Raw genomic sequence first — 55,989 nt, forward strand, 5'->3', positions numbered from 1 at the left:
ATTCACTGTCCAAGTACTCGTGGAATCAGTGTCCAAGTGGCCGTGGAATGAGTGTCCAAGTCAGCGTGGAATCAGTGTCCACGTGTTCGTGGAATGGGTGTCCAAGTGCGCGCGGAATACGCAGCACTGGATCAAACACGGCCACCTTGATATCCAGCTCGACCAGGGCGGCCAGGCCATCGATGGATTTTCGGAAGTCGACGGGCTTTGGGTAGAGATAGACTTTTTCGACTTTGGCGTCGGGACGCATCATGAGCGGCTGGCTCCTGAGAGGTTTCGGGAGCTCAGCATCGGGGATCAGGTTGGGGCTTGGAATGTGGGGTTGGTGAGGCGGTTACAACCAACCGAACCCGCCGAGCAGGCACTTAAGCACGCGCCACTGTTCGTGTTCGCTGGCAACGATCAGGTCTTCTCGCGGCTGGGCGTTTAAGATTACGCCGACTGTGGCCAACACAATTGAGGATGTCAGAAAGAAAATCATCAAACCGATGCGTCTCGTGCTTGAGGGGGAGGGGGGACAGCGCGAGAGGGCACTTTTAAAAACGACCTGCATTGTAATCGCCACGTTAAAAACAGGCTCAATATGCTCATTTCCAACCGTAAACTCCGCTGCCTAGCCTGTTTTTGCCTTGCGCCAACTGCCTCGCCTACGTTTTCAGAGGCATCAGAGAGGCTCTCATAGGTGATATTGAGGGCTTAATCTATCATGAGAAAATGGAGATAAGCCTAGGAATTACTCCATTTGTATTATTAAGAAGTAAACGACCACTCATTTTGCGCAACTAAACTGATTGCCCAGATTGAGGCGAGCGACCTAGAAATACAAGACACTAAATCGCTTACCTTTTTTACATCAAGCATTTTTAGATTACGAAATAGAACCTGATGAACGCTCGCTTTTCTAAACCTGTATAAATAGCTCAGACTGAACTGTGGGTGATTGCAGAGAGTTGGTAACGAGCTGTTCTCCATCAAGCACAGAGAGAATGTGTTGCGACAGCTTGCCCAAGGCGTACCCCAGCAACGGAGGCACTGCATTACCAATCTGTTTTAACTGTTGCCATTCACTGCCAACAAAAACGAAACCATCATGAAATGATTGTAGGCGAGCTGCCTCTCGAACTGTAATCCATCTATTCACATGCGGATGGATCCACTCACTCATGTCTCGGTGCATCTGAGCCAGAATGGTGTGCGATGGTTGGTTTGGATGCAATCTCCTCCACTTTTCCGGTCGCTTACCATCCCAAACTTCTTTGGGGAGGCTATTCGCTTTCATTCCAGGCTTGAGCAGGGAGATAAGATTGGCTCTGCGAGCTTGGATTTCTTTGGTGTGATGATTATGCAGTGCAGCTGTTTTTTTACCTAAACCGCGTTTTTTCTTAAGCGCCTTGGAGTAGCGCGGACCATCGTAGTCCAGCCTCATATCTTTCATGAACTGTGATGGCTTAACAGTTTTTGGATAGTCTAAAACTTCACCACTGTGAACTATGTCATCTGGAAGATCACCAATCGCCTCGCTCACAGTAACGGCTTTATTTACGCGATATCCGTCTAGCGCCGTCTCGCAAAAAGAATAAAGGTCGAAAGGGAATTCATCTTCATCCCGAGTACCAACAAATATGACGCGCTGCCTAGTCTGAGGCACGCCGAAATCGTCAGCTGAAAGTTGAAGCATTACTGAGTTACTATAACCAAGACTTGCAAACTCCTCCAAAATCAGCCGTTTGAAATAACCCTTATTCATAAGCGCAAGATTGGGAACATTCTCCATAAAGAAGACCCGAGGACGCAAAGCATCAACTATACGAGTATATTGTTTATAGAGCTCGTTTCGCTCGTCATCTAACTTTCTTTGGCCTATCTGGCTAAAGCCTTGGCAAGGAGGCCCCCCGAAAACGAGGTCAACTTGACTCAGCCGGTAATCTTGAATGTGCGATGAGTCATCAGCTAAGAAGCCGTGAACATCGCCTTCAAATAGCGGCGTGCTAGGAAAATTGTGTCGATAAGTCTCGCAAGCAAATTTATCCAGCTCTACGGCGACCTGAATTTTTGTGCCGGCGCTTTCTATACCCTCGCAAAAGCCGCCGCATCCTGAAAACAAGGAAACCGCCGTGGGCATTAGGTTTGACGCCATCACTGTGGTTGGTGCCGGCGTAACGGGGTGACTTTTAGGCATCTTCTCTACCGCAGAAATAAATCAATGGCCAACAATAGCTCGATCAAACCTATCTGTACACCCTATGTGACTCATAGTCCGTGGCCTCTTAATCGACATAGCAGTAGCTTTCCGCCATGAATCTAGCAGACTACTTCGGTCTAGCCATCCGTCGGCACAGAGAGCTTTTGCGCCTCAGCCAGGAAGAGCTAGCCAACAGAGCAAACATTGATCGCACCTACATCAGCGGCGTGGAGCGCGGCGCGCGCAATCCGACCCTCCTCGTCATGCAGAAAATTGCGACAGCTCTTGGTAGTGATCTAGACGTGATTTTTGCTACTGCTCGCGAAATAGCCCATGCTAAGGAAGGTTGATGCCATATTCATTCGATCACGCTACGGTTTGCGTAAACTGTCCTTTCGGAAAGTGCTTTGAAGATAGGCGCGTAAATACTGTTAAAGGACGAGATACCAAATTCCGATTTCGTCAGATGGCCGCAATGAACTGTACTTTCACAGATTTTATGCCAGGTTGTGATAACGACCCTGATCCGACGCGCTCATTTGGTGAGTATCTTACACAGTTTACTAGGAATGCGACCCTAGCTGGTAAAGCACTATTTGGTAGTGACTTCGACGTTAAAACCTCAGCCATTGCAAAAGTTGAGGGGGACGTATTTGAACTTTTGGAGGCAGGCGCCTTCTGGAATGCAGCTACAGCATGGAACAACTTTATGGACTCAGGGGTTTGGGAGTCTAAAAATTTCACAAAGCCAACCCAGACCGTTAATACTCCTACTCGAAAAATTGCAGTCGTGAAACTTCCGAGAGGGTACGACGCCACTAAGCTATTTCGCCCGGAAATTCGCAGTAATATTTTGGCGCATGAAGCAGCACTCAAATCTCGAGGTTTGGCATTAGGATTATCTAGCCCAGATATCGTTGGTGTTCGTCTTCCATTCCCACTCCCTCCAGAGCTTTCATGCTTCACAGAGCCTGCAGAAAGTTTGAGCATAGCGAACCTAGCAAAACTAGAGAGTGCACATAAGCTTTTAGAAGGTAAAATTGAGCCAACAGGCTTCCTATTCGCAGTAGCGGTTAAGAGAACTACTAGGAGCGATCGATTATACCAACCTCTTTTTGAAGCCAATGTTTTAAAATACTTAATTGAAGTAGTATTGAAGGGTGCGGCTTTTAGGTTTTATGCTCACCTAAACTCATTTAAAGGCGCAGATGTAGTTCAACACTATAAAGCTGCATCTTTGATCTCGCTTGCAAGGGGAGGAACGCCTACTAAAGCTGTAGACGAACTTTACTTAGCGACGTCTCCTCGAGATTCTGCGCAATCAATTCTCGACGACTTCCCTCTATTTCATCTCTAGATGTTATCCGATGTATATCCGCATCGAAAACCCTCTGACACAAGATGAAGTATAAATTACTGCAATTTCGCAAACAGACAAAGGCAGAGCTGGCAGGCGCTCAAGACTGTATCTAGGATAAACCCTGTGAAAACTACAACCTTACTTTTTGGTTATTATTCCTAGACGATCACCGATCAGATATAGCTTCAAACTGCATCCATGCTACACACTGCCTGTCAGATAATTATAAAAAGGTAAATCACAGCAAATTTGTTACTCTGCCGGCAGACGCGCCAAGGCACCGGAGAACAAAAAATCCTGATGAACATCCGCAAACTGCATATCAAAGGATTCAAAAGCGTGGCCGATCTGGCCCTAGAAGAGGTGTCGCCGCTTCTGGTGTTTGCAGGCGCCAATGGCTCCGGCAAAAGCAATATCGTCGATGCGCTGGCCTTCCTCGGTGCCGTGGTCAAGCTCGGGGCCGTGCAGGCCAGAACGCAGTTTGGCGGATTTTCTCAGATTCATTGCTTCAAATATCGCAAGGAAAAACGCACAACGATCAGCTTTTCAATAGAGCTGGCGCTGGCGGAAAACGTCTATGACTACAGCCTGTCCCTGCATGCTATGGACAAGGCCCCGCTGATTTCCGAGACGCTGAAAATCAATGATCGTCTTGTCATTGATCGGCGCCAGGGCGCAGACACCAAAGTCTTGCTCAGCGAATCGGCCGGACTGCAAAGCCTGCCCGATTACCCGAAAGACATGACCGCGCTGATGCTGCTTGGGCAGAGCCCGCTCTATGCGTTTCTGACCAACCTGAAGGTCTTTCGCATCGACCCGGTGGCGGCCAAGGAACCCGATAGCTCAACCACCGACACCAGTGAGCTGGACGCTCATGGCAAGAACGTGGCGACCATCCTGTCGGTGCTCGAAAAGAATCCGGACTTCAGGGATCAGATACTGGAATGGCTGGAGCTGATCGTACCAGGCATGGAGGGCGTGTCGACCGAAAAGCAGCGACTGGATGGATCGACCGTGATTACCTTCCGTGAAAGCGGAACGAAAGCCCGCTTTCCGGCAAAACTGGTTTCGGACGGCATGATCTATGTGCTCTGTATTCTGACGGCGGTGCTGAGTCGCGCCCGTCAGAGCGGCATCACTATTATCGAAGAGCCAGAGCGCGGGATTCACCCCAAAGCTATCGGCGAACTGGTGCAGCTTATTCGGGAAAATGCTTCTGCCAAGCATCCTGTGCTCCTGACCACGCACAGCGAATCCATCGTCAGAAACCTGGAAACCACCGAGCTGTATTTCGTCAGCAAGCAGGACGGCAAGACTCGCGTGCAGGCTGCGGCCAGCGCGGGTGTAGATAAAGCAAAAATTCCGCTGGATACCGCCTAGCTAACCAATCTGGTTGATGCAGGCCTGCCATGATTGGGATGCTTGGGATCTCGGATACTGGCTCGCCACACACAGCAACGTCTAAGCTGGCTCAGTAGGTTGCCGCCGCCGCAAAAAATCAGACCGGCGCTGCCGGCCCACTCAAACCCAACACATCCTCAAGCGCCTCCGCCATCAACTGTGCCGCATCCGTCCCAAGGTGCTCTGCCTGCACCAGCGCGATCAACGTAATCGGACTCACACCCAAAACCTGAGCAAGGTCACCGATAGTCCCCAGCGTTGGCGAATATTGGCCTTTCTCCAGCATCCGGACATAGCGCTCGCTGACCACCGCCCCGAAATCTTCCTGTGTCATTCCCTTGAGTCGTCGCAAGCGTCTGAAGGTTGTGCCGAAGGCAACGTTGTAGTCCATCAGTGGCTGCTCAAAAAATAAGCATTCAACACGTTGCATGGAAGCCACAACAGGAAGTATATTTCCGGTAGCCGCACAGAGTCACGCAGCCTGTCCCAGGCTTGCGCAATCAACCACGAAAAATGAAAACGCCACACTGGCGCCGACAGCACCGGCTTGCCTAAAAAAAGCCAGCGCCCCCTTACCCCATCAATCATGCAAGGAAGCATCCATGACCTCTTTCAAAACCAAGCTCACCCTCACCCACCTGCCAAAGCTACCCCCGCGCCCCGAACATGCCGCCGATCATACCGGTAAGCGGCGTGGACAAATGACCGCAATCGCCTGGTCCCGCCCCAGCCGCTCAGGAAAAGGCACCGTCTGGCTATGCCGCTGCGATTGCGGGCTGTTCGAATATCGACGCCCCGGCACATGGGTCAGCAAGCCGTTTCCCGATGACCTGTGCCATATGTGCCAGCGTGCGAAAGGCGCCAACGCACGAGCCGCCGCCCCGGAACGTCTCCAGCGTTGGGTGGATGGCCTACGCAGCCTGGGCCTGACCGACACGGAAATCACCCACATTCAGTCGCTGGGCATGCAGGTCGAAACCAAGGGCAAAACCGCTCTGGAGATTCGTGGGCAATTGGGCATGATCTAGCGTAGTGCCTCAGAAATAACGTAGCTCATGCAAGCGATGCCATTGCATCGCAGGGGCTCGTATTTACTCAATTCAGCCACACAAAAAGGCCCAGGTAATAACCTGGGCCTTTTTGGTTTTTGGACCGCTTAGTGCCTGCGTTTCCAAAGTGTTGCTGAAAAGGCGATCAAGCCCTTTGCACTCACGCAGCGTCCAGCTTCTTGGCCTCATCAACCCCGGCACTGGTCAGCTTGATCGGAAACTCCAGCGCCGAGGTCTTCGGGTCAACCGGGGTGCCGTGAATGAAATTCTCGTGCTGGAAACGCCTGATCACTTCCACCACCGCCTTTTCGCCCCGGTAGTTATCCAGGATTTCCTTGCCCAGACCACTGGGATGGGCATGCAGCAGGCGGGTCAGTACTTCGCGTTCCAGTTCTTGATGTTCCATACGTACCTCTGGGTCTCGTGTAGGTATTCGTTGGAAATGTCATAAGCCTTCAAGTGCAGTCCGGCAGACGAACGGTTGTTCTCCTTAGATGGCAGTGGTCAGGTACCCGCCATCCACCGGCAGAATCACGCCGTTCACAAACGAAGCCGCGTCCGACGCCAGAAACGCAATCACCTTCGCCACCTCTTCCGCGCTGCCAAAGCGCTTCATGGGCGTGCGCGACAGCAAGCGGTCGATTCTGGGCTGGTCGTCGATTTTCGCCAGCAGCGGCGTGGTGATCCAGCCCGGTGCCACGGCGTTGACGCGGATGTGATCGGCGGCGTAGGCCTCGGCGAGGGACTTGGTGATTTGCACGATGGCGCCCTTGGCCGCCGAGTAGGCGACGAGTAGGCGACGAGTAGGCGACGAGTTTGCCGCCACCGAAGTAAGAAAACATCGAGGCGATATTGATGATGGAGCCGCCCTGTTTGGCCAGCAGCGGATACGCCAGGTTGATGAGTCGGTAGACGGCGTTGAGTTGCACCAACAGCACTTGATTGAAGGCCTCCCACTCCATCTCCTTGTCACCCAGCGTGCCGCCGGCGGCGGGTACCAGAATGTCGAGGCGGTCGAGGCTTTTGATAACGTTCTTGAGTGCCTCGTCATCGGTGACGTTGACTTCGCGAAGGTCGAGTTCAACCCCGGCGCTGACGGGGGTGACGTCGGCGCCCAGTCCTATCGCCACGACCCTGGCGCCGTGCCGAGCCAGGTATTCGGCGGTCGCCAGGCCGATGCCCGAGGTGCCGCCGCTGACGAGTGCGACCTTACCTGCAAACAGATTGCTGTTGAACATGGTTTTCGTACCTCATGGGGTCAGTTAAACAGCGCGGCACTTCACAGACCAAGCAAGGCGCCGACGTTGAGCGCCACTTGCAGGCCAATGACGAAACCGTTGTTGCTCAGTTGCGGCGCGCCGGGGTTGTAGAAGTTGTCCGGGTTGATCACGTACTGGACGCTGGGCTCGATAGACAGGTGGCGGGTCAGGGCAAAATGGCCGTTGGCTTCCAGGGCGTAGACATTGCGCTCGCCCATTTCCGGGTCGCCACCGGCGGCAATGCGCAGGCGTTGCTGGAACTGCAACTGGTGAGCGTTGACCTGCAGGTAGCTGGCCTTGAAATTGAGCTTGTCCTGCACGCGGTCGAAAGGCGCGAGGTAGGTCAAGCCGGCTTCGGCGAAGTGGCTGAAGGGTTGTTTGTCGTCGGCCGCCGCTGACAGCGAGCCGAAGGCTTGCACGCCTTGTTGCCCGCCGCGCCACAGGGTCTGGCGAAACTTGAAGAAGCCGCCAGCGGTGCCGTGTTCGCTGGTGCCAGTCAACGGATCGACCTGCTCGGACGAGTTGAAGTAAGCGTTGAGTTCGTACTGGGTGGTATCACTGCCGGGTTTGCTGCCGATGCCGATCAGAAAGCTGGTGCCGCTGGCGTCGTCCGTGCTGAAGTCGAGGCCTTTGCGCTTTTTCAGGTAGTCCACCGGGTTGGACTCGAACACCCCGCCATGCACATAAAAAGCAGGGCTCATCTGATACTTCAGGTAGCCGCCCCAAGCGCCGAAGGGCGGCGGCAACATGCCGGTTGAGGCATCCAGAATCGGATCGGTGCAGGTGACAGCCGTCTCGCAGTTATAGATGTAGAAATAGCGCCGGGCGTTGGTACGGCCAATGTGCATGTCGAGCTGACCGTCGAGCCATTTCTGCTCGTAGGTCAACAGGCTCAGCTGGTTGCTGGTGATGTCGTTGTGCAGGGGAGCACCGGCAAAGTAGCTGCCCGCAGCGCCTTGCCATTCATCACCGGTTGGCTGGCCGGTGCCTTGGTCGAGGATGAACAGGGTTTGCTCGAAGTGCAGCGCCGCGCCGTCCAGGCCACTGAGCGTGCCCAGGTTAACGTCGGCGCCGACGTACAGGTTGCCGCTGTTACCAAAGCTATGCGGACGCGTGCCGATGTCCAGATTCTTCATGGACAGGTTGGTGAACTGCACATGGGGCTGGATGCCATAGCCGGCCCATTGTGCGCCCAGTTCGGCCAGTGGACCTTCACGGTCCTGCGCCCAAACCTGGGGGTATGCCAATGCCGCGAATACGCACACGCACAAACGGATGAGAAGACTCATGATGGGAACTCATTTTTTATTGTTGTTGTGAAGAGCAAATCGCAGAGGACGCCTGTGATCGGCGTTGCAACACCGCAGGGGCGGTTTCCTTGAGAAGCAGTGACAGCGCTGCCGCCAGCAAGGCACCACCGCAGGAGATCCACATCACGATCGACAGCCCGAACCGATCGGCCGCAAAGCCTGCGACGGTAGGGGCCACGAAGCCGCCGACCAGTTCGCCGATACCCATGATCATGCCCAGCGCCGTGGCCATGACTTCACGCGGGACGGTTTCGGCCGGGATGGTTGCCATGAACAGCTTGACATCCTCCCCCACCTCGCCTTGTTAGGCGCCGGCTTTCGCCGGAAAGGAAGGGGATTCCCTACGGCGTCAGCCGACCTGAGTCGGCTGCTCGCTTCGATGGGTTCCTGCTGCTGGCGGCACTGAAACACCACTCACTTCACAGGCGATCCGGCCAAGTGTCCTGGCCTTTGAGCAGTTCAATCCACGCTCACGGATATTCTTTGAAGCCACCAGATCGGCGTTCTCTGTGTGACCGCAGGCCACGCAGAGAAACACGCTCTGGCTTTTTCGATTGTCTGCATGGGTATGGCCACACGTTGGGCATTCCCGACTCGTGTTGGCCGCTGGCACCGCCACCAGCCATCCACCTTGCCAGGCGGACTTGTAATCGAGCTGGCGGCGAAACTCGCCCCACCCCTGATTCAGGATCGACTTGTTCAGACCTGACTTGGCCCGCACGTTTCGACCTAGCTTCTCCAGACTTCCACTGGCCGAACGACTCATGTTTTTGACCTGCAAATCCTCAACACACAGCATCGCGTGGTTTTTGCTGATGCTGTTCGAGGTCTTGTGCAGGAAGTCGTTTCTGACGTTGGCAATCTGGACATGAATCTTCTGGACACGTGACTTGGCGCGCTTCCAGTTGCTGCTGAATTTAACCTTGCGACTCATCTGACGCTGAGCTTTGGCAAGCCGGTGCTCGTGACGCTTAAAGCACGATAAAGGCTGTACTACAGTCTCTTTCTGCCCATCCCACAGCGTGGCGAATCTGACGATTCCAAGGTCAATTCCTACTACTGTGGCGGCAGGGTGACTAGGTTCTGACACGCCACGGTCTGTCAGGATCGAAACGTACCAATGGCCAGCCTTGAGGCTAACGGTGACGTTTCTGATCAGGCCGAGCACTTTGCGGCTTTTGCGAAATTTCAGCCAGCCGAGTTTCGGTAGCAGGATCCGCTCGTCAGCCTGGTCGAGCCTGATTGATTTGGGTTGTGGGAATCTGAAACTGTCGCGAGATCCCTTCTTTTTGAATCGAGGAAAACCGGAGTGCTTGTCGATAAAACGCTTATGAGCGGTTTCCAGATCACGAAGAACTTGCTGCTCAATGTCAACCGAGGCCTCGGCGAGCCACGGTGTTTCCGGGCTGTTTCGCCACGCCGTCAATTCTTTGCAGAGTCCTGCATAACCCAGCTTCTTTTCACCGGCTGCATGTCGTTCCTGCTGAAGCGCCAAGCCCTTGTTCCAGACCACGCGAACGCAACCAGCGAATTTCTTCAAAAGAACTCCCTGATCAAATGTTGGCTCAAGTCGGAATTTGTAGGCTTGCAGTCGATTCATCATGATTACTGGCTGAATATACAGCCTTAGACTATCACCGCTTTGCGGTGAGCGCTATTCCTCCCCGACCTGAAGGACGGGGCTTCCCGCGTATTGTGGCGAAACAGCCAAGCCCGGTGTAGGTCAGCACCATCAGGATGCCAAGCACGAGCGGCGAAGGCGCATACAGCAGCGCGACCGGGCAACAGGCGGCAATCAACGAGAACAACACCAGAGTCGGACGCCGGCCGAGGCGGTCGGAAATGCTCGGCACGACAAAGCCCCAGATGACCCAGGCGGCGCCCAGGCAGCTCATGACCGCGCCCATGCTCGGCGGGCTGTAGCCGCGAACACTGACGAGAAACGTCGGGGTGAACGAGATCAGGATGACGAACCAGGTCAAAAATACGCAACTGATCAGCGTACACAGCACGATGTTGCGGCTCTTGAGCAAAGCCAGCCGATTACCGCTAGGTGCCGCGTTCGCAATCGGTGCCGGGCGCGGTTCGTCCTTGCGCACATAGCGCCAGATCAGCCAGGCAATCAGCAGCCCGGGCAGCAACGACACGATGAACGCATGTCGCCAGCCATACGCCTCGGCCAGCGCAATCAGCACCGGCGGGCCAATCACCGCGCCCAGCAACCCCGCTGCCGAGCCCTGCAGCAGCCCCATGTTGAGGCCGCGGCGGTGCGGCGATGAGGCCTCGACCATCAGCGATTGCGACAACGGCAGGATCGGCCCTTCTGCCAGGCCCATGATGGCGCGAAACAGCAACAGGCTGAGAAAACCTGATACCAGCCCAGAGAGCGCCGAGCACAGGGAAAACAGGATGACGGCTACCACCAGGATCGGCTTGCGCACACCGCGACGGTCTGACCAGGCGCCCACCAGCGCACCGGAAACTGCCCACGCCAAGGCCAGTACCGAAGACAACATGCCAAGGTGGCTATTGCTCAGTTGCAGTTCATCGGCCATGAACGGAAACAGGAATGACAGGGCCAGACGATCAAAAAACACAAACCCAAACGTCAGGAACAACACGCACAACAGGGTATTTTCATAACTGGCTTTATTATTGTTTTGAGCCATGGTCGTTCTCCGCAGAACAGGGTTTAACGGAACAGACGATCGACAGCATCAGCCCCCAGGCCGACCTTTTCGTAATGTTCACGGCACAGGGCAATGTAGGAGCGCACATCGAAGTAACCGTCGGGCTCGCCTTGATCATCGAGCCAGATCAGCGGCCCCTTGACGATGAAGAACACGCGCATCGGTTCTTCATGTTCGTAAGCCACCAGGGTGTGGCCTTCGCCGGGCGTTTCATAAACGAAGTCGCCAGCGGTCGCGGTCCAGTCGTGTTCCAGATAGCCCCATTTACCCGAGAGCGTGTAGGCGAACACTTCGTGCGGGTGGTAGTGCCGATTGACCAGGCCGGCACGGCTGGACATCAGGATGTCGCACCAACGGTTTTCGCTGGGGGAGATCCACAAGGGTCGTGAAGAAACGGTCTCGGTGAAGGGCACATAGAGCAGCAAGTCATCGCTGGCGGCATTGGGCAGATAAACCTCGGGCCTGGCATCGGGCTTGAAGCAGTTGGCGATGGGCTGCAGGTCTTTCCAGAACTCGTTACGGGCTAATTCGGGCATGTTCGGCCTCTGCTTGTTGGATGGCTGCTTGTTGAATTGCAGGGCCACTCTAAGACCAGAAAGACAACGCGGTTTGATCGAAACGGACGTCATTGTTGTCTGCATCGGACGGGTATTTTTGCGTCGGCTTTTGCTTGCGCAATGAGTTGACAGCGGGTTGGGACGGGCGGTTAATTGGCCTCGGCCATACCCTGTTAGCCGCCTTACACGGACGCGAGGCAGTCAATAACGAGAATAATAAAATGACTCGACCTGCCCTTCTGCTCGACACCCGACGTGCCAGTACCGATGCGCTTCCCGTTGATCAGCGCGTGGCCTTCTGGGAGCAATACAACGCCTCGACGCTGGTGGGTTTGAAGTGTTCTTCTTTCAGCGAAACCGGCTTTAGTGCGCGGGAAGATAATCTGAGTCTGCAACACCTGCGGGTGGCTCATATTGTCGGCAACCAGCATGTCATCGAGCGGGACGGTTCAATGATTCGCTCGGTGCCCAAAGAGTCGGTGTTCGTATCGCTGGTGATGGGCAGTGCCTCGTTTTTCTTTCAAAACGGCACCTGTCATTTGCTCGAACCGGGCGAGCTGATGGTGTATCGCACCGACACGCCCTACCTGTTCGGTTTTTCGGCGGCGATGCACAAGTTTATCTTCGACATACCTCAGGATGTTTTTGCGTCCCACTGTTTGCGACGCTTTGACAATGCCTTGAAGATCAGCGCCAACACCGGCACCCAGCGGCTGCTATTACGCACACTAAGTGAACGCACGGGCGGCTTTTTCGAGCAGCCACTCAGCGAGGGGGCAGAGAGCTTTCAGCAGGACACGCTTGAACTGCTGGGCACTATCATTGCCGGCCAGACCGGAAACCGGCGCATCAACGCGCTTGGCGCTTCCTACTTGCTGGCGGCCAAACAATGCATCCTCAAGCAACTGGCTGACCCCGAGTTGAGCTGCGAACGGGTGGCCGCTCAAATCGGCGTTTCAACCCGGCACCTGGCCCGGCTGTTTGCCTTGGAAGACACCCAGCCTCATCGCTTCATTCTGCAGATGCGCTTGCAACGTGCGTTTCAGTTATTGAACAGAGGGCAAGACAAGGGGCTGGATATTGCGGAGGTTGCCTATCGGCACGGGTTCAGCAGCCAGGCGCATTTTGCCCGAGCCTTCAAGGCGCACTATGGGCGCACGCCCAGTGAGGTGCGGGCGGCGGCGAAGGAAACTCCAGCGCCGAGATCTGCGGATCGACCGGGCTGCGCTGAGTGAAGTTTTCATGCTGAAAGCATTTGACAGACGTAGCGCATGCATGCTCAAACCGTCCTCGGTCCAAGGACAGCGGACAGTGCTTACGAAGCTGCCCAAACGCTGAAAATACCTTTGACATCCCAAAAATCTGCCAGTGGACCTTGTCCACGCTTTATGGAATGTGGACAGCAAGCGGATTAGTCCTGTCCACAGCACAAGAGCTGTATTTCCTACACGCTCGACTGAAGACTCATCAGCACTGTAAGGGTACTTCCACCTGTCACAGCAGCATCTCGGCTCTTGTAAAAATATGCAGCACTGCATAACATTTCACGCAACACACCCGCCATGCCTAGGGTTGCTTCGGCAGCTACGCACAAATTGAGCGGGTTTTTTATGCCCGGTGTTTTTTCAGCATGAAGCCTTTCCAAAAATCAGCCATTGACGTTCCTGCTCAGTTGGTCCTGCTTGAACAGCGCGGCCTGAGCATTCAGAACGAAGCCAAAGCGCACTGTTTCCTTGAAGCTGTCAGTTTTTTTCGCCTTACGCCATACATGCGCCCGTTTCAGGTATCGAATGACCCAGAGCATGGTTTCAAAGCCAATACGAGCCTGCGCGAACTCACTCGTCTGTACGACTTTGACCGACGCTTGCGATTGCTGGTTATCGATGCCATCGAGCGCATCGAAGTCGCTGCACGTGCTGCTATCAGCAATCACATGGGGCCTGTTCACGGTGCTCATTGGTATTTGCAGCGTTCGCTGTTCCAAGGCAGCTATCGGCACCAGGAATTGCTCGATGCCATTCGAGGCAAACAAGAAAGGGCCCGCCATGACCATCAGCGCGAATGTCGACGTATTGATTCTTCCCAAGCGTCTGCAGAACGTAAACAACAGCTCAGGAATCTGCGCGCAAAAGAAAGCTATGCTCGCCACTACGCACTGAACTACGACGCCCCAGATCTGATGCCCGCCTGGGCCGCTATGGAAGAGATTACTCTCGGCGACCTCTCGCACCTGTTCAAAGGTTTGGCTCGTGATGCCGACAGGAAGGCCATTGCCCGACGATTGAACCTGCCAGGTCCGCTGCTACAGTCGTGGCTGCATACGCTGACCACCATCCGCAATATCTGCGCTCACCATGCTCGATTATGGAATCGCGAGCTGGGTATTCGTCCTGAGCTACCGAAGACCATTGCCTTTCTCTGGCCTGAATATCTACAGCAGCCAGGACAACATGTACGCGTATTCACTGTGCTGTGCATTCTCAACCTGCTAATGCGTCAGGTCAGCCCACACACCCGTTGGGACAGACACTTGCATGAATTGCTGACTGAGTTTCCTGAGGTATCCCTGCCTGCAATGGGCTTTCCAGCAGATTGGCAAAAAGACCCATTCTGGCACCTGCCCGCCTGACATCTGGTTCGATGTACCGTCTACCGGGCTCAAGTGACCGACAAGCAATTCATTTCGGCGTCTGACCAAACGCCTTGAGCACCGTCAACAAACTGGTCAGGTTATCGGCAACACCCGCTTGCGCCACCGCCTCGGTGCCCTTGGCCCCGGCGGTGGTGTCCAGGCTATAGATCTGCATCACGCCTTGATTGGTCGCTGCCTGGGCCAGGGTGTTCTGTTGTTGCTGCGCCGTGACCGCGTTCTGGAACATGATCGAGGTCGCGTGGGAAACGGACTGGTACAGCGTGCTGAGCGCCATGGCCGGGGCTTCGCCCACGACCTTGACGTTGGACTGGGTAACAGCGTCGGTGATTTGCGAGTTAACAGGCACCATGAATCACACTCCTCGACTGAACAACTCAATGGGTATCCACGCGTTCAAGCGTAGACCTTTTCCCCATCAAACCAACCCGTTCTCACACACAAGACCCTGCACAAAACACTGCAAATTACCCAGCGTGATCCCGGCAATCTGCTCCAGCGCCTCAACGGTGAAAAATCCCTGATGCCCGGTAATCAGCACATTGGGAAAGGTCGTCAAACGCAGGAAAACCTCGTCGTCGATGTGATCACTGGAGCGGTCCTTGAAGAACAACTGGCTCTCTTGCTCATACACATCGATGGCCAGTGCGCCCAGCTGCCGGGACTTGAGTGCTTCGATCACCGCCAGGGTGTCGATCAGCGCACCACGCGAGGTGTTGACCAGCATCGCGCCGGGTTTCATCGCGCTCAGGGTTTCACTGCGAATCAGGTGGCGGGTGTTTTCAGTCAGCGGGCAATGCAGGCTGACGATGTCCGATTCGGCCAGTAACTGCTCCAGCGTCACGTACTCGCCCAGCGCCTTGAAGGTCTCGGCCTCGAACGGATCGAAGCCCAGTACCCGGCAGCCGAAGCCTTTGAAAATCCGCGCGGTGGCCAGACCGATCTGGCCGGTGCCGATCAGCCCGACGGTCTTGCCGTGCAGGTTGAAACCCAGCAGCCCGTCGAGCATGAAGTTGCCTTCGCGAACCCGGTTGTAGGCGCGGTGGGTGTGGCGGTTGAGGGTCATCACCAGAGCCAGCGTGTGCTCGGCCACCGCTTCCGGTGAATAGCCGGGCACACGGGCGACGAACAGGCCCAGGCGTTTGGCGGCATCCAGATCGACGTTGTTGAAGCCGGCACAACGCAACAGGATCGCGCCGACGCCATAGGCCTTGAGTGCTTCGAGTACGGTGACATCGAGCTGGTCGTTGACGAACACGCAGATGGCATCGAAGCCCTGAGCCAGGGCGACGGTGTCGGCGCACAGGCTCGGGGCGAGGTAGGCGAACTCAAAGCCCGCCCCCGAAAAGTCCCGTTGCAAGGCCTGGTCGAAAAAGCGCCGGTCGTAGGCTTGGGCACTGAACAAGGCGATTTTCATTGGGCAGCTCCGGGTTTGGGTTCAACGGTCCTGGTCAGGAATATCACCCATCAACGAGCGGCGCACGTCGTTATCTTCGGTCATCTCGAACCACATGCCGTTGAGCACGGCAAAGGCGGCGGCCAGCGGCAGGCCGAGTAGCCAGGCGAAATACCACATAGGTCAGCTCCTTTTATCAATACGCGTGATTTTTCGGGTCTTCGATACCGGCCACATCGACCTTGCCCCACAGCACTCTGTAGACCCAGGTGGTGTAGGCCAGGATCAGCGGCAGGAAAATCGCGGTGCTGACCAGCATGATGAACAGGGTCATGTGGCTGCTTGACGAGTCCCAGACGGTCAGGCTGAAACGCGGATCGACGGTCGACGGCAGGATGAACGGGAACATCGAGGCGCCCACTGAGACGATGATCCCGGCAATGCCCAGACCGCTGGCCAGAATCGTCAGGTTGTCGCGCCGGGTGCGCATCAGCACGAAGGCCAGCAGCATGCCGATAAAACCCAGCGCCGGTGCAATCAAGGTCCAGCCGTGTTGAGCATAGTTGTGAAACCACACGCCTTCGGCCACGACGGCGGTCTTGTACAGCGGGTTCGACGGGCCGACCGGGTTGATGGTCGAGGTGATGCTGTAGCCGTCGATCCATTGCCACAGCGCCAGGCCCGCCACGGCGTAAAGCACCACGGTCAGCAATGCGCTGACGCTGCCCACCGCACGGGCGCGGGCGGCGACGGCGCCGTCGGTCTTGATCCGCAGCCAGGCGGCGCCGTGGGTCACCAGCATGCTCACCGAGACCAGCCCGCACAGCACGGCAAACGGGTTGAGCAGGCCGAAGAAGGTGCCGTCGTAGTGAATGTGCATTTCCGGGGTCAGGCGAAACGGCACGCCGATCAGCACGTTGCCCACCGCCACGCCGCAGATCAGCGCCGGCACGAAACCGCCGACGAACAGCGCCCAGTCCCAGGCGTTGCGCCAGGCTTTCGACTCACGCTTGCTACGGTATTTGAACGCCACCGGGCGCAGGATCAGAGCCACCAGAATCACGAACATCGCCAGATAAAAACCCGAGAACGACACCGCGTACAACTGCGGCCAGGCGGCGAAAATCGCGCCGCCGCCGAGCACCAGCCAGACCTGATTGCCTTCCCAGGTCGGGCCAACGGCGTTGATGATCGTGCGCCGCTCGATGTCGGTCTTGCCAATGAACGGCAGCAGCGCGCCGGTGCCCAGGTCAAAGCCGTCCATCACGGCAAAGCCGACCAGCAAGGTGCCCAGCAGCACCCACCAGATGACACGCAAGGTGTCGTAGTTCAGCAACTCATGGAGGATCATGGGCTTACTCCGCAGGCTTGAAAACGGGTTGACGGGTGGCCACTGAGGCCAGGCTCGGCCGGGTGCCGTGCAGTTGCTCCGGCTCAAAGTCCGGACCGTGCTTGATGGCCTTGATCATCAGCTTGAGTTCGATCACCAGCAGCACGCTGTAGATCGCCACAAAGCCTGCGATGGTCAGCAGCAGGGTTTTCACCCCAAGGTTGGAGACCGCCACGGCAGTCGGCAGCACGCCTTCGATGACCCACGGTTGACGACCGTATTCAGCCACCAGCCAGCCGGCTTCGATGGCCACCCACGGCAGCGGAATGGCGCAGACGGCCAGTTTGAGCAACCAGCGATGCTGCTCCAGGCGATGACGCGCCGACAGCCAGAAGAACACGGCGGTCAGGACGATGAAGAACATGCCCAACGCGACCATGACCCGGAACGACCAGAACAGCGGCGCCACTTGCGGCACGGTGTCCCACGCAGCCTTCTTGATCTGTGCGTCGCTGGCCTGGCGCGGATCGTCGACATAACGCTTGAGCAGCAAGGCGTAGCCCAGCTCGCTGCCGTTAGCTTCGAAGGCCTCTTTCAGCGCCGGTGAAATCGTGGTGGTCGAGCCTTCGGCGCGGATGTTTTCCAGCGCGTCGTAGGCAAGGATGCCGCGACGGATACGTGCCTCGGCGCTAACCACCAGTTCCTTGATGCCGGGCATTTCGGTGTCCAGAGAGCGAGTACCGATCAGGCCCATGACCCACGGGATGTGAATCGCGTAATGGGTTTCCCGCGCCTCCTGGTCAGGGAAACCAATGGCAGTAAATGCAGCCGGTGCAGGTTCGGTTTCCCACATGGCTTCGATGGCGGCCAGCTTCATTTTCTGGTGTTCGCTGGACAGGTAACCGCTCTCGTCACCCAGCACCACCACCGACAACGAAGCGGCGAGGCCAAAAGAGGCGGCCACGGTCATCGAGCGCTTGGCGAGGTCGACATGCCGGCCCTTGAGCAAATACAGCGCCGAGATGCCCAACACGAAAATTGCGCCGCAGACATAGCCCGCCGACACGGTGTGGACGAACTTGGCCTGGCCGACCGGGTTGGTCAGCACCGCATAGAAATCGCTGACTTCCATGCGCATGGTCTGCGGGTTGAAGGCGGCGCCTACCGGGTTTTGCATCCAGCCGTTGGCGATCAGAATCCACAGCGCCGAGAGGTTGGTGCCCAGCGCCATCAGCCAGGTGACCAGCAGGTGCTTGACCCGGCTCAGCTTGTCCCAGCCGAAGAAAAACAAGCCGATGAAAGTCGCTTCCAGGAAGAACGCCATCAGCCCTTCGATGGCCAGCGGTGCGCCGAAGATGTCGCCGACGTAGTGGCTGTAGTAGCTCCAGTTCATGCCGAACTGAAACTCCATGACCAGCCCGGTGGACACGCCGATGGCGAAGTTGATGCCGAACAGCGTGCCCCAGAAACGGGTCATCTGCCGCCAGATTACCCGGCCGGTCATCACGTAGATGGTCTCCATGATCGCCAGCAGGATCGACAGCCCCAGCGTCAGTGGCACGAATAAAAAGTGATAGAGCGCGGTCAGCGCGAACTGCAATCGCGACAGACTGACGATGTCCAGGTCCATGCCATTTTCCTCTAAGGGGTTACATTCGATTCGTCAAAACAGGGTGTTCAGTCGGGGCTCTCAGTCGGGTCTTAGCCCGGCCAGTACGGCGTCGTACCCGGCACTGCCGCGTGGCCAGCGGGCAACGATGCGCCCGCCGTGCAGCACGATCAGGCGGTCGGCCAACACCGCCTCGCGGCGCAAATGCGTGGCCAGCAGCCAGGCGCGACCGAGGCCTTGGCGGCTCAGTTGATTCAGCACCTCCCCGGCGGTGTCGGCGTCGAGTCCTTCGCTGGGTTCGTCGAGCAGCCACAGCGGTGCCTCGCGCAGCAGCAGGCGCGCCAGCGCCAGGCGCCGGGCCTGACCGCCAGACAGCCCGAGGCCGCCCTCGCCCAGGCGCGTATCGAGACCTGCCGGCCAGGCGCGCAGCGTGTCGGCCAGCCCGGCGTGGTCCAGGGCCTGCCAGAGTCGTTCATCGGTGGCCTGCGGGCAGGCCAGCAACAGGTTGTCGCGCACGCTGTCCTGAAACAGCTCGGTGCGCTGGGTCAGCCAGCCGTGGGCGCCGTTGACCCGCAAAATGCCGGTGCGCGGTTGCAGTTCGCCGGTCAGCAAGGCCATCAGCGATGACTTGCCTGCCCCGCTGCTGCCGACCAGCGCCACCCGCTCGCCCGTCTGGATATGCAGATCGATACCGTGCAGGCAGTCGTGCGCCGCCCCCGGATGACGGGCCTGAACATTGCGCAGTTGTACGTGGACCTCGCTCGCCAAGGGTTCAGCGCTGGTGCCCGGCTGGCGGTCGGTGTGCAGTTGCGGCCCCACGCGCCGCGCGGCCAGCGTGGTGCGCCCCAGCTCCAGCGCGCCACGGCGCAGGGCGGCCAGCGGCTCGGTCATGGTCAGCGCGACCAGCATCGCCAATACCGCGACCGGTACCTCGATGACGTTGATCGACACCAGCCAGCCGCAGACCAGCAGGGTCAGTGCCAGCAACACGTTGCCCAGCAAGCCGAAAGCGACAGCGGCGCGGTTGTCCAGGCGGTTGAGCTGGTCATCGCAGCGCGCCAGCCGTGCGTCGGTGTCCTGAATCGATTGACACTGCGCGGCCAGTCGCCCGGCCATCAGCAAGTCGGTTTGCCCGGCCACCAGATCGGCAGCCTGGGCGCGCAGGGTTTCCGTCGCCCGCGCCCGGGCATGCGCAGGCCGCAGCGAACCCAGCCAGGTGCTGCGCAGCACGATCAGCGTGGTGAAACTCATCGACAGCAGGACACCCACGCCCAGCCATGCATGGATCAGCCCGAGGGTGAGCGCGGCGGCCAGGGTGGCGGCAAGCGCCGCCAGCAGCGGCACCAGCACGCGTAAATACAACGAGTCCAGCGCATCGATATCGCAGGTGATGCGAAACAACAGCCGCGCCGGGCGCAAGGCCAGTTCCCGCGCGGCCTGCGGCTGCGCCCAGCCCAGAAACAGCCGCACGCGCAATGCCGCCAGTACCGCGAGGGTCGCCTCGTGGGTCGCCAGCCGCTCGCCATACCGGGCGACAGTACGCCCCAGGGTAAACAGGCGAATGCCCGCCGAGGGCATGAACACATCGAATGCCAGGGCGCTGGCGACGCTCAGCCCGGCAATCGCCGTGGCGCTGATAAACCAGCCCGACAAGCCCAGCAACGCCATGCCGAATAACACCGTGACGGCAGCCAGCGCAGCACCGGCCAACAGCAGGCTGCCGCGCTCGTGCCAGAACAGCCGCGCGACCGGCAGCAGTGCCTTGAAGGAACGACGGCTCATGACAGCGCCTCCATCACCCGCTGTACCGGGCGGGCGGTCAGCGTCTGCATCGATACCCGACGCTGCATCGCGTCGGCCAGCAACGGGTCGTGGGTGGCGACGATCAGCGTGCGGCCTTGCGCCAGTTGCAACAGGGCCTGAGTGACCTCGAATGCCGTCTGGCGGTCCAGGTGCGCAGTGGGCTCATCGGCCAGAATCAGGCAAATCGACGGATCGGCGGCAATCCGCGCCAGCGACAAGCGCAGCGCTTCGCCACCCGACAGGCCCAGCCCGCCCTCGCCCAGTGTCTGACCGGCACGCGCCTGTTCGACCTGCGCCAGACACGCCAGCGCCAGCGCAGCCTCGACCTGTGCACGCCCTGCGCCGGGGCGTCCGAGGGCCACGTTATGTTGCACGGTGCCGGCAAAAATATGCGGTTTCTGGCCAATCCAGCCCACCTGCCCCGGTGCGACATTGAGGCTCATCTGCCCTGACTGTAACGGCAGGAGCCCGGCCACGGCCGCCAGCAAGGTGGATTTGCCACTGCCGCTGGGGCCGGTGATCGCCAGATGCTCGCCCTTGGCGACCTGCAATGACAGGTGCGCGAACGCAGGCTGTGCGGCGTCTGCATGGCTGACGCTGACGTCTTGCAGGCAGAGCATCAACGCAGGGGTTTGCGCATCGGTCGGCGCACGGACTGGCAACGCGGTGCCGCGCTCGCTCAGTTCACGCAATGCCTGCAAGGCAGCCTCGCCGGCGGCGCGGTCGTGCCAGACCGCCGACAGATCACGCAACGGCTCGAAAAAGCTCGGCGCCAGCAACAGCACAAACAGTCCCTGGCCCAGGCTCAAGGTCTGGCCCCAGGCACCGAATGGCAGATAGCCAAGCAGATGAAAACCGATGTACACCGCGACCAGCGCCACACCCAGTGCCGAGAACAGCTCCAGCACCGCCGAAGACAGAAAGGCGATGCGCAGCACACGCATCGTGCGCTGGCGCAGCGACAGCGCCGAGGCCTGCAAGCGCTCGGCGGTGGCATCGACGGCGGCGAAGGCGCGCAAGGTGGTCAGGCCGCGCAAGCGGTCGAGGACAAAGGCGTTCATGCTGCCCATCTCGACCCACTGCGCCTCGCTGGCCGCCTTGGCGCGCCAGCCCACCAGGGCCATGAACAACGGAATCAACGGCGCGGCCAGCAGCAAGACCAGTGCCGCCACCCAGCTGTACCAGGCCACTGCCAGCACGATCAGCATCGGCAAGGTCATCAACCGTTGCCGCACCGGCAGGTAACGCAGCAGATACGGCAACAGCGCTTCGGTCTGCTCGGCCAGCACACTGGCGGCCAGCCCCGACGGCGCCCGCCGGGTATCGAGTGGCGAACGCCCGGCCAGTGCCGCTACAGCCTGTTGGCGCAGTGCACTCAGGTACAGGCGCGCGGTGCGATACAGCAAACGCCCGCCCCAGGCATCACTCAGGGTGCGCAGCACGCCCAGCACCAATAACGCGCATGCGGCCGGCCAGACCACTGCCATGCCGCGCCCGTCGAGCAAGCCTTGTACCGCCCACGCCAAAACACCGGCCTGCACCAGCCAGAGCAACGCGGCTACGGTTTGCAGCAGTGCGCCCCAGCCGCTGGGCTGGTAATCCAAGGAACCGGAAAGGCGGGCAGTTTTCACGAGAGGCCACTGTTTGGCTGGAGAAGATGCGGGCGATGTCTGACAGACCGGTCGCCGATGCACACATGCTAAGCCAGCGGGTTGGGGGGATTACTGATCCAGGTCAATGGCGAATTGCCAGCCAGCATCGCAGACTGCACCGCCTGTCGCGCCGGGCAGCGGCCCAGCGGGCATGCTTCTCGCATCCGCCAGTGCAACGCACGTCAATCGAACGTTCTTCACCAGCACGCACTGCGTACGCACCAAAAGGCGACACACCCATGCTCAGGAATGCACCGTTACGCACCAAACTGCTGCTGATCCTTCTCTTGCCACTGCTAGGCTTCCTGGGGTTGGCCACTGTGTTTGTGGCCGACAACTACAAGACCCTGCGCGACATGAACAATACCGTGGCGGCCAGCGACACCGCGCACCAGATCAGCCGTCTGATCACCTCGCTGCAGCGCGAGCGCGGCGCCAGTGGTGTGTATCTGGGCAGCAAGGGCCGTTCGATGGGAGACCGGCTCAAGAGCATCCGCCAGGAAACCGATCAGGCGCTCAAGGCCACCCAGGCGCTGGCCAGTGCCGACAGCGCGCAGCTCGACAAGACCCTGAGCGCGCTGCAAAACCTGGCAGACACCCGCCAGCAGATCGACGCGCTGACTCTCAGTAGTACCGACTCCGGCGCCCGTTACACCCAGACCATCCAGACCCTGGTCGGCTACACCCATTCGCTGGAAGCGAGCATCAACGAGCCGTCGATCATTCATGCCCTGAGTGCGCTCAACCAGTTCATCGAAATGAAAGAGCGCGCCGGCCGCGAGCGGGTGATCCTCGGTCTGGCCTTCAGCCAGGACCATTTCGATGCCGCGCTGCTGTCGCGCTTCAGCCGTAATCTGGGTGAGTTCACCGCCTACGCGGAAAACTTTCGCCGCAAGTCCCCGGACGATCTGCTGCGCCAGCTCGACACTCGCCTGCAAGACCCCAACGCCGTGGAAGTAGCCCGGCTGCAACGCCTGGCCTTCGAGGTGCCGCTGGGCCAGCCCTTGGGCATCAAGGCCGAGACCTGGTTTGAAACGGCCACAAAACGCATCGACCTGATGGGTGAAGTCGAAGAGGCGCTGGGCAAAGACGTCGGCGAACTGGCTGCACGCGAACGCGACCAGGCCAGCCGCGCCTTGTGGCTGACCCTGGGCGCCGTGCTGATTGCGTTGCTCGCCGTGATGGTGCTGTCGTACCTGATCATCCGCATGATCAACGTCGCCGTGACTGACGTGAACGGCGTATTGCTCAGCCTGTCGCAACGCGACCTGACCGCGCGGGCGAGCTACCAGAGCGGGGATGAGTTCGGGCAGATTTGTACCAATCTCAATCGCATGGCCGAAGAAATCACCGGCGTCGTGCAGGAAATCAACAGCGCCACCGCGCAAGTGGCAACGGCGGCCGAAGAGTCTTCAGCGGTCACCGTGCAGACCAGCCGCAGCGTCGAGCAACAGCGCCAGAGCACCGAACTGGTCGCCACCGCAATCACCGAAATGAGCACCACCGTGCGCGACGTCGCCCGCAGCACCGGCGATGCGGCGCAGCTGTCGCAGCAACTCAACCAGAACACCGCGCAAGGCAGCAGCGAGGTGCAGAACACCATTGAGCTGATCCGCCAGTTGTCCAGCCAGGCGCAAGACACCGCGCAGATCATTGGCGAACTGAAACAGGAGAGCGACTCGATTTCTTCGGTGCTGGACGTGATTCGTGGCATCGCCGAACAGACCAACCTGCTGGCGCTTAACGCTGCCATCGAAGCCGCCCGCGCTGGTGATCACGGCCGTGGCTTTGCCGTGGTCGCCTCGGAAGTGCGCACGTTGGCGCAGAAGACCCAGGAGTCCACCGGCAACATCCAGCAGATGATCACCCGCCTGCAGACCGGCTCCGACCGCGCCACCAGTTCCATGCAGCAAACCCTCGACAAGGCTCAGGCCGGCGCCCGCAACATCGGCCGCGCCGGTGATCTGCTGGCCGAAATCGCCGAAGGCGTGTCGAGCATCAGCGACCGCAACATCCAGATCGCCTCGGCCGCCGAAGAACAAAGCGCGGTGGCCGACGACATCAGCCGCAACGTCAACGAGATCAACGACCTGGTGATTCAGGTCAGTGCCGGCGCGCAACAGACCGCCGTCACCAGCCAGGAACTGGCGCGGCTGGCCGAGTACCAGCAAGAGCTGGTGGGACGCTTCAGGATCGCTTGATCCGCCCGCTGCAGCCGCCGCAATTGCGCACATCCGCTCAAGCATTGCCGCGCTGCTCACCGCCATAGTCGGGCGCTCATCCACTTGTGAGCGCCCGCCATGCCCTTGCCTTCCACACGATCCCTGGCCTTTGGCCTGTTGTTCATGCGTGTCAGTGCCGCGTTGCTGATGTTCAAGCTGCATGGCCTGCCCAAACTGCTCAACTGGAGCAACGAGCTGCAAAACATCGACGACCCGCTGGGCCTGGGTCCACATGTGACATTACTGGCGGCGCTGTTCGCGCAGATTCTGTGCCCGTTGCTGATCATCCTCGGCATCGTCACGCGCCTGGCCTGTGTGCCGATTCTGTTTCTGTTGCTGGTGGCGCTGTTGGTGGTGCACCCGGACTGGAGTCTGGAGCAAGGTCAGTTCGGCTGGCTGTTCATCGTCTTGTTTGCCAGCATCGCCCTCACCGGCCCGGGCCCGTGGGTGGTCAAGCAGCCTGCGTCATGGCGCAGGCTTTGACAGACAATCGATCAGCAAGGCCAGGACGATGGCCGCCGTGGCCACGCCGAACAGCGTGCTGTAGTGGCCACCGCTGAAGGCAAACAGCGCCGAGTAGCCATACCCGGCCAGCGCCTGAAAGCTGGCGAACGACACGGTGGCGCGGCTCCAGGTGGCGTTCTGTGCCTGGTGCCCTGGCACCAGTTGGTGCACCCGCGCCAGAGCCAGCGGCACGATGCCGGGCGGGAACGAGCCGATCACCAGCGCTGCCGCGCCCAGCCAGTGCAACCCGGTGCTGCTCAGCAACACGCTCAGTGCCACCAACTGCGCCAACAACACCAGACGAATGCCCTGGCGCGCACCGAGGCGGTCGGCCAGCAGCCCGTACAGCACCGGGCCCAGAATCGCACCCACACCGTACAGCGACCAGATGATCGCCGCGCTGTGCGTGCCGGCGCCCAGGCCACGGCTGATGTAGTCGACCAGAAACATCATCGGCGCGACCAGCGAGGCGGCCATCAAGGCATATTGCGCGAACAGCACTTTCACGGTGGCCGGGGTGCGCGGTGTGGCCGCTTCGCTGACAGGTGGGGTGTGCGCTTCGGTAGGCGGCCAGCCGGACCAACTGCTCAGGCTCAGCAGCAAGGCCACGACGCCCAGGCCGACCCAGGTCTGCGCCAGGCCAAAGGACAACAGCCACGGCACCAGCGAACCGGCCCCGGCAATGCCGACACCAATACCGAGAAAGATCGCGCCACTGGCCAGGCCCCGGCGCTGCGGCGCCACATGCGGCAGGATGCTGCTGGCCGCCAGAACCATGATGGTTCCGCCGGCAATACCGGACAGCAGCCGCCAGGCGAAGAACCAGACCACCGACAGCGGCAACGCACAGGCAAAGAACGCCAGCGTGACCAAGACCATCATGGCCCGCAGCACGGTGGTGCTCGACCACCTGGCCGCCAGCGGGCGGCCAATCAGCGCACCGATCAGGTAACCGGCCAGATTGGCGGCGCCCAGATACACCACCGCCGAAGCGGAGAACCAGTGTGCGTCGATCAATGCCGGAATCAGCGGCGTGTAGGCAAAGCGAGCCAGGCCGATACCGACCAGGCTGGCGCACAACCCGGCCCAGATCGGTAACCACAAGGGCCCTTGTGCAACATGATGAGTGGAAGACGGGTGCATGACAGCCTCTTGCCCGCAGGCAACGAATTAACGTAATGAGGCGATCATAACGCTGGCTTTCGATGAAATAATGCAGCGTTTTTGAACAACACCTTTGCAAATTTGCATCAGGAGAGCGCCCCATGAATTGGGACGATGCACGCATCTTTCTGGCCCTATGCCGCGAGCACACCTTGCGGGGTGCCGCGCGGGTACTGGCGGTGGATCAGGCCACGGTGGGCCGGCGCCTGACGTCGCTGGAACAGGCACTGGGTGCCACGCTGTTTCTGCGCATCAGCGGCGGCTACAGCCTGACGCCGGCCGGCGAAGCAGCACACGCCACAGCGCTGGCGATGGAGGCGGCGACCGCCGACCTGCAGCGGCGCATCATGGGCATGGACCAGCGCATGAGCGGTGTGGTGCGGGTGACTACCACCGATTCGTTCGCCATCGACTTCATCATTCCGGCACTGGCGCGCCTGCATCAAGTGCACCCCGGCATTCAGGTGCAATTGCAGACCTCACCCCAGGTACTGGACCTGACCAAGCGCGAAGCGGACATCGCAGTGCGCCCGATCAGGCCGCAAAACCCTGATCTGGTGGCACGGCGTATCGTGCGTTGGGGCAGCGCACTGTTCGCCTCTGCGAACTACCTTCAGGCTCGGGGCACACCTGAACCGGGCAGCGCGTTCGCCGGCCATGATCTGGTGGTGTATCAGCCGTATCTGGACAGCGGCCGGGAAGTGACGCTGGGCGCCGAGCCCATCACCCACGGGCGCCTGGCGATGACCTGCACGTCAGGGTTGATGGTCCGCCAGGCACTGACCGAAGGCCTGGGCATCGGTGAACTGCCGGTGCCGCTCGGCCACAACGCCGGGCTACAGCGCGTCTGGCCGCAACGCGAGCCGCTGCCTTACGAGGTCTGGCTGGTGACCCATCAGGACTTGCGCCACACCGCGCGGGTGAAAATGGTCATCGACGCCCTGGTGGGCGCGTTTGCCGATCACCCTGACACCTAACGATGAAAGGTCTGGCCCAGCGTCTCCAGGCGCATCGCCAGTGGCGGCAGACGCTGACTGCTCTGCGCCAGCACTTCGATGTTGGCAGCGGTGTGTTCGGCGATGTTCTGCACCGATCCCAGTTGTTCGGCGATGGTATGCCGCAGGCAGGAATGCTCATCGGTGGTCGCAGCGATACGGCCGTTCAGTTCGGTGATCGAGCCAATACCGGCGCCCACTGCCTTGAGTGAAGCCGAGGCGCGCTGGCTGTCCTGCACGCAGCGGTCGACCCCCTCGCGGCTGTCGTGCATCGCCGTAGCTGCCTGACGACTGCCCTGCTGCAAGGCATCGATGATGGAATGGATTTCCCGGGTCGACACCGCCGTACGCTGGGCCAGGTTGCGCACCTCATCGGCGACCACGGCAAAACCACGGCCCTGATCGCCGGCACGGGCGGCTTCGATGGCTGCATTGAGAGCCAGCAGGTTGGTCTGATCGGCAATGCTGCTGATCACCTCCAGCACCTTGCCGATCTGCTCGGACTGGCTGGCCAGCGCCTGCACGGTTTCGTCGGTGAGGTTGATCGACTCTGCCAGCCGGCCAATTTCCTGCTGCGCCCGCTCGACACTGGCACGGCCATGGGTCACCTGCTCATGGGCGGCGCTGGCCTGCTCTACGGCTTGCGCCACGTGCACGGAAATTTCGCGCATGCCTTCGCCCATCAAGTGCATGGCGTCGGTTACTTGTGCGATTTCCGCCAGTTGCTGACGGGCGCCGCTTTCCAGTGTGGTACTGGCCTGCGCCAGATCGTTGCCCAGCTTGCCCAGCCCACGGGTGTCACGCACCACGCCGTCGACCAACCCGGTGATCTGCTGCAAAAAGCTCTCGAAACGCTGCACCAGCGGCACATGCAAGCGGTTACGCGACTCGCCGGACTGCCCGGTGGTCAGCCTCGAAGCTGTCGCCAGCATCTTGTCGAGCATGTCCTGGTTTTCCACAGCCTCGGCCTGAGTGTGCCAGGCCAGGTACATGAGAATCGCCGTTTCGACCACCACATACAGGGCATGCACCACCACCACGCCCCAGCCGCCGCCGTGGTGCATGACATACACGGGAAAACCTGCGTTATGCAGGGCATGGAAGGTCACGTGATGGACCGCGATGACCAGCGCCGCGATCAGGATCGGCAGCCAGTCGCGATAAAAGGTCAGCACGGCGAGCAGCACGAAGATGCCGAAGTGCACCTCGATCATGCCGCGTGCCTGGTTGATGTGCAGGGCCGCCATGACCATCAGGCCGACGGCAAAGCAACAGCGCGTCAGCCGGCTGCCGGCACTGCTGCGGTACAGCGCACTGAGCGCCAGCGCCGTGCCACCGCCCACCACGACGGCCTGGCCGAACGTGTCGTACCAGAAAGCCAGCCCCACTGCCGTAAGAAACGACAACCAGATCAGGCTGAGCATGATGCGGTCAGCCTTGCAGTAATGTTCGTGAAAACGTGGAGCCGAATTCATCAGCGCACTCCCTGCGATCAACCGGAAAACGAAACCTGCATCTAGTGCAAAGGGGTTCAGCGATGTAACAGCTGGAGCAGAATGGCGAGCATAGTGCATCGCAACGATTCAAGCATGGCAAGGAGCCATGAATTATGGAAGGGGTCGCGACGCCGGTTGACATCGGTTGTCGTAAAGCACGCACGGTGTGATCGCCTATAGCCCCACCAATGCAGGCAAGCCACCGATATCGCTGATCTGCCGGTAGCCGTAAACGCTGTTGGCCGGCTGCTCATGCCCACGGGCGACGAACACCTTGTGGGTGATGTTCATGTCGTGGGCCGGGAACAGGTCGTAGCGAAAGCTCGACGACACATGCAGGATGTCTTGCGGGCCGCAGCCGAGGTTGTCGAGCATGTACTCGAACGCCGCCAGGCGCGGTTTGTAGGCGCGGGCCTGTTCGGCGGTGAAGACCTTGTGGAACGGCGCGCCGAGTTTTTCGACATTGGACAGGATCTGGCTGTCGCTGGCGTTGGAGAAAATCACCAGCGGAATCCTCTCGGCAATTTTTGCCAGGCCCGCCGGCACATCAGGATGCGGGCCCCACTCGGGGATGGCGTCATACAGAGCCTGGCCTTCGCCACGGTAGTCGATGCCCCAGCGTTTGCAGGTGCGGGCCAGGGCTTGCTTGATGATTTCGTCGTAAGGTAGCCAGTCGCCCTTGACCTGATCGAGCCGGTAGGCGGCAAAGTCTTTGATAAAGGCGTCCATACGCGACACCGGCACGCGATCGGCAAACAGCTCGCGGGTCATGGGGCTCATATGGAAGCGGGTCAGGGTGCCGTAGCAGTCAAAGGTAATGAACTTGGGGCGTAGAACGCTCATGGCGGCTCCGGAGTCATTGAAAACAATCGTCCATGCTAGAAGAAGTCAATCATGCCTGCTGCTGTAGCCGTAGCCGTACGTCCCATGACCATCGCCGACCTTGAGCAGGCGCATGCGTTGTCGCAAGCATTGAACTGGCCGCATCGCCTGCAAGACTGGGCGTTGCTGCACAACGTGGCGCAGGGTTTTGTTGCCGAGCACCACGGCCAGGTGATCGGCAGTGCGTTTGCCTGCCCTCAGGGCGAGTATTCGAGCATCGGCCTGGTGATCATTGATCCGCGCTAGCAAGGCCAGGGGCTGGGCCGGCGCTTGATGGAGCGGGCCGTGGCCAGCGCCGCACCGCGCACGGCCATTCTCAATGCCACGCCAGAGGGCGTGCCGCTGTATACGCGCATGGGTTTTATCGGGTTTGGCGAGGTGAGCCAGTTTCAAGGGATTGCTCATCCGCCGGTATTTCAGGAAGGTGAAGGCTGTCGCGACCTGCACGAGGCGGACTGGCCCGGCGTACTGGAACTGGCCAATGCCGGCAGCGGCCTGGTGCGCAACACGGTGCTTGACGCACTGCGGCCGGATATTTGCCATGCGCGGGTTATTGAGCGTGACGGTCGATTGCAGGCTTTCGCCCTGTTGCGCACCTTTGGCCGTGGCCTGTGCCTGGGGCCGGTGATCGCGCAAAACGCCGATCAGGCACGGCATCTGATCGGTGGGTTGCTGGCCAGGGTGCCGGGCGCGTTCGTGCGCATCGACATTCCCGACAACACCGGGCTGGTCGACTGGCTGCACAGCGCAGGCCTGAGCCAGGTAGACAGCACCGTCTCAATGAGCAACGGCCGCATCCCCCAGCCTGAGCGAGGTGTGCGGCCGTTTGCGGTGATCACCCAGGCGCTGGGCTAAAACGTGGTTACTTGGCAGGCTGCTGCAAGTAATCGGTCAGAAAGTGCTGGGCATTGCCCTCGCTGGACAGCGCCTCGTCGTAGCTCAGCGAAATCATCTGTGGCTCGCCAGGCACATACAGCTCGCCGTGATTGCCCTGGATGATCATCGCCACATACGGCTTGCCGTCGACCTCGGTGGAGTAGCGGGTGTCCTTGCTGGTCTTGGCGACGCTCATCTTCTGGATACGCTTGTTCCAGTCGGCATCGACGCCATTGATCTCGACCAGCGCCTGATTGGCCGAGCGCTCGTCATAGCGCAGGGTCCAGACCTTCACGCCCTGCGTGCCCGAATACGCGACAACCCGATCGCCCACCGGCGGACGCGGCGCTTCGCTTTCGGCGAGCGCGCCAGTTGCCATGCACAGGCCCAGAATCAGCGCCGCCCAGTTCCTTTTTACCAACATCGTGTGGTCCTTTTTCGATTGAAGATGCCCGGTCAGGGTTTGCGGGAGTAGGACAGGATTGAGGGAGGAAAAATCCGTAGAGGGAGAAAACAAGGAAGTTGCCTACGGGTTTTGCTGCCGTGTCATACGCCAGCTAGCTACTGCACATACTAAAATGCTTAATAAATATTGAAGGAGCAGCGGAAGCCATGAAGACGTTTTTTGAAGATCTGATGGAAAGCGTCCAGCAAATGGATGAAATCGTCAGTGGCAGGAGTCAGCCGTCACGCACGTTCATGAAGAAAAAGTCGCAGGCCAAGTCTGTTCGCAAAGCCGGTGAGAATGAACTGGGGCAACGCCTGCCCGCCTCTATCAAAAACAACCTGTAACGTGCTCTATCTTGGGTGGCATACCGACAATTGAGTGCGGAACACTTACAGAACGCTGAAAACTTACGACTGCTTGTGCAGCCGGTAGCGGTGGTCCGGCACTCCGGCAGAGCGCGCTCCTACCGGGCAATGTTTGCAGCGCCGCCGAGGTTTTCAATCCGTTGGGTTGACCAGCTTGAGCGCATAGAACTTGCTGTCCACCGCCATCAACGGAAAGCTGGCCGGCAGATCAGCCTTGGGCACTTCGGTAAAACCGTGCTTTTCATAGAAACGGTGGGCGGCGAGGAATTTGTCGGTGGTGCCCAGCAGGATCTCCCGCACGCCTTTGCTTCTGGCGTCTTCGAGCAGGCGGCCCAACAGTTGCGCGGCCACGCCGTATTCCCGGCCGCGAAAGGCTACCGCGACGAACATCTTGCGCAGCGCCGCCTGGCCGTGGCCAATGTCTTTCAGGCCAATGGTTCCGACCACCGTGTCGCCCTGTTTGGCGACCCAGAAATCGCCGGTGCCACTCTGGTAGAAGTCGGGAATCGCTTTAAGGTCCGGTTGATCGTCGGCGGTGATGGCGATGCCGAACTCTTCACGCTGGATCGGCACGATCACCTCAATGACGCCGGGCTGGTCAGCCGGCTCGAAGCGCTGGATATGAATCGCAGAAGTGTTCAAAAGGCTGTCCTCAGGGCTCGCTGAATGAGTGCCGGGCATTGTTCCAGACGGGTCGGGGGCTCGACAAGACGAGGCTGGCCTGCGTGTTAGCAGGCTCCACTGGCGCAGGTTGTTTAATTACAACGCTGATTTAGCCTGTCAGCCCGCCCCTGTCGTAGCCAATAAAAAACCGCTCCGAAGAGCGGTTTTTTTCAGCCAGCTGAAATTACAGCTGTGGACCGGCTGCCTTGATGGCGTCGCTCACGTCGAACTTCTTGAAGTTCTCGGTGAACAGGCCAGCCAGGCCTTTGGCCGCTGCGTCGTAGGCCGCTTTGTCTTCCCAGGTGTTGCGTGGGTTGAGCAGAACGGTGTCGACGCCCGGGACGGCTTTTGGCACGTCCAGGTTGATGATGTCCAGGTGCTCGGTCTCGGCACCGATCAGCGCGCCGCTCTGGATCGCTGCGATCACGCCACGGGTGGTCGGGATGTTGAAGCGCTTGCCGACGCCGTAGCCACCGCCGGTCCAGCCGGTGTTGACCAGGTAGACCTTGGAGTTGAAGCCACGGATACGCTTGATCAGCAGTTCTGCGTAAACGCCCGCTGGACGTGGGAAGAACGGTGCGCCGAAGCAGGTGGAGAAGGTCGACTTGATGCCTGGGCCCGAGCCCATTTCAGTCGAACCCACCAGCGCGGTGTAACCCGACAGGAAGTGGTAAGCCGCTTGTTCTTCGCTGAGGATCGACACCGGCGGCAGGACGCCAGTCAGGTCGCAGGTCAGGAAGATCACAGCGTTTGGCTCGCCGCCGAGGTTTTTCGGTGCGCGTTTTTCGATCAGTTCACGCGGGTAAGCTGCACGGCTGTTCTGGGTCAGGCTGTCGTCGGCGTAGTCGGCCTTTTTGGTGGCCGGGTCCAGTACGACGTTTTCCAGTACGGCGCCGTGCTGGATGGCTTTCCAGATAACCGGCTCGTTCTTCTCGGACAGGTCGATGCACTTGGCATAGCAACCGCCTTCGATGTTGAACACCACGCCTTCGCCCCAGCCGTGTTCGTCGTCACCGATCAGGTAACGGCTTTCGTCGGCCGACAGGGTGGTCTTGCCGGTGCCCGACAGACCGAAGAACAGGGTCACGTCGCCTTCTTCGCCCATGTTGGCGGCGCAGTGCATTGGCAGCACGTCAACGGCAGGCAGCAGGAAGTTCTGTACCGAGAACATCGCTTTCTTCATTTCGCCGGCGTAACGCATGCCTGCGATCAGCACTTTCTTGGCGGCGAAGTTGATGATCACGGTGCCGTCGGAGTTGGTGCCGTCACGCTCAGGCTCGCAGACGAACCATGGCGCGTTGAAGATCTGCCACTCGTCCTTGCCGCCTTCGTTGTAGGCTTCGGGATTGATGAACAGGCAACGGCCGAACAGGTTGTGCCAGGCGGTCTCGGTGGTCATCTTGACCGGCAGGTAGTGAGCAGGGTCGGAACCGACATGCACGTGGGAGACAAAACGCTCGCGCTCGGCCAGGTAGGCGCCAACGCGGTCCCACAGGGCGTCGAACTTGTCGGCCGGGAACTTGCGGTTGATCGGGCCCCAGGCGATGGCGTCCTGAGTACCGGCTTCTTCAACAATGAAACGATCCACCGGAGAACGGCCGGTACGGTGACCGGTCTTCACTACCAGAGCACCGGTGTCGGCGAGTTCGCCTTCGCCACGAGCAAGGGCTTCCTTGACCAGGTCGTCAATGCTCAGGTCGGTGTACACAGCGTTGTTGGTTTGCGTCATGAGGGTCCCCGTCGGCCTGAGGCCGAGTGCTCCAAACGGTTTTGTAGTAAAAAAACAACCACTACTACAGCCAAAAGTGGGCCGGATTATGCCAGAAATGCCCGGAAATGATAGAACCCTCCTGTCAGAACAGTATTACCGTAGTGCGAGGGTTCAATCACGGACAAAGCAATAAGGAATCAGTGCCGGGTAGTGGATGGCGAGTCGACGCCGCCGCCTGCGAACAGTTGGGTAATGTCCGTGCTGTCGAACAGATAACGCTCATTGCAGAACTGGCAATCGACTTCTACCGCGCCGCCATGCTCGGCCACCAGTTGCTGGGCATCTTCCAGACCGAGGCTGACCAGCGCGTTGCCCGAACGCTCACGCGAGCAGCTGCAACGGAAGCAGATCGGCTGGATATCGAACAGGCGCACCGGGTCCTGGTGGTAGAGACGGTGCAACAAGGTTTCGTTGTCCAGGCTCAGCAGTTCTTCGGTGCTCAGGGTATCGGCCAGAGTCACTACGTGCTCCCAGCTGGCAGCACGCTCGTCGGCGTCGGGGATACGTGCCACAGGCAGCTGTTGCAGCAGCAGGCCACGGGCGCGCTGGCCGTCGGCCTTGAGCCAGAAGCGGGTGCCCAGTTGCTCGGACATCACGAAGTAGTTGGAGAGACTTTCCGAGAGGTCGGCGCCGTCCAGATCAACGATGCCCTGGTAGCGTTTGCCCTGGCGTGGGTCGATGGTCAGCGCCAGCGAGCCGTCGGGCATCAGTTGTTGCAGGCCGGCATTGTCGTCGCCGATCAGGTCTTCGTCGTAGCGGGCGATGCCGCGCAGTTCACGCTCGCTGGAGCACTCGACCATCAGCAGTGGCACCGCACCGCTGGAGCGCGCCTGCAGGATCAGCAGGCCGTCGAACTTGAGGGTGCCGACCAGCAAGGCCGCCGCCGCCATGAGTTCGCCAAGCAGACGCGCGACAGGCGCAGGGTACGGGTGACGGGCCAGCACTTCGGCGTAGCTCTGGTCGAGGCCGACCAGTTCGCCGCGCGCATCGTTCTCGTCGAAGAGGAAGCGCTGGGTGAAATCGGTGTCCGGTAAATCTGGCATAGGAAAAATGATCTTCGATGAAAAGAGGAAAATGCCGCACGGTTCAACGGCATCGCTGCACAATGAGCGCATTTTAGGGGCTGCGGGGCGCGGGCGTCAGCTCAATTGGATTAATGGTGTTTATCGACGCCGCGCGCGCCCGTGTTACTCGCTGGACTGGCCATCGCGAAATTCGAAGAACTGCCGACGCTGTTTCTTGGTCGGGCGCCCGTCGGTGGTCACGCCCTGGTGGCCGGCCTTGCGCTGGGCAGCGGCGGCTTCACGGCTGGCAATGCTCTGCGGGGTTTCGCTGTACAGCGTCTGCGCCTCGGGAGCACCACGGCGTACGGCCGAGAGCGCCTCGACTACCACGGTACGCTCGTCGAAGCCGGTACGAATCTTGAACTCGTCGCCGATGCGTGGTTCTTTGCCAGGCTTGCAGCGCTCGCCGCGCCAGTGCACCTTGCCACTTTCGATGGCAGCCTTGGCCAGCGCACGGGTCTTGTAGAATCGCGCCGCCCACAGCCATTTATCCAGTCGAATCTTGTCGTCTTCTTGGGGCTTTTGTGCCATATGAATTCCTTATCCGTGTAACAGTCTGAACGCTATGGCGTCCGGTGTTAGCGGCAACATGAGCCAACCGAACCCAAGCTGTCAAAATCCGCCATCCGGAATCCGCCAAATCACCCACCCTGGAGGTGCTCCATGACCGATTTTCCAGCCTCACTGACCGCCCCCAAGGCGGGTTGCCAGGGGTGTACGGGCAGTCCGGCGCTGGATTTTTCATTCGAGTACGCCTACCAGCCCATCGTCGACTTGCGTGACCATTCGATTTTCGCCCATGAAGCCTTGGTGCGCGGCCCCCAGGGCGAAGGCGCACACACGGTGCTGAGCCAGGTCAACGACCAGAACCGCTACCGCTTCGACCAGGCCTGCCGCGTGGCGGCCATTGCGGGGGCTGCGCATCTGGGCATGACCGAGCGCCTGTCGATCAACTTTTTGCCCAATGCCGTGTATCGTCCCGAATTGTGCATCCGCAGCACCCTGGAAGCGGCCCGCCGGCATGATTTTCCGATTGAGCGGTTAATATTTGAAACAGTAGAGGGCGAACATCTCGCCGACGTCGGGCATTTGCAGAATATCCTGCGTCAGTACCGCGAGTTCGGCTTCATGACCGCCATCGACGACTTCGGGGCCGGGTATTCCGGGCTCACGCTGCTGGCAGAATTTCAACCGGACCTGATAAAACTCGACATGGCTTTGATTCGCGATATCCATCGTAATCGCGCGCGTCAGGCTATCGTTCGCGCAGTGGTGCACATGTGCAGCGACCTTGGGGTCACAGTGATTGCCGAGGGTATAGAACACAAGGAAGAGCGGGATTTTCTCGCTGATTGCGGCATTTTTCTGATGCAGGGTTACTGGTTCGCCAAACCTGCATTCAAAGCCCTGGCCAAGGTTGCGCCTGACGCCTGGCAAACGTCCTGAGCAGTATGGAATCGCGCCTTTGAAAACATTCGATCATCTGACAGTTATCGGCCTGCGCGAGTGGGTGGCGCTGCCCACTCTGGGGGTCGCCGGCCTGCGGGCCAAGATCGACACCGGGGCAAGCACTTCAAGCCTGCATGCCACCGAGATCGAGCCGTTCGAACGCGACGGTGAGAAGTGGGTGCGCTTCAATGCGCACCTGGGCACGGTGGTGCAGTTGCGTCATCGGCGCTGTGAAGCGCTGCTGGTGGCGCGCAAGACCATCAAAAGCTCCAACGGCCATGCGCAGGTCCGCTATGTGATACGGACCACCCTGGCGTTAGGGGATCGCGTCTGGCCGGTGGAATTCACCCTGGCCTGCCGCAAGTCGATGCGCTATCGACTGCTGCTGGGTTCCAAAGCACTGGTCGACGGCCAGCTGGTCGTCAATCCGGGCATTAAATACGTACAAGACAAGCCGGTGTTCCCGGCCTCTAATCCCTCAGGTGTGCAATGAAGATCGCTGTGCTTTCGCGGAATCCGCGTCTGTATTCCACCCGCCGGCTGGTTGAAGCCGGTATTGAGCGTGGCCATGAGATGGTGGTGATCGACACCTTGCGCGCTTATATGAACATCGCCAGTCACAAGCCGCAGATTCACTACCGCGGCAAACCGCTATCGGGCTTCGATGCGGTGATTCCGCGCATTGGTGCTTCGGTGACGTTTTATGGCTGCGCGGTGCTGCGCCAGTTTGAAATGATGGGCGTGTTCCCGCTCAATGAATCAGTGGCCATCGCACGCTCACGCGATAAATTGCGCTCGCTGCAATTGCTGTCACGGCGCGGCATCGGTTTGCCGGTAACCGGCTTTGCCCACTCCCCGGACGACATTCCAGACCTGATCCAGATGGTCAACGGCGCGCCGCTGGTGATCAAGGTGCTGGAAGGCACCCAAGGCATCGGTGTGGTGCTGTGCGAGACGGTCTCGGCGGCAGAGTCGGTGATCGAGGCATTCATGGGCCTCAAGCAGGACATCATGGTCCAGGAGTACATCAAGGAAGCCGGCGGCGCCGACATTCGCTGCTTTGTGGTCGGCGACAAGGTCATCGCCTCGATGATGCGCCAGGCCAAGCCCGGCGAATTCCGCTCCAACCTGCACCGTGGCGGCACCGCCAGCCTGATCAAGATCACCCCCGAAGAACGCATGACCGCCCTGCGCGCCGCCAAGGTCATGGGCCTTGCCGTGGCGGGCGTGGACATCCTGCGCTCCAATCACGGCCCGCTGGTGATGGAGGTCAACTCCTCACCGGGCCTGGAAGGCATCGAGACCACCACCGGCAAGGACGTCGCCGGGATGATCATCGAACACCTGGAAAAGAACGGCGGGCCAAACATGACCCGCACCAAAGGCAAAGGATAAAAAAGCAGGTCCTACACTGCATCACGCGGCAGCATCAGGCCCAGTGGCAGGCGTACTCGGGCCTCGAGGCCGCCGCCGGAGCGGTTACGCAGCTCGACGTTGCCGCCGTGCATGGCGGCGATGCGTTTGACGATCGCAAGCCCCAGGCCCGTGCCCTTGCCGCTGCGGGCGCGGTCGCCGCGGATGAAAGGGTTGAAGATCAGTTCCAGTTCGCCGGGGTCGAGGCCCGCGCCACGGTCCAGCACGCTGAGCACCACGTACGGCGCGCTGGTATCGCCCGACACATAGGCGGCCACTTCAATGCCGGTGCCGGCATGGTAAGTGGCGTTGCCGATCAGGTTGGTCAGCAGTCGCTTCATCGACACCCGACGCAACGGGAACGGCGGGATCGGTTCCAGGCACAGGCGGATATGGTCCTCGGCGCTGTTGAACGGCGCCACCACCTCACGAACCAGATCGCCCAGGTCGACCTCTTCGATCTGCTCGTCGCGGCCATCGCGAATGAACGCCAGAAACTGATCGAGAATCGCGTCCATGTCTTCGATGTCGCGCACCATGCCTTCGGTGAACTCGTTCTTGTCGCTCATCAGCTCCAGCGACAGGCGCAAACGCGTCAGCGGTGTGCGCAGGTCGTGGGAGACACCGGCCAGCATCAGCTCGCGCTCCTGACCGGCCTGCTCGACGTCCTCGGCCATCTGGTTGAAGGCGCGGTACACCTCGGTCATTTCGCTCGGCGTGTCGCTGATCGGCAGGCGCACGCTGCGTCCCTGACCCAACTGACGAGCGGCGAACACCAGGCGCTTGAGCGGCTGGTTGAGCTGACTGACGAAGATCCACGCGGAGGCTGTGGATAACAAGCCGATGGCCAGGAACCAGCCCAGAACGCTCCAGATTTTTTGCCCGCGCAGCGGATGCGGGTACAGCGGCACTTTCAGCCAGCCATCGCCCAGGCTCGGGGCGCGCACCCATAAAGCTGGCGGCGCATGCACGCGCAGGCGCACTTCGGTGTCGGCGCCCAGCTCGGCCTGCATCTGGCGCTGGTAAATCTCGCTGTAAGGCCAGTGCTGCTCACCCTCAGGCACACCGCCGCCGACCACCCGGATAAGTCCGGCCGCTTCGGCGATGGTCTCGCGGTCGCTCTCGTCGGCGGCCCAATAGGCGCGCAGGGTCAGGGCCACACCGTGACTGTACTGGCGGTCGACCAGCACGTCCTCGTTCATCAGCAGATAGACCAGAGTCAGCGCCTTGGAGAACAGGACAACGATCAGCACCAGCCACAGGGTGCGCGAGAAAAAGCTTTGCGGGAACCACAGCGGAGTCTTCATAAATGCAGCTTTTTACGCTTTGCAGGGCGAGCCGGGCTCGCGGTTTTACAACACCAAAACGCCGATAACCCCTTGCGGGACTATCGGCGCTTCAGACGCGATGGCACAGCTGTCGGCTAAACCGTCAGCGACCGCCAACACCATCGGGAACGAATACATAACCCACGCCCCAGACGGTCTGGATATAACGCGGCTTGGACGGGTCGGGCTCGATCAGGCGACGCAGACGGGAAATCTGTACGTCGATGGAGCGTTCCAGTGCATCCCACTCGCGGCCACGGGCCAGGTTCATCAGTTTGTCGCGGGTCAGCGGCTCGCGTGCATGCATGACCAGCGCCTTGAGCACGGCGAATTCGCCGGTGGTCAGCATGTGGACTTCGTCGCCACGCTTTAGCTCGCGAGTGGCCAGCGACAGCTCGTAGTCGCCGAAGGTAACCGATTCGTCTTCGCTGCCGGGTGCGCCGGGCACCGAAGTCGTCTGGCGACGCAGTACGGCCTTGACCCGGGCCATCAGTTCGTCGGGGTTGAACGGCTTGGCCAGGTAATCGTCGGCGCCCAGTTCAAGGCCCTTGATCCGGCTCAGCTCGTCGCCCTTGGCGGTCAGCATGATGATCGGCACCTGGTTGTTGGCAGCACGCAGTCGGCGGCAGGCCGACAGGCCGTCTTCACCGGGCAGCATCAGGTCCAGAACCACGAGGTTGAAGACTTCGCGGGACAACAGGCGATCCATTTGCTCGACATTGGCCACCGCACGGGCGCGGTAGCCCTTGCTGGTGAAAAAACGCTCAAGCAGGCTGCTCAACCCAGGGTCGTCATCGACGATCAGGATTTTTTCGCCTTCGGCATTAAGTGCAGTGCTGCTCATCAGAGGCTCCTTTGTTCACGGGGCGCATTATGGCCTACCCAAGGTGATGCGCATCGTACGCATTGTTAGCAGATTTTACCGGGCGCGACATGAACCTGTGCCGTGAAAGCCGGTTGCGCACCTCTTGTACCGCGCAAATCCCCTAACCGGCTATGGCTGGTTATAATGCGCGACCCTTACAGTCAGGCAACGCCGAATGACGTTTTGTTTCGGCAAAACGATGGCAATTCGCTAGTTTTTTGCTCAGGTGGTCTTATGGACAGCATCAACAGCCGCATCGCCGAAGAACTCGGTGTCCGTCCGCAACAGGTCGAAGCGGCCGTCGCACTACTGGATGAAGGCTCGACCGTACCCTTCATCGCCCGTTACCGCAAAGAAGTGACCGGCAGCCTCGATGACACCCAGTTGCGTCATCTCGAAGAGCGCCTGCGCTACCTGCGCGAGCTCGACGAGCGCCGTGTCAGCATCCTTGCCAGCATCGAAGAGCAAGGCAAGCTGACCCCGGAACTGGCCCGCGATATCAAGCTGGCCGACACCAAGACGCGCCTTGAAGACTTGTACCTGCCCTATAAGCAGAAGCGCCGCACCAAGGGCCAGATCGCCCTGGAAGCCGGCCTCGGCGAGCTGGCCGACGGCCTGTTCAACGACCCGACCCTGACCCCGGAAGCCGAAGCTGCGCGCTTTGTCGACGCCGAAAAAGGCGTGGCCGACACCAAGGCAGCGCTCGAAGGCGCCAAGTACATCCTCATGGAGCGCTTCGCCGAAGACGCCAGCCTGCTCGACAAGCTGCGCGGCTTTCTCAAGCAAGAGTCGGTGCTCAGCGCCCGCGTGGTGCCTGGCAAGGAAGAAGAAGGCGCGAAGTTTCGCGATTACTTCGAACATGACGAGCCGCTCAAGAGCGTGCCGTCGCACCGTGCCCTGGCGATTTTCCGTGGCCGCAACGAAGGTATTCTCAGCAGCGCACTGAAAGTCGGCGAAGAGCTGCCGGGCACGCTGCACCCGTGCGAACTGATGATCGGCGAGCGTTTCGGCCTGAGCAATCAGAACCGTCCAGCCGACAAATGGCTGGGCGAAGTGGTGCGCTGGACCTGGAAGGTCAAGCTGTATAACCACCTCGAAACCGACCTGCTGGGCGAACTGCGCGAGGCCGCCGAGGCCGAAGCCATCAACGTGTTCGCCCACAACCTGCACGACCTGCTGCTGGCCGCACCGGCCGGCCCCCGCGCCACCCTGGGCCTGGACCCGGGCCTGCGCACCGGCTGCAAGGTCGCAGTGGTCGATGCCACCGGTAAATTGCTCGACTACGCCACGGTCTACCCGCACGTACCGAAAAACCAGTGGGACCAGACCCTCGCCGTACTGGGCGCGCTGTGCACCAAGCACTCGGTGGACCTGATCGCCATCGGCAACGGCACCGCCAGCCGCGAAACCGACAAATTGGCCATCGAGCTGATCAAAAAGTACCCGGCCCTGAAGATGACCAAGGTCATGGTCTCCGAAGCTGGCGCCTCGGTGTACTCGGCGTCGGAGCTGGCCGCCCGTGAATTCCCGGACCTCGACGTGTCGATCCGTGGCGCGGTGTCCATTGCCCGCCGCTTGCAGGACCCGCTGGCCGAACTGGTCAAGATCGACCCGAAATCCATCGGCGTCGGCCAGTACCAGCACGATGTGTCGCAGCTCAAGCTGGCGCGTGGCCTGGACGCGGTGGTCGAAGACTGCGTGAACGCCGTAGGCGTCGACGTCAACACCGCCTCGGTGGCGCTGCTGGCACGTATCTCGGGCCTGAACAGCACACTGGCGCAGAACATCGTGGCGCACCGCGATGCCAACGGCGCGTTCAAGACCCGCGCCGAGCTGAAAAAAGTCAGCCGCCTGGGCGAAAAAACCTACGAGCAAGCCGCCGGCTTCTTGCGCGTGATGAACGGCGACAACCCGCTGGACGCCTCGGCGGTGCACCCCGAGGCTTACCCGCTGGTCAAGCGCATCGCGACCCAGACCGAACGTGACATTCGCTCGCTGATCGGCGACAGCGGCTTTCTCAAGCGCCTGGACCCGAAGAAGTTCACCGACGAAACCTTCGGCCTGCCCACCGTGACCGACATCCTCAGCGAACTGGACAAACCTGGCCGCGACCCGCGTCCCGAGTTCAAGACCGCCGAGTTCCAGGAAGGCGTCGAAGACCTCAAGGACCTGCAACCGGGCATGATTCTCGAAGGCGTGGTTACCAACGTGACCAACTTCGGTGCTTTCGTCGATATCGGCGTGCATCAGGACGGTCTGGTGCACATCTCGGCACTGTCCGAGAAGTTCATCAAGGACCCGCGCGAGGCGGTCAAGGCTGGCGATGTGGTCAAGGTCAAGGTCATGGAAGTCGACATCCCGCGCAAACGCGTCGGCCTGTCGATGCGTATGAGCGACACCCCCGGCGAGAAAGTCGACGGCGCTCGTGGTGCACGCCCGGGTTCCGCCCCCCGCCAGCAGAACAGCGCACCGCGTAAAGAAGCCAGCACACCCGCGCCGGCCAACAACGCCATGGCGTCGCTGTTCGCCAATGCCAAACAGTTGAAGAAACGTTGATGAACATTCCTGAAGAGCTGACGCACAGCCCGTACTTCAGGATGCTGGGCTGCGAGATTCGCAGCCTGGACAACGGCGTCGCCCACGTTGCGTTGCCACTGGAGGCGCATTTGCGCAACCGTGGCAATGTAATGCACGGCGGGGCGATCTTCAGCCTGGTCGACATCGGCATGGGCCTGGCCTGCTCCAGCGCCCACGGCTTCGATCAGCGCAGCGTCACCATCGAATGCAAGATCAACTACGTGCGTGGTGTCAGCGATGGCGAGGTGCTGTGCATCGCCAAAGTGCTGCACGCCGGACGCCGCACGCTGGTGGTCGAAGCAGAGGTGGTTCAGGGCGACAAGCTGGTGGCCAAGGCCCAGGGCACCTTCGCGGTGCTCTGAAAGACGTTTTGACTCAAGCCTGCAGACCTCACCGGCACACTCCGAAAAGTGCCGGTGCAGGTATGACAAACCGCTTGGGGCTGGCGTTTTTTAGCAACCAAAGAGCGTAGCCGATCTAGCTCAACCCACCTTCTTTGCGGTATTTTCGCGCTAATCTTGTTAAAGATGCCGTCCTGTTCGGCAGCGAGGCAAGTAACCGTGAATCTTGAACCGGCGTTAAAGACCCCAACCAGGCGACAACGCCAGTTCCTTTCTTCACCCTTGTAGACCGTCAAGTCCACCCCCATATCGGGGCGACCGATGTGTGAAGGAAACCACCTTGAGCGAATTTCTCAACCGCCGCCTGGCCGTGTTCGGCGAGCGCAGCAACCTCCCGCTGCTGGGGCAATGCCTGCACGGGATCGAGCGCGAATGCCTGCGCGTGACCGGTGATGCTCAACTGGCCCAGACCCCGCACCCGCAAGCGCTGGGTTCGGCACTGACCAACGAGCAGATCACTACCGATTATTCCGAGTCGCTCCTGGAGTTCATCACACCGGCGCTGAAAGACCCTGCCGACACGCTGGCCAGCCTCGAAACCATCCATCGCTTCGTTTACAGCAAGCTGGACAACGAGCTGTTGTGGAGCCCGTCGATGCCCTGCCCGCTGCCGGCCGAAGAAGACATTCCGCTGGCGTACTACGGCACCTCCAACATCGGCAAGCTCAAGTACGTGTACCGCAAGGGCCTGGCCCTGCGTTACGGGCGCACCATGCAGTGCATCGCCGGCATCCACTACAACTTCTCGCTGCCCGAGTCCGCCTGGGCGCTGCTCAAGCAGACCGAGGACTTCGACGGCGATGCCCGCGATTACCAGTCGCACTCCTACATCGCGCTGATTCGTAACTTCCGTCGTTACAGCTGGCTGCTGATGTACCTGTTCGGCGCCTCCCCGGCCCTGGACGCCGGCTTCTTGCGCGGCCGTGCTCACCAGCTGGAACAGTTCGACGCAAATACCCTGTACCTGCCCTACGCCACCAGCCTGCGCATGAGCGACCTGGGGTATCAGAGCAAGGCCCAGGCCGACCTGACCCCGTGCTACAACGACCTGCAAAGCTACACCGACAGCCTGCGCCGTGCCGTAGCCACGCCGTATGCGCCGTATGTCGAAGTGGGTACCCACGACGCCGACGGCGAATGGGTGCAGCTCAACACCAACGTGCTGCAGATCGAAAACGAGTACTACTCCAACATTCGTCCAAAGCGGGTGACTTACACCGGCGAGCGGCCGATCCAGGCGCTGGTCGCGCGTGGCGTGCAGTATGTCGAGGTGCGCTGCCTGGACATCAACCCGTTCCTGCCGACCGGCATCGACCTGCAACAGGCGCGCTTCATCGACGCGTTCATCCTCTACTGCGCACTGGAAGAAAGCCCGCAACTGTCCGGCAACGAATGCCGCAATGCCGGCAGCAATTTCCTCAGTGTGGTCAAGGAAGGCCGTCGTCCGGGCCTGCAATTGCAGCGCAACGGCGAGGCGGTCGAGCTCAAGGTCTGGGCCAGCGAACTGCTGGAAAAAATCGCCCCGCTGTCGCGCCTGCTCGATGAGGCCAACGGCAACGACGAACACATTCGCGCGCTGACGGCGCAACAGGCCAGGGTCGATGATGCGTCGCTGACCCCCTCGGCCCGGATTCTGGAACAGATGCGCGAACACAACGAAGGCTTCACTGCGTTCTCGCTGCGCCAAAGCAAGGCCCACGCCGAGTATTTGCGCAGCAATGCGCTGGACAGCGGGACACAGACACGTTTCGAAGATCTGGCACACACCTCGCTGGCCGAACAGGCAGAACTGGAAGCCAGCGAAGCGGTGGTGGATTTCGACACCTTCGTGGGTGCCTATCAGGCAAGCATTCTGTCGATCAGTAATTGAACAACGCGGACCCGACTGTTATCGGGTCCGGCGTTTTACAACGCCTTTTCGAAGATCTTCGAATTACGCTGAAAGTTGTACAGCGATGCCCTGGCGCTCGGCAGGCGATCAACGCTGCTGGGCTCGAAGCCGCGTTCGCGGAACCAGTGGGCGGTGCGGGTAGTAAGCACGAACAGTCTGTTCAGGCCCAATGCCCGTGCACGGCTCTCGATGCGCTCCAGCAACTCGTCACCGCGCCCGCCGTGGCGGTATTCGGGATTGACTGCCAGACAGGCCAGTTCGCCGGTTTGTGAGTCGGCTATCGGGTACAGCGCCGCGCAGGCGATGATCATGCCTTCACGCTCGACCACACTGAACTGCTCGATCTCGCGCTCCAGCACTTCGCGTGAGCGACGCACCAAAATGCCCTGCTCTTCAAGCGGCGTAATCAGCTCGATCAGGCCACCGACGTCTTCGATAGCAGCTTCACGTACCCGCTCGAACTGTTCTTGCGCCACCAGCGTGCCGCCACCGTCGCGGGTGAACAGCTCGGTGAGCAGTGCGCCGTTTTCGGCGTAACTGACGATATGGCTACGACCCACGCCGCCACGGCACGCTTCGGCAGCAGCGTCGAGCAGTTCAGCCTGATAGTTGTTGCCCAGGCGCTGCAAATGCGCGGGTACCTGTTGCGGGCGCAGTTCCCGGACCAGATGGCCGCGCTCGTCGAGCAAACCTTGCTCTTCACCGAACAGCAGCAGTTTGTCGGCCCCCAGGTCGATGGCCACGCGGGTCGCCACGTCTTCGCAGGCCAGGTTGAAGACCTCACCGGTCGGCGAATAGCCCAGCGGCGAGAGCAGCACGATGTGCCGCTCGTCGAGCAGGCGGTTGATCCCCTTGCGGTCGACCCGGCGCACTTCGCCAGTGTGTTGATAGTCGACGCCCTCCAGCACGCCGATCGGCCGCGCGGTGACCAGATTGCCGCCGGTGACCCGCAGCCGCGAGCCCTGCATCGGCGAGGCGGCGATGTCCATCGACAGCCGTGCCTCGATGGCGATGCGCAAGCCGCCGACGGCGTCGATCACGCATTCCAGGGTTTCGGCATCGGTGACCCGCAGGTCGCGGTGAAAGCGCGGGGTCAGGCCGCGCTGGGCCAGGCGGCTTTCGATCTGCGGCCGGGTGCCATGCACCAGCACCAGGCGCACACCCAGGCTGTGCAAAAGCACCAGGTCGTGGACGATGTTGCCAAAGTTGGGGTGTTCGACACCGTCACCGGGCAGCATGACCACAAAGGTGCAGTCGCGGTGGGCGTTGATATAAGGAGAAGCGTGGCGAAGCCAATTGACGTATTCGGGCATAACCGCAAAAGCCTGTAAAAAGTTGGACGAAAGACACACAACACGCACAACAGAGGTGGCGGTTATCGTCGGAACAGGCTTGGCAACACGCGCATTCTCCTTGCTATCAGGGTCTGGCCGGGCCGCTTATTGCGGGCTCAGGCAATAATGTTCGATCAGTTGGCTTAACAGACGCACTGTAGGCTGCAAACGTGACATTTCAAGATATTCGCCCGGTTGATGCGCACAAGCGATGTCGCCAGGGCCCAGCACCAGGGTTTCGCAACCCAGGCGTTGAAGATAAGGCGCTTCGGTGCCAAATGCCACCGCAGCGGCCGTATGCCCTGTCAGACGCTCGGCAACGCGTACCAGTTCCGCATCGGCGGCCTGTTCGAACGGCGCGCATTCGGGAAACAACGGTTTGTAGTCGATCTGCACCTGATGCCTTTCGACCAGTGGTTGTAGTTTCTGACGAATCAGCGAGCGCAAAATTTCCGGGTCCATGCCCGGCAGCGGCCGCAAGTCGAATTCCAGCGAGCACTGCCCGCAAATGCGGTTGGGGTTGTCGCCGCCATGAATGCAGCCCAGGTTCAGGGTCGGTTGCGGCACCGTGAACTGCGGGTTGCGGTACTCGGTTTGCCATTGCGTGCGCAGGCCTTTGAGCTCGCTGATCGCGTCGTGCATGGCTTCCAGCGCGCTGTGGCCCAGGCTTGGGTCGGAGGAATGGCCGCTGCGCCCGAGAATATCGATGCGCTCCATCATCACGCCCTTGTGCAGGCGAATCGGCTTGAGGCCGGTCGGCTCGCCGATCACCGCTGCCCGTCCCAGCGGCCGGCCGGCATCGGCCAGGGCGCGGGCGCCGGCCATCGAGCTTTCTTCGTCGCAGGTGGCCAGAATCAACAGCGGCTGCCTGAATGGCTGGTCGAGCAATGGCCGCACAGCCTCGATGATCAAGGCAAAAAAGCCTTTCATGTCGCAACTGCCCAGGCCGACCCAGCGCCCATCGACCTCGGTGAGTTTCAACGGGTCGGTCTGCCACAGCGCATCGTCGTAAGGCACCGTGTCGCTGTGCCCGGCCAGCACCAGGCCGCCCGGACCGCTACCGTAGGTGGCCAGCAGGTTGAACTTGCCCGGTGAGATGGTCTGGATCTCGCAGGCAAAGCCCAGGTCGCCCAGCCAGCCGGCCAGCAGGTCGATGACCGCCCGGTTGGACTGGTCCAGCGACGGCTGGGTGCAGCTCACCGAAGGGGTGGCGATCAGCGCGGCGAACTGGTCCTTCAAGGATGGCAAGGGCATGAGCGGCTCCGCAGCAAAAGTGACAAAACGCAATTGAGCCCATCATAGAGGCATAACGCGTCAGGAATAAACCGTGATGGCCCATGTCCTGTACACTGCCGTTCTCATCAGTACCAGCGTTTGGATTGCCCCGGCCATGCACAAAGAAACCGAAATCAAACTGCGCGTCAGCCGCGAAACCCTCGTCGCCCTGCGCGAGCACCCCCTGCTGAAAAAGCGCAACAAGAGCGGCTGGGAGCGCCTGGAACTGACCAATCAGTACTTCGACACCCCCGAGCGCGACCTGGCCCAGGCCAAGGTGGCGCTGCGCATTCGCCGCGATGGCGATCAGTTGATCCAGACCCTCAAGACCCGTGGCCAGAGCGTCGCCGGGCTGTCGGAGCGCAACGAGTTCAACTGGGACCTGGCCAAGGCCAGGCTCGACTTGAAAAAGCTCGACGATCAATGCTGGCCCGAGCAACTGGCCGAGCTGGACAAAAAGACCATCAAGCCACTGTTCACCACCGATTTCGTCCGTGAAAAGGCTGAGATCGCCTGGGGTCGCGGCAAGGCCAAAGTGGTTATCGAGGCCGCTCTGGACCTGGGTCAGGTGGTCGCCGGCAAGCAGAAAGAAGAAATCTGCGAGCTGGAACTGGAACTGCGCGAAGGCGAGCCCGATGCCCTGCTGGAACTGGCCGCCGAGCTGGCCGCCACCCTGCCGCTGATGCCGTGTGACATCAGCAAGGCCGAACGCGGCTACCGCCTGCTCGATGCCGGCAGCTATTCGCTGAGCCTCAAGGCCCCGCAACTGCATGCCGAACTGCCGCTGGACGACGCCTATACCGCACTGGCCTGGCACCTGCTGGGCAGCAGCCAGCGTCTGGCCGAGCAATATCGCTTCAACGGTCACTGGCGTCTGCTGCAGGACTGGGTCGAGCAACTGGCCGAACTGCGCGCCCTGACCGGCAGCCTGGGCCAATGCGCCCCACGCGCCACCACCGCCAGCCTGCGCAGCGCACTGGATGCCCTGCTCGAAGACTGGCGCCCGCTGGTACAGGCCGGCCAGGAAGACGAAGACGTACGCGGCGCCGCCCATGAACAGTTTCTTGAAGAGCTGCAAGACACCCGCTGGGGCGAGTTCTCGCTGAACACTTCGCGCTGGTTGCTGGCCCGCAGCTGGACCATCGATCGCAACAATCGCGGTAATCGCCTGGGTGCCGTAGAACTGGGCAACTGGCTGCCAACCCAGTTGGCCGATGAAGCCCGGTCCTTGCAATTGACCCGTTACCAGCAACAGCCCGAAGACCTGGCCGAGCAACTGCCACGTATCGAGCGCCTGCAAGCCTGGCTGCACTGGGCCCGCCATGTGCTGGAACTGCCGGAGATGGATCGTTTGTACGGAGAGCTGAACAAGCTGGAAAAGCTGGCCAATCAGGACATCAGCGATGAAGTGCTCGATGCCCGTGTCCAGCAGGCCCTGACGGTTGCGCAGACCAAGACCTGGAAAGAGCTGGTGAAGTTGTAATCCCATGCCATTCGCGGCCATTGGCCGCGAATGGCAACCGTCAAACCGGCAAGGTCGTGGTCGATTTGATCTCCGATAACGCCACGATCGAATTCACTTCCTGAATTCCCGGCACCATCGACAGCTTTTCGAAGAAGAATTTCTCGTAAGCCTCGATATCCGCCGTCACGATGCGCAGCAGAAAATCCACCGCACCCATCAACACATAACACTCCAGCACCTCGGGAAACTCACGAATCGCGTCAGTGAATTCGGCGAAGTTGGAGCGGCCGTGGGCATTGAGTTTGATCTCGGCGAAGATCTGCGTGTTGAGGCCGATTTTCTTGCGATCGAGCAAGGTGACCTGGCGGCGAATCACCCCTTCGTCCTTGAGCCGCTGAATCCGCCGCCAGCACGGCGACTGCGACAAGCCCACTTGCTCGGCGATTTGCGCGCTGGACAGCGAAGCGTCTTCCTGAAGAAGTGTCAGGATCTTGCGGTCATAGGCATCCAGCTCGGTTGACATAAATTATTCTCTTGATGTGCATACGCCAGATAGATCATGCACAGAAAAGCGCACCGAGCGAATAATAGACCAGTTTTTCCCGGATCTTCATGCAAGAATTTCTGCACTCGATCAGGAGATTCGCCGATGCCCACTCTCGAAGCCGTACCCGCCCAGCCACGCCGTCCCGATGCCTGGTCCGCCGGCAATACGCACTGCGCCATGCGCTACTGCATTCAGGCCGAGGCCCAGCCGGCGCTGCCTTGTCAGGTATTGAACCTGTTTGCCATGCAGTATCTGGTGCCCAGCCAGATCACTATGTTGCGTCGCGGCGATGAGCTGCATATCGAGGTGGATGTAGACGGCCTGAGCGCCCATCGCGCCGAGGTGATCGGTGAAAAAATGCGCAACCTGATCGATGTCCATTCAGTGGTATTGCGCCCCCTCGATCACACGTTGGCGGTCGCAAGAGCGACGGCGTAACCAGTTTTTGCAGCAATGCCTGTTCACACAAGGGGCGCAACACTGGCACGCTTGGGGTCTACGCTTGCTCGCTATCAGAGTGACACCCTTCCGGACTCGCCCAAGGAACCAGCATGGCTGTTCACGCTTCTTCTTCCACGGACCGCTGGCTTGACCTCAATGACCTGCTGCGCGACCTGGTGGCCCAAGGGCATCTGGAGCAAAGCGATGCGGAAACGGCCATTACCCTGCGGCGTGGTTCGGCCAATATTCAACTGCACCCGCTGGAGTTCCTCGCCAGTCAGGCCTTCGAAGACCTCAAGCGCCCCGGTCGCAAGCTCGACCTGGAAACCCTCACGGTCTGGCTGGCGGCACAGTCAGGCCAGCCCTACCTGCGCATCGACCCGCTAAAAATCAACGTGGCGGCCGTCACGCCGCTGATGTCCTACGCCTTCGCCCAGCGCCACCGGATTCTAGCCGTGGCGGTCGACCGCGAGTCGGTGACCATCGCCAGCGCCCAGCCCTATGTGCAGGGCTGGGAAGCGGACCTGTCGCATGTGCTCAAGCTGCCGATCAAGCGCGTGGTCGCCAACCCCAGCGATATCCAGCGCATGACGGTGGAATTTTTTCGCCTGGCCAAATCGGTCAGCGGCGCCACGGCCGTCGATCAGAAAACCACCAACCTGGGCAACTTCGAACAACTGCTCAAGCTCGGCGCCAGCGATCAGGAGCCCGACGCCAACGATGCGCACATCGTCAATATCGTCGACTGGCTGTTCCAGTACGCGTTCCAGCAACGCGCCAGCGATATCCATATCGAGCCGCGCCGTGAACACGGCACGGTGCGCTTTCGCATCGACGGCGTGCTGCACAACGTTTATCAGCTTCCACCGCAGGTGATCATGGCGGTGGTCAGCCGCCTCAAGAGCCTGGGGCGCATGAACGTCGCCGAAAAACGCAAACCCCAGGATGGCAGGGTCAAGACCAGCACGCCGGCCGGCGGCGAGGTCGAGCTGCGCCTTTCGACGCTGCCGACGGCTTTCGGCGAAAAGCTGGTGATGCGGATCTTCGACCCGGACGTGCTGCTCAAGGACTTCGACCAGTTGGGTTTCTCCAGCGACGACCTGCGTCGCTGGCAAGGCATGACCTGCCAGCCCAATGGCATCATTCTGGTCACCGGGCCTACCGGTTCCGGCAAGACCACCACGCTGTACACCACGCTCAAGAAGCTGGCGACCAGCGAGGTCAACCTGTGCACCATCGAAGACCCGATCGAGATGATCGAGCCGGCCTTTAACCAGATGCAGGTGCAGCACAACATCGACCTGACCTTCGCCAGCGGCGTACGCGCCTTGATGCGTCAGGACCCGGATATCATCATGATCGGCGAAATTCGCGACCTCGAGACCGCAGAAATGGCGATCCAGGCAGCCTTGACCGGCCACCTGGTGCTGTCGACCCTGCACACCAACGACGCGCCCAGCGCCATCAGCCGCCTGCTGGAGCTGGGCGTGCCGCATTACCTGCTCAAGGCCACGATCCTCGGGGTCATGGCCCAGCGTCTGGTGCGTACCCTGTGCCCGCACTGCAAGGCGCCCATCGCCCTCGATGAGGTCGACTGGCAGACCCTGACCCGTCCCTGGCAGGCCCCGGTGCCGGCCGGCGCACACCGGGCGGTAGGCTGCGCCGAGTGCCGCGACACCGGTTATCGCGGGCGCGCCGGCGTGTACGAAATCATGCTCATGTCCGATGGCGTCAAGGCGCTGATCGCTGCGGACCTCGACCTCGGCGCCATGCGTCGCCAGGCCTTCAAGGAAGGCATGCGCAGCCTGCGCCTGTCGGGGGCGCAAAAGGTCTCGGCCGGGCTGACGACCCTTGAAGAAGTGTTGCGCGTCACACCACAGAGCGAACAACGTTGAAATGATTGTCCGGGTGCTGCATTGCTGTACATCGGTGACAATCGCGCCCCCCTTAACCTGTACTGACAAGGATGTAACATGCAAACCGGAAGTATCGTCATTCTCCTGTTCGTTGGCCTGGCACTGGCCATCGTGTTCATGGGCTTCAAGGTGGTGCCGCAAGGCTATCAGTGGACCGTGGAGCGCTTTGGTCGCTACACCAATACGCTCAAGCCCGGCCTGAACATCATCATTCCGGTGATGGACCGCATCGGGCGCAAGATCAACGTGATGGAGAGCGTGCTCGACATCCCGCCCCAGGAAGTCATCACCGCCGACAACGCCACCGTGCAGATCGATGCCGTGTGCTTCTTCCAGGTCATCAATACCGCGCAGGCCGCCTATGAGGTGAACAACCTCGAACACGCGATCCGCAACCTGCTGCAAACCAATATCCGCACCGTACTGGGCTCGATGGAGCTGGACGCCATGCTCAGCCAGCGCGATGGCATCAACGAACGCTTGCTGCGCATCGTCGACGAAGCCACCGCGCCGTGGGGCATCAAGATCACCCGTATCGAGATCAAGGACATCAGCCCGCCCGAAGACCTGATGGCCGCCATGAGCGGGCAGATGAAGGCCGAGCGGATCAAGCGCGCACAGATTCTTGAAGCCGAAGGCCTGCGCGCCTCGGCGATCCTGACCGCCGAAGGCAAGAAGCAGGCGCAGATCCTGGAGGCCGAAGGCAGCCGGCAGGCGGCCTTTCTGGAGTCCGAAGCCCGTGAGCGTCAGGCCGAAGCCGAGGCGCAGGCCACCCGCGTGGTGTCCGAGGCGATTGCCACCGGCAACGTGCAGGCCATCAACTACTTCGTGGCACAGAAATACATTGAAACGCTTGGCCAACTGGCGTCTGCCGACAACAGCAAGGTCATCCTGATGCCGCTGGAGGCCAGCCAGGTGATCGGTGCGGTGGGCGGTATCGGCGAGATCGTCAAAGCCACTTTCGACCGCAAGGCCTGAGGCACGCACCATGAGCTGGCTGTATAACCTTTCGTTCTGGGACTGGCTGGCGCTGGGCACGGTATTGCTGATTCTGGAAGTGTTCGGTGCCGGCGGTTACCTGCTGTGGATCGGCATCGCCGCTGCGGCAGTCGGTGTGCTGAGCTTTGTACTGCCGGAGTTGCCGTGGACGGTGCAGTTTCTGTTGTTCGCGGTGTTTGCGGTGCTGACGGCGGTGTACTGGTGGTATCGACAGCGCAGCGCCGCGCGGCCTTCGGATCAACCGGGGCTGAACATGCGCGGTCAGGAACTGATCGGCCACAGCTTTGTAGTGCAGCAAGCCATCGTTGAAGGGCGCGGCAAGATCAGGGTTGGCGACAGCGTGTGGATCGTGGTTGGCCCCGATACACCGGTGGGCAGCCGGGTCAAGGTCGTGAGTCAGGACGGTACGGTGCTACGGGTCGAGCCGCTTTGAGCACCACCAGGCCAAGGGAACTACCGGGGGCGGAAAATCTCCAATGAGTCGGAACATCCCACTCTGGAGTACTTCACCATGCGTCTGAAACTTGCTGTCGCCACCTGTGCTCTGCTCTCTCTTCCGGTCGGTTCGGCCATGGCCGATGCCGGTTTCTGGCGTGACGTCATTTCGTCGGGCGCCACCACCGGTTCGACTTACCTGACCTTCAAGGATCACAAGCTGATCGTCGCCGCTCAAGACGATGCCGGCAGCTTCGTGGCCAGCGACGGCGGCATTCGCGGTCCATTCCTGGAGGCGGCCATCGCCCAGGTGCGCCAGGACAATCCTGGCCTGCAGGCCAGCGACATGGAACTGGCCAACGCGATCCTGACCCGCGAAGCCCAGTGATACGCGCACAACGCGCAGACAAAAAAATGCCGCCCACAGGGGCGGCATTTTTTTGAGCTTTATTTATTCGCCGATGGCGGCCTGGTAGCCCGCAGCATCCAGCAGGTTGGCCAGATCGGCCTCGGCATTGGCCGGCTTGAGCTTGAAGATCCAGGTGCCATACGGCTCGCTGTTCAACAGCTCGGGGCTGTCGCCCAGTTCAGTGTTGGCAGCGATGACTTCACCGGCCACCGGCGAGTAGATATCCGAGGCAGCCTTGACCGACTCGACCACGCCCGCTGTATCAGCGGCGGCGAATACGGTGCCGACTTCCGGCAACTCGACGAACACTACATCACCCAACGCTTGCTGGGCGTGGTCAGAAATGCCCACGGTGATCGTACCGTCAGCTTCCAGACGCGCCCACTCGTGGCTTTCGGCGAAACGCAGTTCGGCGGGAATATTGCTCATTTGTCATCCTCAGAATTATCAGGTCAGCGGCAGTCCGCCATTAGATAAGCACTTTGCCGTGGCGCACAAAATTGGGGCGCACCACGCGCACGGGGTACCATTTGCCGCGAATTTCTACCTCGGCCCGGTCGGCGGTAGCCATCGGGACGCGGGCCAGAGCAATCGACTTGCTCAGCGTAGGAGAGAAACTACCACTGGTGATCTCTCCATCGCCAATTTCTGCGATTCGCACCACTTGATGAGCACGCAAGACACCGCGCTCTTCAAGCACCAGGCCGACCAGCTTGGAGGCGGCGCCTGCGGCACGCTCGTGTTCCAGCGCGGCGCGGCCGATGAAGTCACGTTCGGCAGGTTCCCAGGCAATGCTCCAGGCCATGTTGGCGACCAGCGGCGAGACGCTTTCGTCGATGTCCTGACCATACAGGTTCATACCGGCTTCCAGACGCAGCGTGTCGCGTGCGCCCAGGCCGATCGGCGAAATACCGGCGCCGACCAGATCGTTGAAAAACGCCGGGGCCTGCTCCGCCGGCAGCATGATTTCAAGACCGTCTTCGCCGGTATAACCGGTGCGGGCGATGAACCAGTCCTGATCGGCGTGACCTTCGAAGGGCTTGAGGTTACGGATCAGCCCGGCGCGCTGGCTGGACAGCAACTCGGCAATTCGCTGACGTGCACGCGGCCCCTGAATGGCGAGCATCGCCAGTTCCGGGTGCTCGATCAGTTGCACATCGAAGCCTGCCAGATGGGCCTGCATCCAGGCCAGGTCCTTGGCACCGGTGGCGGCGTTGACCACCAGACGGTAACCGTCGGGCGTCAGGTAGACCACCATATCGTCGATGATGCCGCCCTGTGCATCGAGCATGGCGCTGTACAGCGCACGACCGGTGTCTTGCAGGCGGCCTACGTCGTTGGCCAGCAGATAACGCAGCCAGGCCTTGGCCTGGCTGCCGATGACATCGATCACATGCATGTGAGAGACGTCGAATACTCCGCAGTCGCGGCGCACCTGATGGTGCTCCTCAACTTGCGAGCCGTAGTGCAACGGCATGTCCCAGCCACCAAAATCGACCATCTTCGCGCCGAGCGCGAGGTGCAGGTCAAACAGGGGGGTACGCTGTCCCATGGGTTTCTCCTTCCGGGCGTGGCGAGGATGCGGACGCAACTGGCTGGCAAGCCCCCAATGACTCGGGGTTTGTGACAACTGACAACCGGCCATGCAAGCGGCGACCCGCATCGATTGCGGCGCATTGTAGCCGCATGGCGAGAACCCCGCACCCGACGCGAAGCGCCCGGAAATACCCAGTGTCATTTCACTTGGCCAGCAAGCAGCAATCAGCCGTGCTGGCGGGCCGATCGACGAATCAGGCCGATCACCGGCAGCAGGCCGACCAGCACCAGCGTCAGGGCCGGCAGGGCGGCGCGCGCCCACTCGCCCTCGCTGGTCATTTCAAAGATGCGCACTGCCAGGGTGTCCCAGCCGAATGGGCGCATCAGCAAGGTGGCAGGCATTTCCTTGAGCACATCGACAAACACCAGCAAGGCCGCGCTCAGTGCGCCCGGCACAAGCAAAGGCAGATAGATGGTGAAAAACAGCCGTGGGCCGCTGGTGCCGAGGCTGCGTGCGGCCTCGGGCAACGACGGGCGAATGCGCGCCAGGCTGCTTTCCAGCGGGCTGTAGGCCACGGCAATGAAGCGCACCAGATATGCCAGCAGCAAGGCCGACAGGCTGCCCAGCAGCAACGGCTTGCCGGCGCCGCCCAGCCACGACGACAGTGGAATCACCAGTGCACGGTCCAGATAACTGAACGCCAGCATGATCGACACTGCCAGCACCGAGCCCGGCAGCGCGTAACCCAGGTTGGCCAGGCCGACCCCGGAGCGAATCGCCCGGGTCGGCGCCAGGCGCCGGGCGAACACCAGCACCAGCGCCACGCTGACCGTGATCAACGCGGCCAGGCTGCCCAGATACAGGGTATGCAGCACCAGCCCGGTGTAACGCTCGTCTAGATCGAAGCGCCCGCGTTGCCAGACCCAGACCACCAGTTGCAGCATCGGCACGGCAAACGCGCAGATGAATACCAGTGCACACCAACTGCTGGCGGCCAGTGCCTTGAAGC

Annotated in this window: 53 protein-coding genes and 4 pseudogenes (1 of these 57 only partly in view); 24 read left to right on the top strand and 33 right to left on the bottom strand. The window is 60.5% G+C overall.

All coding sequences use genetic code 11. From position 1 onward, the window contains the following. A partial coding sequence (locus ACYP2A_RS05180; protein ID WP_459743369.1) for a hypothetical protein occupies positions 1–430 on the top strand: 430 nt, incomplete at its 5' end. A gap of 471 nt (positions 431–901) precedes the next feature. Here the strand turns inward: ACYP2A_RS05180 and ACYP2A_RS05185 are convergent. After that, positions 902–2,179, bottom strand: a complete 1,278-nt coding sequence (locus tag ACYP2A_RS05185) for a DNA cytosine methyltransferase (RefSeq protein ID WP_459743371.1) — start codon at positions 2,177–2,179, stop codon at positions 902–904. A gap of 116 nt (positions 2,180–2,295) precedes the next feature. Here ACYP2A_RS05185 and ACYP2A_RS05190 point away from each other — a divergent pair, with 116 nt between their 5' ends. From ACYP2A_RS05190 to ACYP2A_RS05200, 3 genes are all read left to right on the top strand, one after another. After that, positions 2,296–2,532 carry a helix-turn-helix domain-containing protein gene (locus ACYP2A_RS05190; RefSeq protein WP_459743373.1) on the top strand — a complete coding sequence of 79 codons (237 nt, stop codon included), beginning with the start codon at positions 2,296–2,298 and terminating at the stop codon, positions 2,530–2,532. 125 nt (positions 2,533–2,657) lie between these two features. After that, the gene (locus tag ACYP2A_RS05195) at positions 2,658–3,539 is read left to right on the top strand and encodes a Cfr10I/Bse634I family restriction endonuclease (protein WP_459743375.1); all 882 of its coding nucleotides are present in this window, start codon (positions 2,658–2,660) and stop codon (positions 3,537–3,539) included. 303 nt (positions 3,540–3,842) lie between these two features. Then, entirely contained in the window at positions 3,843–4,922 is a 1,080-nt protein-coding gene (locus ACYP2A_RS05200; RefSeq protein WP_459743377.1) for an AAA family ATPase, read from the top strand. Positions 4,923–5,040: 118 nt separating this feature from the next. Here ACYP2A_RS05200 and ACYP2A_RS05205 read toward each other — a convergent pair whose 3' ends face one another. Next, positions 5,041–5,373: a helix-turn-helix domain-containing protein gene (locus tag ACYP2A_RS05205; RefSeq protein WP_459743379.1), complete on the bottom strand. Its 333-nt coding sequence runs from the start codon at positions 5,371–5,373 to the stop codon at positions 5,041–5,043. Positions 5,374–5,545: 172 nt separating this feature from the next. On the opposite strand from ACYP2A_RS05205, the gene ACYP2A_RS05210 reads away from it, so the two are divergent. Then, positions 5,546–5,971, top strand: a complete 426-nt coding sequence (locus ACYP2A_RS05210; RefSeq protein WP_459743381.1) for a hypothetical protein — start codon at positions 5,546–5,548, stop codon at positions 5,969–5,971. Between the two features lie 181 nt (positions 5,972–6,152). On the opposite strand, the gene ACYP2A_RS05215 is transcribed toward ACYP2A_RS05210, so the two are convergent. The 8 genes and pseudogenes from ACYP2A_RS05215 to ACYP2A_RS05250 form a co-directional block, all read right to left on the bottom strand. Further along, the gene (locus ACYP2A_RS05215) at positions 6,153–6,398 is read right to left on the bottom strand and encodes a hypothetical protein (RefSeq protein WP_459743383.1); all 246 of its coding nucleotides are present in this window, start codon (positions 6,396–6,398) and stop codon (positions 6,153–6,155) included. 84 nt (positions 6,399–6,482) lie between these two features. After that, positions 6,483–6,965: an SDR family NAD(P)-dependent oxidoreductase gene (locus ACYP2A_RS05220; protein ID WP_459743582.1), complete on the bottom strand. Its 483-nt coding sequence runs from the start codon at positions 6,963–6,965 to the stop codon at positions 6,483–6,485. Continuing rightward, positions 6,850–7,230, bottom strand: a pseudogene (locus ACYP2A_RS05225) (SDR family NAD(P)-dependent oxidoreductase); the annotation flags it as partial. The gene ACYP2A_RS05220 and the pseudogene ACYP2A_RS05225, both read right to left, overlap by 116 nt. 41 nt (positions 7,231–7,271) lie before the next feature. Next, positions 7,272–8,540 carry a carbohydrate porin gene (locus tag ACYP2A_RS05230; RefSeq protein WP_459743385.1) on the bottom strand — a complete coding sequence of 423 codons (1,269 nt, stop codon included), beginning with the start codon at positions 8,538–8,540 and terminating at the stop codon, positions 7,272–7,274. 16 nt (positions 8,541–8,556) lie between these two features. Next, positions 8,557–8,838 (bottom strand): annotated as a pseudogene (locus ACYP2A_RS05235) (MFS transporter); the annotation flags it as partial. 72 nt (positions 8,839–8,910) lie between these two features. After that, on the bottom strand, positions 8,911–10,161 hold the full coding sequence (locus ACYP2A_RS05240) for an RNA-guided endonuclease InsQ/TnpB family protein (protein WP_459743387.1): 1,251 nt from the start codon (positions 10,159–10,161) through the stop codon (positions 8,911–8,913). A 43-nt stretch (positions 10,162–10,204) separates the two neighbouring features. Continuing rightward, positions 10,205–11,230, bottom strand: a pseudogene (locus ACYP2A_RS05245) (MFS transporter); the annotation flags it as partial. Positions 11,231–11,253: 23 nt separating this feature from the next. Continuing rightward, positions 11,254–11,787 (bottom strand): 2,4'-dihydroxyacetophenone dioxygenase family protein, encoded by a 534-nt coding sequence (locus ACYP2A_RS05250; RefSeq protein ID WP_459743389.1) that lies wholly within the window; start codon positions 11,785–11,787, stop codon positions 11,254–11,256. 242 nt (positions 11,788–12,029) lie between these two features. On the opposite strand from ACYP2A_RS05250, the gene ACYP2A_RS05255 reads away from it, so the two are divergent. Beyond that, positions 12,030–13,043: a helix-turn-helix domain-containing protein gene (locus tag ACYP2A_RS05255; protein ID WP_459743584.1), complete on the top strand. Its 1,014-nt coding sequence runs from the start codon at positions 12,030–12,032 to the stop codon at positions 13,041–13,043. A gap of 395 nt (positions 13,044–13,438) precedes the next feature. Continuing rightward, complete coding sequence (locus ACYP2A_RS05260; protein WP_459743391.1) at positions 13,439–14,437, top strand: Abi family protein; 999 nt, start codon at positions 13,439–13,441, stop codon at positions 14,435–14,437. A gap of 49 nt (positions 14,438–14,486) precedes the next feature. Here ACYP2A_RS05260 and ACYP2A_RS05265 read toward each other — a convergent pair whose 3' ends face one another. From ACYP2A_RS05265 to cydD, 7 genes are all read right to left on the bottom strand, one after another. Then, entirely contained in the window at positions 14,487–14,810 is a 324-nt protein-coding gene (locus tag ACYP2A_RS05265; protein WP_459743393.1) for a RebB family R body protein, read from the bottom strand. 66 nt (positions 14,811–14,876) lie between these two features. Then, the gene (locus ACYP2A_RS05270) at positions 14,877–15,875 is read right to left on the bottom strand and encodes a 2-hydroxyacid dehydrogenase (protein WP_459743395.1); all 999 of its coding nucleotides are present in this window, start codon (positions 15,873–15,875) and stop codon (positions 14,877–14,879) included. Positions 15,876–15,896: 21 nt separating this feature from the next. Beyond that, a complete protein-coding gene (gene cydX / locus ACYP2A_RS05275; protein ID WP_459743397.1) occupies positions 15,897–16,034 on the bottom strand; it encodes a cytochrome bd-I oxidase subunit CydX in 138 nt (45 codons plus the stop codon). Between the two features lie 16 nt (positions 16,035–16,050). After that, positions 16,051–17,205, bottom strand: coding sequence for a cytochrome d ubiquinol oxidase subunit II (gene cydB, locus ACYP2A_RS05280; RefSeq protein ID WP_459743399.1), 1,155 nt, complete (start codon positions 17,203–17,205; stop codon positions 16,051–16,053). Positions 17,206–17,209: 4 nt separating this feature from the next. Beyond that, the gene (locus ACYP2A_RS05285; RefSeq protein ID WP_459743401.1) at positions 17,210–18,814 is read right to left on the bottom strand and encodes a cytochrome ubiquinol oxidase subunit I; all 1,605 of its coding nucleotides are present in this window, start codon (positions 18,812–18,814) and stop codon (positions 17,210–17,212) included. A 60-nt stretch (positions 18,815–18,874) separates the two neighbouring features. After that, positions 18,875–20,575 (bottom strand): amino acid ABC transporter ATP-binding/permease protein, encoded by a 1,701-nt coding sequence (locus ACYP2A_RS05290; protein ID WP_459743403.1) that lies wholly within the window; start codon positions 20,573–20,575, stop codon positions 18,875–18,877. Continuing rightward, a complete protein-coding gene (gene cydD, locus ACYP2A_RS05295; RefSeq protein WP_459743405.1) occupies positions 20,572–22,227 on the bottom strand; it encodes a thiol reductant ABC exporter subunit CydD in 1,656 nt (551 codons plus the stop codon). Before cydD ends, ACYP2A_RS05290 begins: the two co-directional genes overlap by 4 nt. 260 nt (positions 22,228–22,487) lie before the next feature. On the opposite strand from cydD, the gene ACYP2A_RS05300 reads away from it, so the two are divergent. After that, positions 22,488–24,449, top strand: a complete 1,962-nt coding sequence (locus ACYP2A_RS05300; RefSeq protein ID WP_459743406.1) for a methyl-accepting chemotaxis protein — start codon at positions 22,488–22,490, stop codon at positions 24,447–24,449. 99 nt (positions 24,450–24,548) lie between these two features. Continuing rightward, the gene (locus ACYP2A_RS05305; RefSeq protein ID WP_459743408.1) at positions 24,549–24,953 is read left to right on the top strand and encodes a DoxX family protein; all 405 of its coding nucleotides are present in this window, start codon (positions 24,549–24,551) and stop codon (positions 24,951–24,953) included. On the opposite strand, the gene ACYP2A_RS05310 is transcribed toward ACYP2A_RS05305, so the two are convergent. After that, on the bottom strand, positions 24,936–26,117 hold the full coding sequence (locus ACYP2A_RS05310) for a YbfB/YjiJ family MFS transporter (RefSeq protein ID WP_459743410.1): 1,182 nt from the start codon (positions 26,115–26,117) through the stop codon (positions 24,936–24,938). The two genes, ACYP2A_RS05305 and ACYP2A_RS05310, sit on opposite strands and share 18 nt — an antisense overlap. A gap of 122 nt (positions 26,118–26,239) precedes the next feature. Between ACYP2A_RS05310 and ACYP2A_RS05315 the strand changes: the two genes are divergently transcribed. Further along, positions 26,240–27,115, top strand: a complete 876-nt coding sequence (locus ACYP2A_RS05315; RefSeq protein ID WP_459743412.1) for a LysR family transcriptional regulator — start codon at positions 26,240–26,242, stop codon at positions 27,113–27,115. Here the strand turns inward: ACYP2A_RS05315 and ACYP2A_RS05320 are convergent. Further along, positions 27,112–28,608, bottom strand: coding sequence for a methyl-accepting chemotaxis protein (locus ACYP2A_RS05320; RefSeq protein ID WP_459743413.1), 1,497 nt, complete (start codon positions 28,606–28,608; stop codon positions 27,112–27,114). The genes ACYP2A_RS05315 and ACYP2A_RS05320 overlap by 4 nt on opposite strands. 195 nt (positions 28,609–28,803) lie before the next feature. Further along, positions 28,804–29,472, bottom strand: coding sequence for a haloacid dehalogenase type II (locus ACYP2A_RS05325; protein ID WP_459743415.1), 669 nt, complete (start codon positions 29,470–29,472; stop codon positions 28,804–28,806). A gap of 51 nt (positions 29,473–29,523) precedes the next feature. Here ACYP2A_RS05325 and ACYP2A_RS05330 point away from each other — a divergent pair. Further along, a pseudogene (locus tag ACYP2A_RS05330) lies at positions 29,524–30,366 on the top strand (GNAT family N-acetyltransferase). 7 nt (positions 30,367–30,373) lie between these two features. Here the strand turns inward: ACYP2A_RS05330 and ACYP2A_RS05335 are convergent. Beyond that, positions 30,374–30,811 carry a hypothetical protein gene (locus ACYP2A_RS05335; protein ID WP_459743417.1) on the bottom strand — a complete coding sequence of 146 codons (438 nt, stop codon included), beginning with the start codon at positions 30,809–30,811 and terminating at the stop codon, positions 30,374–30,376. Between the two features lie 188 nt (positions 30,812–30,999). Between ACYP2A_RS05335 and ACYP2A_RS05340 the strand changes: the two genes are divergently transcribed. After that, on the top strand, positions 31,000–31,179 hold the full coding sequence (locus ACYP2A_RS05340; RefSeq protein WP_459743419.1) for a hypothetical protein: 180 nt from the start codon (positions 31,000–31,002) through the stop codon (positions 31,177–31,179). A 153-nt stretch (positions 31,180–31,332) separates the two neighbouring features. On the opposite strand, the gene ACYP2A_RS05345 is transcribed toward ACYP2A_RS05340, so the two are convergent. From ACYP2A_RS05345 to ACYP2A_RS05360, 4 genes are all read right to left on the bottom strand, one after another. Further along, positions 31,333–31,842 (bottom strand): GNAT family N-acetyltransferase, encoded by a 510-nt coding sequence (locus tag ACYP2A_RS05345; protein WP_459743420.1) that lies wholly within the window; start codon positions 31,840–31,842, stop codon positions 31,333–31,335. A gap of 205 nt (positions 31,843–32,047) precedes the next feature. Beyond that, on the bottom strand, positions 32,048–33,592 hold the full coding sequence (locus ACYP2A_RS05350; RefSeq protein ID WP_459743422.1) for a phosphoenolpyruvate carboxykinase: 1,545 nt from the start codon (positions 33,590–33,592) through the stop codon (positions 32,048–32,050). A 179-nt stretch (positions 33,593–33,771) separates the two neighbouring features. Continuing rightward, a complete protein-coding gene (gene hslO, locus ACYP2A_RS05355; protein ID WP_459743424.1) occupies positions 33,772–34,677 on the bottom strand; it encodes an Hsp33 family molecular chaperone HslO in 906 nt (301 codons plus the stop codon). A 144-nt stretch (positions 34,678–34,821) separates the two neighbouring features. Beyond that, a complete protein-coding gene (locus tag ACYP2A_RS05360; RefSeq protein WP_459743425.1) occupies positions 34,822–35,229 on the bottom strand; it encodes an RNA-binding S4 domain-containing protein in 408 nt (135 codons plus the stop codon). Positions 35,230–35,361: 132 nt separating this feature from the next. Here ACYP2A_RS05360 and rimA point away from each other — a divergent pair, with 132 nt between their 5' ends. The 3 genes from rimA to rimK are packed head-to-tail and all read left to right on the top strand — an operon-like array spanning position 35,362 to position 37,542. After that, on the top strand, positions 35,362–36,144 hold the full coding sequence (gene rimA, locus ACYP2A_RS05365) for a S6 modification regulatory phosphodiesterase RimA (protein ID WP_459743427.1): 783 nt from the start codon (positions 35,362–35,364) through the stop codon (positions 36,142–36,144). 19 nt (positions 36,145–36,163) lie between these two features. Continuing rightward, on the top strand, positions 36,164–36,640 hold the full coding sequence (gene rimB, locus ACYP2A_RS05370; protein WP_459743429.1) for a retropepsin-like aspartic endopeptidase RimB: 477 nt from the start codon (positions 36,164–36,166) through the stop codon (positions 36,638–36,640). Further along, positions 36,637–37,542, top strand: coding sequence for a 30S ribosomal protein S6--L-glutamate ligase (rimK, locus tag ACYP2A_RS05375; RefSeq protein ID WP_056841217.1), 906 nt, complete (start codon positions 36,637–36,639; stop codon positions 37,540–37,542). Before rimB ends, rimK begins: the two co-directional genes overlap by 4 nt. Before the next feature lie 11 nt (positions 37,543–37,553). Here the strand turns inward: rimK and ACYP2A_RS05380 are convergent, their stop codons facing one another. Beyond that, positions 37,554–38,867, bottom strand: a complete 1,314-nt coding sequence (locus ACYP2A_RS05380) for an ATP-binding protein (RefSeq protein ID WP_459743432.1) — start codon at positions 38,865–38,867, stop codon at positions 37,554–37,556. A 124-nt stretch (positions 38,868–38,991) separates the two neighbouring features. After that, the gene (ompR, locus tag ACYP2A_RS05385) at positions 38,992–39,732 is read right to left on the bottom strand and encodes an osmolarity response regulator transcription factor OmpR (RefSeq protein WP_459743434.1); all 741 of its coding nucleotides are present in this window, start codon (positions 39,730–39,732) and stop codon (positions 38,992–38,994) included. A gap of 255 nt (positions 39,733–39,987) precedes the next feature. Here ompR and ACYP2A_RS05390 point away from each other — a divergent pair, with 255 nt between their 5' ends. The 3 genes from ACYP2A_RS05390 to gshA all read left to right on the top strand — a co-directional run bounded on the left by ACYP2A_RS05390 (position 39,988) and on the right by gshA (position 44,601). Further along, entirely contained in the window at positions 39,988–42,309 is a 2,322-nt protein-coding gene (locus ACYP2A_RS05390) for a Tex family protein (RefSeq protein ID WP_459743435.1), read from the top strand. Beyond that, a complete protein-coding gene (locus ACYP2A_RS05395) occupies positions 42,309–42,692 on the top strand; it encodes a PaaI family thioesterase (RefSeq protein ID WP_459743436.1) in 384 nt (127 codons plus the stop codon). The genes ACYP2A_RS05390 and ACYP2A_RS05395 overlap by 1 nt, the downstream gene beginning before the upstream one ends. 319 nt (positions 42,693–43,011) lie before the next feature. Further along, positions 43,012–44,601 (top strand): glutamate--cysteine ligase, encoded by a 1,590-nt coding sequence (gene gshA, locus ACYP2A_RS05400; protein WP_459743438.1) that lies wholly within the window; start codon positions 43,012–43,014, stop codon positions 44,599–44,601. A 35-nt stretch (positions 44,602–44,636) separates the two neighbouring features. Here the strand turns inward: gshA and argA are convergent, their stop codons facing one another. Next, complete coding sequence (argA, locus tag ACYP2A_RS05405; RefSeq protein ID WP_459743439.1) at positions 44,637–45,935, bottom strand: amino-acid N-acetyltransferase; 1,299 nt, start codon at positions 45,933–45,935, stop codon at positions 44,637–44,639. Between the two features lie 126 nt (positions 45,936–46,061). Continuing rightward, entirely contained in the window at positions 46,062–47,210 is a 1,149-nt protein-coding gene (argE, locus tag ACYP2A_RS05410) for an acetylornithine deacetylase (protein ID WP_459743441.1), read from the bottom strand. A 136-nt stretch (positions 47,211–47,346) separates the two neighbouring features. On the opposite strand from argE, the gene ACYP2A_RS05415 reads away from it, so the two are divergent. After that, entirely contained in the window at positions 47,347–48,714 is a 1,368-nt protein-coding gene (locus ACYP2A_RS05415; protein WP_459743443.1) for a CYTH domain-containing protein, read from the top strand. 40 nt (positions 48,715–48,754) lie between these two features. Here the strand turns inward: ACYP2A_RS05415 and ACYP2A_RS05420 are convergent, their stop codons facing one another. Beyond that, complete coding sequence (locus tag ACYP2A_RS05420) at positions 48,755–49,219, bottom strand: Lrp/AsnC family transcriptional regulator (RefSeq protein ID WP_459743445.1); 465 nt, start codon at positions 49,217–49,219, stop codon at positions 48,755–48,757. Between the two features lie 126 nt (positions 49,220–49,345). Between ACYP2A_RS05420 and ACYP2A_RS05425 the strand changes: the two genes are divergently transcribed. From ACYP2A_RS05425 to ACYP2A_RS05445, 5 genes are all read left to right on the top strand, one after another. Next, the gene (locus ACYP2A_RS05425; RefSeq protein ID WP_459743447.1) at positions 49,346–49,681 is read left to right on the top strand and encodes a hypothetical protein; all 336 of its coding nucleotides are present in this window, start codon (positions 49,346–49,348) and stop codon (positions 49,679–49,681) included. 113 nt (positions 49,682–49,794) lie between these two features. Next, on the top strand, positions 49,795–51,579 hold the full coding sequence (locus ACYP2A_RS05430; RefSeq protein WP_459743448.1) for a GspE/PulE family protein: 1,785 nt from the start codon (positions 49,795–49,797) through the stop codon (positions 51,577–51,579). Between the two features lie 78 nt (positions 51,580–51,657). Beyond that, on the top strand, positions 51,658–52,578 hold the full coding sequence (locus ACYP2A_RS05435) for an SPFH domain-containing protein (RefSeq protein ID WP_459743450.1): 921 nt from the start codon (positions 51,658–51,660) through the stop codon (positions 52,576–52,578). Between the two features lie 10 nt (positions 52,579–52,588). Continuing rightward, complete coding sequence (locus tag ACYP2A_RS05440) at positions 52,589–53,032, top strand: NfeD family protein (RefSeq protein ID WP_459743452.1); 444 nt, start codon at positions 52,589–52,591, stop codon at positions 53,030–53,032. Positions 53,033–53,110: 78 nt separating this feature from the next. Beyond that, positions 53,111–53,422 carry a DUF2388 domain-containing protein gene (locus ACYP2A_RS05445; protein ID WP_459743454.1) on the top strand — a complete coding sequence of 104 codons (312 nt, stop codon included), beginning with the start codon at positions 53,111–53,113 and terminating at the stop codon, positions 53,420–53,422. A 63-nt stretch (positions 53,423–53,485) separates the two neighbouring features. On the opposite strand, the gene gcvH is transcribed toward ACYP2A_RS05445, so the two are convergent. The 3 genes from gcvH to ACYP2A_RS05460 all read right to left on the bottom strand — a co-directional run. Then, complete coding sequence (gene gcvH / locus ACYP2A_RS05450) at positions 53,486–53,872, bottom strand: glycine cleavage system protein GcvH (RefSeq protein WP_459743456.1); 387 nt, start codon at positions 53,870–53,872, stop codon at positions 53,486–53,488. A 40-nt stretch (positions 53,873–53,912) separates the two neighbouring features. Next, entirely contained in the window at positions 53,913–54,995 is a 1,083-nt protein-coding gene (gene gcvT / locus ACYP2A_RS05455) for a glycine cleavage system aminomethyltransferase GcvT (protein WP_459743457.1), read from the bottom strand. Between the two features lie 209 nt (positions 54,996–55,204). Beyond that, on the bottom strand, positions 55,205–55,989 hold the 3' portion of the coding sequence (locus tag ACYP2A_RS05460; RefSeq protein WP_459743459.1) for an ABC transporter permease. Its footprint extends 832 nt past the window's final position; 785 of the gene's 1,617 nt are visible here — the last part of the coding sequence; its start codon lies beyond the right edge, outside the window; it ends in the stop codon at positions 55,205–55,207.

This window comes from Pseudomonas sp. 3A(2025) (assembly GCF_054589175.1).

Excerpts from the sequence above, each read along its gene's own strand:
- ACYP2A_RS05255 (WP_459743584.1), top strand. The coding sequence starts at position 12,030 with ATGACTCGACCTGCCCTTCTGCTCGACACCCGACGTGCCAGTACCGAT.
- ACYP2A_RS05230 (WP_459743385.1), bottom strand. The coding sequence starts at position 8,540 with ATGAGTCTTCTCATCCGTTTGTGCGTGTGCGTATTCGCGGCATTGGCA.
- ACYP2A_RS05435 (WP_459743450.1), top strand. The coding sequence starts at position 51,658 with ATGCAAACCGGAAGTATCGTCATTCTCCTGTTCGTTGGCCTGGCACTG.
- ACYP2A_RS05215 (WP_459743383.1), bottom strand. The coding sequence starts at position 6,398 with ATGGAACATCAAGAACTGGAACGCGAAGTACTGACCCGCCTGCTGCAT.
- ACYP2A_RS05205 (WP_459743379.1), bottom strand. The coding sequence starts at position 5,373 with ATGCAACGTGTTGAATGCTTATTTTTTGAGCAGCCACTGATGGACTAC.
- ACYP2A_RS05390 (WP_459743435.1), top strand. The coding sequence starts at position 39,988 with ATGGACAGCATCAACAGCCGCATCGCCGAAGAACTCGGTGTCCGTCCG.
- ACYP2A_RS05260 (WP_459743391.1), top strand. The coding sequence starts at position 13,439 with ATGAAGCCTTTCCAAAAATCAGCCATTGACGTTCCTGCTCAGTTGGTC.
- rimK (WP_056841217.1), top strand. The coding sequence starts at position 36,637 with ATGAAGATCGCTGTGCTTTCGCGGAATCCGCGTCTGTATTCCACCCGC.
- ACYP2A_RS05210 (WP_459743381.1), top strand. The coding sequence starts at position 5,546 with ATGACCTCTTTCAAAACCAAGCTCACCCTCACCCACCTGCCAAAGCTA.
- ACYP2A_RS05315 (WP_459743412.1), top strand. The coding sequence starts at position 26,240 with ATGAATTGGGACGATGCACGCATCTTTCTGGCCCTATGCCGCGAGCAC.
- gcvH (WP_459743456.1), bottom strand. The coding sequence starts at position 53,872 with ATGAGCAATATTCCCGCCGAACTGCGTTTCGCCGAAAGCCACGAGTGG.
- ACYP2A_RS05425 (WP_459743447.1), top strand. The coding sequence starts at position 49,346 with ATGCCCACTCTCGAAGCCGTACCCGCCCAGCCACGCCGTCCCGATGCC.
- ACYP2A_RS05290 (WP_459743403.1), bottom strand. The coding sequence starts at position 20,575 with ATGAGCCGTCGTTCCTTCAAGGCACTGCTGCCGGTCGCGCGGCTGTTC.
- ACYP2A_RS05360 (WP_459743425.1), bottom strand. The coding sequence starts at position 35,229 with ATGGCACAAAAGCCCCAAGAAGACGACAAGATTCGACTGGATAAATGG.
- gcvT (WP_459743457.1), bottom strand. The coding sequence starts at position 54,995 with ATGGGACAGCGTACCCCCCTGTTTGACCTGCACCTCGCGCTCGGCGCG.
- argE (WP_459743441.1), bottom strand. The coding sequence starts at position 47,210 with ATGCCCTTGCCATCCTTGAAGGACCAGTTCGCCGCGCTGATCGCCACC.
- ACYP2A_RS05380 (WP_459743432.1), bottom strand. The coding sequence starts at position 38,867 with ATGAAGACTCCGCTGTGGTTCCCGCAAAGCTTTTTCTCGCGCACCCTG.
- ACYP2A_RS05325 (WP_459743415.1), bottom strand. The coding sequence starts at position 29,472 with ATGAGCGTTCTACGCCCCAAGTTCATTACCTTTGACTGCTACGGCACC.
- ACYP2A_RS05300 (WP_459743406.1), top strand. The coding sequence starts at position 22,488 with ATGCTCAGGAATGCACCGTTACGCACCAAACTGCTGCTGATCCTTCTC.
- ACYP2A_RS05350 (WP_459743422.1), bottom strand. The coding sequence starts at position 33,592 with ATGACGCAAACCAACAACGCTGTGTACACCGACCTGAGCATTGACGAC.
- ACYP2A_RS05190 (WP_459743373.1), top strand. The coding sequence starts at position 2,296 with ATGAATCTAGCAGACTACTTCGGTCTAGCCATCCGTCGGCACAGAGAG.
- ACYP2A_RS05420 (WP_459743445.1), bottom strand. The coding sequence starts at position 49,219 with ATGTCAACCGAGCTGGATGCCTATGACCGCAAGATCCTGACACTTCTT.
- ACYP2A_RS05430 (WP_459743448.1), top strand. The coding sequence starts at position 49,795 with ATGGCTGTTCACGCTTCTTCTTCCACGGACCGCTGGCTTGACCTCAAT.
- ACYP2A_RS05270 (WP_459743395.1), bottom strand. The coding sequence starts at position 15,875 with ATGAAAATCGCCTTGTTCAGTGCCCAAGCCTACGACCGGCGCTTTTTC.
- ACYP2A_RS05335 (WP_459743417.1), bottom strand. The coding sequence starts at position 30,811 with ATGTTGGTAAAAAGGAACTGGGCGGCGCTGATTCTGGGCCTGTGCATG.
- hslO (WP_459743424.1), bottom strand. The coding sequence starts at position 34,677 with ATGCCAGATTTACCGGACACCGATTTCACCCAGCGCTTCCTCTTCGAC.
- ACYP2A_RS05305 (WP_459743408.1), top strand. The coding sequence starts at position 24,549 with ATGCCCTTGCCTTCCACACGATCCCTGGCCTTTGGCCTGTTGTTCATG.
- ACYP2A_RS05310 (WP_459743410.1), bottom strand. The coding sequence starts at position 26,117 with ATGCACCCGTCTTCCACTCATCATGTTGCACAAGGGCCCTTGTGGTTA.
- ACYP2A_RS05445 (WP_459743454.1), top strand. The coding sequence starts at position 53,111 with ATGCGTCTGAAACTTGCTGTCGCCACCTGTGCTCTGCTCTCTCTTCCG.
- cydB (WP_459743399.1), bottom strand. The coding sequence starts at position 17,205 with ATGATCCTCCATGAGTTGCTGAACTACGACACCTTGCGTGTCATCTGG.
- argA (WP_459743439.1), bottom strand. The coding sequence starts at position 45,935 with ATGCCCGAATACGTCAATTGGCTTCGCCACGCTTCTCCTTATATCAAC.
- cydX (WP_459743397.1), bottom strand. The coding sequence starts at position 16,034 with ATGTGGTATTTCGCCTGGCTACTCGGCCTGCCGCTGGCCGCCGCCTTT.
- ACYP2A_RS05240 (WP_459743387.1), bottom strand. The coding sequence starts at position 10,161 with ATGAATCGACTGCAAGCCTACAAATTCCGACTTGAGCCAACATTTGAT.
- ACYP2A_RS05250 (WP_459743389.1), bottom strand. The coding sequence starts at position 11,787 with ATGCCCGAATTAGCCCGTAACGAGTTCTGGAAAGACCTGCAGCCCATC.
- ACYP2A_RS05185 (WP_459743371.1), bottom strand. The coding sequence starts at position 2,179 with ATGCCTAAAAGTCACCCCGTTACGCCGGCACCAACCACAGTGATGGCG.
- ACYP2A_RS05285 (WP_459743401.1), bottom strand. The coding sequence starts at position 18,814 with ATGGACCTGGACATCGTCAGTCTGTCGCGATTGCAGTTCGCGCTGACC.
- ACYP2A_RS05340 (WP_459743419.1), top strand. The coding sequence starts at position 31,000 with ATGAAGACGTTTTTTGAAGATCTGATGGAAAGCGTCCAGCAAATGGAT.
- ompR (WP_459743434.1), bottom strand. The coding sequence starts at position 39,732 with ATGAGCAGCACTGCACTTAATGCCGAAGGCGAAAAAATCCTGATCGTC.
- rimA (WP_459743427.1), top strand. The coding sequence starts at position 35,362 with ATGACCGATTTTCCAGCCTCACTGACCGCCCCCAAGGCGGGTTGCCAG.
- ACYP2A_RS05440 (WP_459743452.1), top strand. The coding sequence starts at position 52,589 with ATGAGCTGGCTGTATAACCTTTCGTTCTGGGACTGGCTGGCGCTGGGC.
- ACYP2A_RS05265 (WP_459743393.1), bottom strand. The coding sequence starts at position 14,810 with ATGGTGCCTGTTAACTCGCAAATCACCGACGCTGTTACCCAGTCCAAC.
- ACYP2A_RS05395 (WP_459743436.1), top strand. The coding sequence starts at position 42,309 with ATGAACATTCCTGAAGAGCTGACGCACAGCCCGTACTTCAGGATGCTG.
- ACYP2A_RS05320 (WP_459743413.1), bottom strand. The coding sequence starts at position 28,608 with ATGAATTCGGCTCCACGTTTTCACGAACATTACTGCAAGGCTGACCGC.
- ACYP2A_RS05200 (WP_459743377.1), top strand. The coding sequence starts at position 3,843 with ATGAACATCCGCAAACTGCATATCAAAGGATTCAAAAGCGTGGCCGAT.
- ACYP2A_RS05195 (WP_459743375.1), top strand. The coding sequence starts at position 2,658 with ATGAACTGTACTTTCACAGATTTTATGCCAGGTTGTGATAACGACCCT.
- ACYP2A_RS05415 (WP_459743443.1), top strand. The coding sequence starts at position 47,347 with ATGCACAAAGAAACCGAAATCAAACTGCGCGTCAGCCGCGAAACCCTC.